The sequence below is a fragment of the Bacillus cereus group sp. BfR-BA-01355 genome (assembly GCF_022663675.1).
Taxonomy (GTDB): Bacteria; Bacillota; Bacilli; order Bacillales; family Bacillaceae_G; genus Bacillus_A; species Bacillus_A thuringiensis_S.
This window is the reverse complement of record NZ_JAKUFY010000007.1, coordinates 1-57,671: the sequence shown is the minus strand read 5'-3', so window position 1 is coordinate 57,671 and position 57,671 is coordinate 1. Positions and strand designations below refer to the sequence as shown.

Genomic DNA, 57,671 nt, shown 5'->3' with positions numbered 1-57,671 from the left:
TTGGTATTCTGGCTGATAAAATTGGTCGTCGTAAAACTTTTGCAATTTATTATATTGGTGGTACAGTATACTGTCTCATTTACTTCTTCTTATTCACAGATTCCACATTATTATTATGGGGAAGTGCATTGCTTGGATTCTTTGCAAATGGAATGATGGGAGGGTTTGGGGCAATTTTAGCTGAAAACTACCCTGCTGAAGCTCGCTCTACCGCAGAAAACTTTATTTTCGGTACAGGACGTGGGTTAGCTGGATTTGGGCCTGTTATTATCGGCTTACTCGCTACAGGCGGCAACCTGCTTGGAGCATTGTCCTTGATTTTTATCATCTACCCAATCGGGTTAATTACAATGCTAATATGTGTACCAGAAACAAAGGGAAAAGTATTAGATTAAACGTAAAAGAGGAAGCATCTTATTTAAGATGCTTCCTCTTTTACGTTTTTATTTATTTTGATTTACTAGCCTTCTGAAATAAGAATGCAGTTTTATCTTCTTCTTTTACAATACCTTGTTTTAATGCTAATTCTCCCGCAACTTTAGGCGCTAACCATAGCATTGGGAATAATAAAATTGATACCGGAACTGCCGTCACTACGATAAACGATTGTAGCGCATTAATACTTCCTTCACCCATATATAAAAGAATTGCTGCAACTGCTCCCATAATAAGCGACCAAAATATTCGCAAACTAATTCTAGGATCTCCGTCTCCAGTCACTGCCATTGAAATGGAATACGCCATTGAATCTCCTGTTGTCACTACAAATAAAATTGTTAATAAAAGAAATGCTGGTCCAATAATATTAGAAAGTGGCAATTGCCCTGTAATTGCAATCATAGCTGCCGGCATACCAGATTCACTTAATGCGTCCGAGATAGAACCAGGATTCATTAACTCATAAAACACACCTGATCCACCTAATATAGTAAACCAAAACGTTGTAATAATAGGTGCGATAATTCCAATTGCAACGATGATTTCTCGAATCGTTCTCCCTCTTGAAATTCGACTCACTAAAATTGCCATCATTGGTCCGTATCCAATAAACCATCCCCAGAAAAAGATTGTCCAAGATCCTAACCAACTTGTATCACCACGGTATGTGCTCATCGGTATAAACTCACTTACATAAAATCCAAACGAAGAAACAAACGAATCAATAATAAATCCACCTGGCCCAAATAGTAATATGAATGCCATTAACAAAATTGCTAATCTAACATTTAAATTACTTATAATTTGAATCCCTTTATCAATACCTGTTACTGCCGATATGGTAGACACGGCCACTACACAAACAATAATTGCCAATTGAGTAGTAAACACATCAGAAATTCCAAATAATTCTTGTAACCCATAACTTGCTTGTAAACCTAAAAATCCAATGGGGCCAATTGTACCTGCAGCTACTGCAATAATTGCAGCTGCATCAATTATCGTTCCAAGCAGGCTCTTTCTTAATTTTTCCCCAAAAATAGGATATAAAAGTGTTCGAGGTTTTAGCGGCATACCTTTATGATAATGTCCATACATCATAACTACCGCACTAATTGTACCTAAAATCGTCCATGCTAAAAATCCCCAATGCATATAACTTTGTGCTAAAGCAGGCATGACTGCTTCTTTCGTTCCAGCAGATATACCATCATGTATTGGTGGCACCGTCATCAAATGGTACATTGGCTCTGCTGCTGCCCAAAAAACGCCACCTCCGGCAAGTAATGTAGACATAATAATAGCAAGCCATTTTGCCGTACTAATCTCAGGTTTTTCTAATCCCCCAAGTTTAACTCTCCCATATTTGGAGAACGCCATACACATCGCAACAATAAATGTACCTAATAATAAAACTTGCCAGAAGGCACCAAAATATTTAATTGAAAAAGCGAAACTGTTATTAATCGCACTCTCTACATAATCCTTGTTCAAAAAAACTGCAATTACAAATAATAAAAGTGAACCACCGCTAATAATAAATACAGGCCAATCAGTTTTTCGACTCTTCATCCTCATTTACACTTCCTCCTTCCTCAGCAATCTAAAAAAACAACTTTATTATGTTTTATTGTTTAAACCCAAAACAAAATAATTATATATGCATAACATTTTATCGACTTCCCACATACTTATGTTGTCCCTAAAAATATGCCAAATCCCTTATTAAAAAGAAAAAATCTCTTTCTCTTACATAAAAAAGCAAAACAAAAGACCTTATATTTCTATAAGGTCTTCGAAACAGAAATTTGATTATAACATAAGGAACTCCTTGGTTCAAAAATCCTCTTCCAAAAATAACCGAGAGTAAAGGCTTCCATTTGCTACATAACAGTAATTAAAAAAATTATATTTTGCAGAAAAAAACTGCACTAAATATTATTTATGAAAGAAATTTGGCTTCAAAATTTCATTCGGATACGGTTTGTGATAAATATGAGTGGTAGCTGGAGATAATGGTGGAATAAGCCACACCCAATTACCTGTTACAACACGACCACAAGCAGCTTCTTGCTTCTCAAATTGCTGAAATTGTTGTGCAGCAGTATGATGATCAACAATACTAACTCCTTGTTTTTTAAAAGAGTGTAGTACGGCAATATTCAACTCAATTAGCGCCTTATCCTTCCATAACGTACCGTTTCTCGATGTATCTAAATCCATCATCTCCGCAACAGCCGGAAGTAAATTATAACGATCATGATCCGCTAAGTTGCGCGCCCCGATTTCTGTTCCCATATACCATCCATTGAACGGAGCAGCTGTATAAGAAATACCGCCAATTTCTAAGCACATATCCGAGATCATTGGAACCCCATACCATTTTGCTCCAAGTGATGAAATAGGGTATTCTGGGTGTTCAATTGGCACTTCTTTTACTTCTTTCCTCGGAATTTCTTTATATGTAGGCGCCTTCCCGTTTATAGAAAACACAAGTGGCAATACATCGAAATTCGTACCTTCTCCTTGCCAGCCAAGCTCCTGACAAAAGTCCGTAAATGTAGCGGAATGAGAGTCACCGATCACTCCCATTTCTGTTTTATATCCTGCATATCGAATCAATTGGTGATTATAAATTCGTATATTATTTTCCTCACCTTGATATTGCTTAAAAATCGTAATGGTTGGTTTAACTTTCCCGTCGTTCGTTGCATATTTAATATGATGAATTAATGCATTATATACACCCTCTTCATCATTTACTTCGCGCGCATCTAATATGTGCATCTTACTCCAAAATAGTCTTCCAATACATCTATTACTGTTACGCCATGCCATTCGTGAACCATGAACAAGTTCTTCAAATGTATGCTCATATGTCCCTGTCTTCTCTACCTCAATTTGAATTTCTTTTATACGTTCTTCTATCAATTGTTCTTTATGAAGCTCTTTATAACAAATCGTAATAAAATTACTTGCTTCCTCTATTAATTGTTTCGTTTCACTCATAAACAATCTCCTTCTATTTCAACAAAACCCTGATACTTTACAGTATAAGCAAAAAGGATAGGAGTCACAAATGAAAGCGAGAGTGTTACTTTTATTGTAATATTTTTCAGAAAATTAACGAACTTACTATTGACTTCCATAGAAAATGAGTGTATTTTTGACTCAGGTAAAGTATTTTTACCTAGACCAACTTTTGAATAGAAAGGAGGGAATGTTATGTCTTCATTTCAATTGCCAAAGCTTTCATATGACTATGATGAACTAGAGCCACATATCGATAGCAATACACTTTCCATTCATCATGGAAAGCACCATGCGACATACGTAAACAATTTAAATGCTACTTTAGAAAATTATACTGAATTACATAATAAATCTTTAGAAGAATTGCTATGTAATTTAGATGCTTTACCGAAGGAAATTGTTACAGCTGTACGAAATAACGGTGGTGGTCACTATTGTCATAGTCTTTTTTGGGAAGTGATGAGCCCACGAGGTGGCGGTGAGCCTAATGGAGACGTTGCAAAAGTAATTGATTATTATTTCAATACCTTTGACAACTTAAAAGATCAACTTTCCAAAGCAGCTATTAGTCGTTTTGGAAGTGGCTATGGATGGCTTGTTCTTGACGGTGAGGAACTCTCTGTTATGAGTACACCAAATCAAGATACGCCTTTGCAAGAAGGAAAAATCCCCTTACTCGTAATTGATGTATGGGAACATGCTTATTATTTAAAGTATCAAAATCGGCGCCCCGAGTTTGTTACCAACTGGTGGCATACAGTAAACTGGGACCAAGTAAACGAGAAGTATTTACAAGCAATTCAATCGCAAAAACATTAGTCGTACGTATAAGGTAAATTTGGTAATGTAAAATCAGTATTGTCGAAATCCTCCAGAATCCCCCGGATTGCCACCGGGGGATTTATGATTACTTCATTGTATTTATATAATGTTTTAAAACATTTTTTATTTCTATTTTCAGCTCTCGGAACAAAAATCCAAATTCACGAGCCTTTCCATTATGTAACGTACAGTTAGTTACCTCATTATAAGGAGCTATATTTTCCCCAGCTTCCTGGATAAGTGCTTTTATTCCCGTCTTCTCTTCTATGAAATGAATAATTTCTTCCGTAGAAACTACCCCGTTACTACAGGCGTTAATTGGTCCTTTCACATTTTCCATTCCGCACCAAGCTAGAAACTCTCCTGCCTCTTTTTCATGTATAAATGACAAATTTCCATCTACATGATCCACAACGATAGGGTTTTGGTTCACAACACATTCAACGTAAAATTGTAACCTTTTCGTATAATCCTTTTCTCCAATAACAACTGGAAAACGCACTGCAACGACTGGGAATGTTGCATATTGAAATAAAACCGCTTCGGCTAATCGCTTTCCTTCACTATAATTAAAATCATTCCTATCTCCATATGTAATTGCATATTCGTATGGATTAAAGTCCTCTTCTAACAAGCTTAATGCAGGTTCATAGACAGCCATTGAAGATGTCATAATATACTTCTTCGTTTTTCCTTTCAAAACTTCACATACCATTTTCGCTGCATTTGAACTATAGCATAAATTATCGTATACAATATCATAACTTTTTCCTTCTAGACGCTCTTCTAGTAGTTTTCCATCTTCTCTATCGACAATTATTCTTTTTACTGCGTTACCAAAAGAATCTTCAGTAACTCCCCTCGTGGCAATTGTTACATCGTGTCCAGCTTGCAAAAGGTACTCTACTAAATGTTTACCAAAAAATCTTGTTCCTCCTAGCACCAACACTTTCTTCAATTTCATCATCCCCATTTTTGCAATTTATAAAATACTACTTCTTTTATTATAAAAGGCTACTATAAAAAAAAGCATGAAATCAGTTTAACGATTCCATGCTTTTATGCAGATAATATATTAACGGACTCTATATTTAAAAATACAATAACAAAAGTACAAAATAGAAATTACTGATACATAAACCCATAGTTCATATACAAATCCCTCTCCCCACACTCCCATAAAATAAAATAGTGAAGGTAAAGTCAATGTTACCCATGATTGTACGAAGGCGATTCTTCCGAGATATTGATTAATATTCTTTTTTTGTGTATTTAGCACAAAGAATAAGTACCAAAGTAATGCCCACATAAACCATGTTAACGCATTAACAACATCATGAAATTGAACAAATGAAACAACCATATAGAATAAGGCTATAATTGCTACCCAAATACAAAACCATCCTAGACCACTACTATCCATTCCCTTTATAAAAGTAACACCTACATATAAATAGGTTAATCCAAATAAGAAAGTAGCCGCATATGAATACACTGTCCAATTGCTTTGGTCAGAAATCATGATCAAATAAAACGGAATAATAATTTGTAGTGCACCCACAAATAAATTAAAAACACCCGCACTTTTCATCTCTGCTTTCCCTAATATAACAAGACTATTTAAAAATAAAGCTGCCCCTGAAAGTAATAATCCTACATAACCCATATATACTCGTGTGAAAATCTTTACCTTTCACACTTTTAACCTCCCCACACTATAAAGTGATACTTATATTATTTTTCTTCCCATTTAAAACTACATACATAATTTTTCATCTGTATAAGTCAGACCTCCTACCTTAAAAAGGAGCGAACTTAAAACGCTTTCAATAATAAATAATCCTATCAAAACATGAACTAGGATTCCTTGATTATAAACGGACTCTAGCGATGATACAAGTGTTGGAATACATTTCAATAATACGCTTTCAATTTCCATAAAAAATGAATAAAATAATACATTCCTCTATCTCATTCTACTACCTTCTAGCATAAGATATTGTAAAATCCTATCATTTTAAGAAAGGTTTGATATTTATGCCTCTTCATTATCCAAATCATTCTGTTTTTCACTCTACAGGTGTATTAACAAGAGAACCTGCAACTATTTCAGCGGTCATAAACATTGTAAATTTAGATGCATATTACGCTCACTATGTAAATATAGAAGTGTGGGATTGGTCTAATTATTCTAATCCTGTAAAGTTACCTGTATTAATTGGTGAAAATGCAGAAGTAGAATTCCCATATGTTTTACAAGGCAATCATCTCGCAGTCTTTTATGCTAATTTAGATGAGACTATTGATTTGTATGAAATACGTATTTCTTATCCCGCTCACTCCAATATTATTGCAAATTGTTTCGGGCGAAGTCTCCCACCATATACAAGTCAAGAGGGAAACACAGTATATCACAAACAACTTGTTCGAATTCATTAATTCCTCCTATTATGTAATAGGTGGTGGTCCGTAATACATTCTTTCTTATGAGAAAATTGTATTACGGACCTAAAACGCGATAGTAACCCTTAACAGTTTTTGATTGTTTCAAATCCTCAATTTTGTATAAGGAATAGGCTTGAATCAAAACCTTTAATTTCTTTTAATAAATTTACATATGCTCGCTGAAATTGCTCTTGTGTTGCTGGCTGATCATAAAATAAAACTTTAATCAGTTGGGGTTTTACAGGCAGTTGATCCCTCATCTATATCCTTTCCGATAATTTTCCTTATTTATAACAATACCTTTGTAGCACTTTTCAATCTTTATTCACTTACTACTAGGCTATATTAAATACACTTTCGTTCTAAGACGAGAAATAGAGCGCATACTTAATAATCAATACCTTTACTAATATTGAAAGTATCGATTCCTACACGTGTTGCCAGTCAAATATTCCTATAAAACAGGGAACGTTCTTTTCTAGGTTAGGTAATAAACTTAATAAAAAATGAATATAAAAAATGACCTCTTGCTTTTAAGCAAAGGTCATTTTTTTATTCATCATTAAACTTCTAAATAGCCATTTTTATTATTTGATTGCCATTTCCAAGAATCTGCACACATCTCTTCTAATCCGCGTGTTGCCTCCCAGCCTAATTCACGCTTTGCTTTCGATGCATCAGCAAAACATACTGCCACATCACCTGGGCGACGCTCTGTGATTTTATAAGGAACTTTCTTGCCCGAAACTTTTTCAAATGCTTCAACCATCTCTAGTACACTATAGCCCATGCCTGTGCCCAGGTTATAAGCATCTACTCCTGTTGTACTCATTACTTTCTCAAGCGCCTTTACGTGACCATTTGCTAAGTCCACAACATGGATGTAATCACGGACTCCTGTTCCATCTTTCGTTGGATAGTCATTTCCGAATACACTTAATTCTTTTAACTTACCTACTGCTACTTGCGTTACATATGGCATTAAGTTATTTGGGATTCCATTTGGATCTTCTCCGATACGCCCACTTTCGTGTGCACCAAATGGATTGAAATAGCGAAGTAATGCGATACCCCATTCTGCATCTGCAAATGCTACATCACGCATAATTTGCTCAATCATTAATTTCGTTTGACCATATGGATTTGTTGCACTTAATGGAAACTCCTCCGTAATCGGTGACGTTTCCGGGATACCATATACAGTTGCAGATGAACTAAAGATCATCTTCTTTACATTATGTTTCTGCATTACTTCACATAGCACTAACGTGCTTGTAATGTTGTTATGATAATATGTTAATGGAATCGCTACTGACTCCCCTACAGCTTTAAATCCTGCAAAGTGAATAACTGCTTCAATTACATTTTCTTCAAAAATTGCGTCAAGCGCTTCGCGATTTAAAACATCTTCTTTATAAAACTTAAATTGTTTTCCTGTTATTTCTTTCACTCGATTTATGGATTCTACCGAGCTATTCGAAAGATTATCCACTACTATAACTTCGTAACCGCTATTTAGTAATTCTACACATGTATGACTACCAATATATCCTGCTCCACCTGTTACAAGTATTGCCATAATTATAGTCCTCCATATTTCATTCATTATAAACTTCTCAAAGTATATCACATATTTCTTATCCTATGTTTAACATGCGAACACAGAAACTTACATTTTATCCCATAATAATTTTATAACATATACGATTCTAATCAGGTAATAAAAAAAACGCCACATAATAAAAATTATGTGGCGTTTTTTTATTAAATTACGTAACAATATACACTTAGAAAATGCGCAAGACTACCTAATAATACAAAAACATGAAAAATTTCATGATGTCCCATATATTTAAACTCTAGCCATTTTGGCTTTGTGCCATAAATAAATCCACCAATTGTATAAAAAATGCCCCCAAGTACTAAGAAAACAATACCTCCTGTACTTAAATTCTCAGCTAACGGTGCAAAGAACAAAACAATTAACCAACCCATCGTAATATAAATTGCTGTCGATAACCATCTTGGACAATTAAACCAAAACATTTTAAACACAATACCACAAATCGCAGTTGCATAGACTAAACAAAATAATAGCAAACCACTTGCTGAATTTAATGTAATTAAGCAAAAGGGTGCATATGTACCTGCAATTAATATAAAAATCATAGAATGATCTAGCTTCCTAAAGAAGTAAATAACACGTTCATTGGCCACAACACTATGATACACAGCTGACGCCGCATAAAGGACCATCATTCCAATACCAAACAAAATAACAGCTGTAATTGCAGCAAATGATGGCATCTTAATAGAAACTTTCACAAGCATAGCTAATAAGGCAATAAATGATAAGATCGCTCCACCTAAGTGAGTAAATGCGTTAACTGGTTCCCTTACATAAGTATTCATAATAACACCCCTCATATAATTACATGTAGTTTTGATAACTACATGTAATTATATACACATTTCTTTTTAAGGTCAACATTTACAATTCATTTGTTTCGTAATACCATATTTAAAGATATATTAAACATTAAGTTCCACTAAGTTATAAAAGTGAGGGATTCTACGTGGAAAATATAAATGAATTACTTGAGACATTACATTTAGAAAAAAATATTAAACTTGAGGATATTCCAAATGTTGACTTATATGTAGACCAAGTTGTCCAACTATTTGAGAATACTTATGCAGATACAACGAGAACTGATGATGAAAAAGTATTAACAAAAACGATGATTAATAATTACGCAAAAGGGAAACTATTCATCCCTATCAAAAATAAAAAGTATTCAAAAGAGCATATGATTTTAATTAGCCTGATTTACCAATTAAAGGGAGCTCTCTCCATTAACGACATAAAAAGTTCATTAGAAAATATAAATGACTCCTTATTAAACGATGATTCATTTGAATTAAATGCGTTATATAAAAATTATCTTGCTCTTACTGCAAGCAATGTCGAAAACTTTAAACAAGACGTAAATAAACGTGTTACAGAAGTAAATAAGATTTCTTCCTTAGAAGGTACAAAGCTAGAAAAATTTCTACTATTAACATCCTTCGTGACTATGAGTAATATGTATAGACGTTTAGCAGAGCAACTAGTTGATGATTTGAAAAAATCATAAATAAAAAACTATCCACCTATTAAAGTGGATAGTTTTTTATTTACTTAATTGCCTCATGAACTTTTAATTGTTTCCCTTTAATCGTTGTAGTCTTCATGACTTTCAAGACAAGTGGTCCTTTTCCATTTAATATTTCAACGTAAGAAACGTTATCTTGTATCGTAATAATGCCTATATCTTCTGCTGTAACACCTTTAATTTTAGCAATTGTACCGACGAAATCTACCGCTCTAATTTTCTTTTTCTTCCCGCCATTAAAGTACAGCTTCATAATGCCTTTGTTTATGTCCGCATTTTTATCTTTCTTAATAATTGGTTTAGCATGTATCTTTTCTTCAAATGCAGCTTTCTCTTTCATAACTTCTTCTTTTGAAGGTCCAATTGCCTTTGGAATTTCAAAACCAATATAATCCTCAATCTCTTCTAAAAATCTATTTTCATATGGTGTTATAAATGTAATAGCTTTTCCACTATTTCCAGCTCGTCCCGTTCTTCCAGTACGATGTACATAGCTTTCTTTTTCAAGTGGAATATCATAATTAATAACATGTGTAATATTATCAATATCAATTCCTCTCGCAGCTACGTCTGTTGCTACTAAATAACGGAATTTTCCTTTTCTAAAATCATCCATGACTTCAAAACGATCTTCTTGTACCATACCACCATGTATTTTGTCACAAGGATAATTAGCTCGTTTTAGCTGTCTATATACATGATCTACATTTTCTTGTGTACGGCAGAAAATAATACAACTATCAGGATTCTCAATCATTGTTACATCTTTAAGTAGTGAAAACTTCTCGTCTTCTATCGCCTCAAAAAGAGTATGTTCAATTTTATCCGTTGTAATCCCAGCTGCTTTAATTTCAATATGAGTTGGTGAATTCATATATGTACGAGACAATTTTTCAACATCTTCTGGAAGTGTTGCTGAAAATAACATTGTCATTCTTTTTGTAGGTAATTCATCAATAATTGCCTCTACTTGATCGATAAAGCCCATATTTAGCATCTCATCTGCTTCATCAATAACTAAATACTTCAAACACTCTAAAGAAAGGGTACCCTTCTCAATATGATCCAATACACGACCAGGAGTCCCAACTACAATGTGTGTCTTTTGCTTTAATTCTAATTTTTGACGTGCAAATGGAGATTTCCCATAAACTGCCGCAGCCTTAATCCTTTTGAATCGACCTATATTTGTAATATCTTCTTTTACCTGCACCGCAAGCTCTCTCGTTGGTGTTAAAACTAATGCTTGTGGTTTATTCTCTTCCCACTCCACCATTTCACAAAGTGGAATACCAAATGAAGCTGTTTTTCCACTTCCAGTCTGAGACTTCACAACAAGATCCTTCTTTTGTAATGCGACTGGAATAACCTCACCTTGTACTTCTGTTGGATGATCATATCCTAACCCAGTAAGTGCCCTTACAATTTCCTTACTTAATTTATAATCAGAAAAACTTTTTTTACTCATATATTAACCTCATTTTATTATGTATTATTTTCTTTTTTATCTTTTGTATACGTTACTATTACCCTACTTATTATACTTGAAACCTTACATAAAAAGGTGGTTCATACCAGATTCCTCTTTTTATATAGAAATAAACCTTATCATTTCATATATTGTTCAACTAATTGATAACATCTTTTGCTCGTATTGTTAGCATTGACTCTTTCATGGTATCCTCCATCCCACTCCAAAAAAATAAAAAGAATACATACAACCTTATATAATTATCTCAATTTTTCAATCTTTACCATAAACGAACAATATAAATAAAAATACATTTTAAATTCGTTTTTAACGTTATTTTTCAGATGTAACATCTAGTTTTTCAAAAAATGTTAAGAAATCCTTTGACTTCTTAATAAAAATAATGTAAATTATCCTATGGACGAACATTTTTGATTAATAAAAATAAAATATTCGTATTTTAGGGGTGTAAATGATGGAAAACGTATTCGACTATGAAGATATTCAATTAATTCCTGCAAAATGTATTGTAAATAGCCGCTCTGAATGTGATACAACTGTCACTTTAGGAAAACATAAATTTAAATTACCTGTCGTGCCTGCAAATATGCAAACGATTATTGATGAAAGAATCGCAACTTATTTAGCTGAAAACAATTACTTCTATATCATGCATCGTTTCCAACCAGAGAAACGAATCTCATTCATTAGAGATATGCAATCACGTGGATTAATCGCTTCTATCAGCGTTGGTGTAAAAGAGGACGAATATGAATTCGTACAACAATTAGCTGCTGAGCAAATTACACCTGAATATATCACGATTGATATCGCACACGGTCATTCTAATGCTGTGATCAACATGATTCAACATATAAAAAAACATTTACCAGAGAGCTTCGTTATCGCTGGAAACGTTGGAACTCCAGAAGCGGTAAGAGAATTAGAAAATGCTGGTGCTGATGCAACAAAAGTTGGTATTGGACCTGGTAAAGTTTGTATTACTAAAATTAAAACAGGCTTCGGAACTGGTGGTTGGCAGCTAGCTGCACTTCGCTGGTGTGCAAAAGCTGCAAGTAAGCCAATTATCGCTGATGGTGGTATTCGTACACACGGCGACGTAGCTAAATCTATTCGATTTGGGGCAACTATGGTCATGATCGGTTCTCTATTCGCTGGTCACGAAGAGTCTCCAGGGGAAACAATCGAAAGAGATGGCAAACTTTATAAAGAATACTTCGGTTCTGCTTCTGAATTCCAAAAGGGTGAGAAGAAAAACGTTGAAGGTAAGAAAATGTTCGTTGAGCATAAAGGTTCTTTAGAAGATACGTTAATCGAAATGGAACAAGATCTTCAATCTTCTATCTCTTACGCTGGCGGAACAAAATTAGATGCTATTCGTACTGTAGATTATGTTGTCGTGAAAAACTCGATTTTCAACGGCGATAAAGTATATTAATTCTTAAATTTAAAAAGAAGGACAAGCATAAAAGTGCTTGTCCTTCTTTTTAATATATAAAAACATAAAATATTTTTATTTTACTGAATTTTCTAGTATCATGTTTTTAAATAGTCTTAATGAGGAGGAGATAGACTTGAAAAATGTAATGGAAAATCGCCTTAATCGCGCAGAGGTGCCCGCTGAACTAACATGGGATTTATCCGATTTGTATAATTCTGATGCCGAATGGCATACCGCATTAAACGTATTAGAAAATGATATACAGAAACTTGATACATTTAAAGGACGTTTACATACCAACTCCACAACTTTATTAAATTGCCTACTTTTAGAAGAAGAGCTTTTAATGAAGTTAACAAAACTGTATTCATATGCAAATTTAAAAGAATCTACTGATCGTACAAATCCAGTTATTCAAGCGAACTCTTCCAAAATTTCTGCTTTATGGACGAAAGTACATACTGCACTATCCTTTATCCATAATGAAATTCTCTCACTTGAAGAAGGAACAATTGAAAAATATTTAACTGACGAAACAAAACTTGAACCTTTCCGTAAGTCGTTACTAGAGATACTCAAAAAAAGGCAGCACACTCTCTCTCCTGAAACAGAAGAAGCACTTGCTGCACTTGGCGAAGTTCATAGTTCTCCATACAAAATTTACGGCATGACTAAATTGGCCGATATGGATTTCACTTCTATACAAGACGAACAAGGAAACGAACTCCCTGTTTCATTCTCATTATTTGAAAGCAAATATGAATTTTCTCCAAGCACATATATACGTCGAAAAGCATATTCATCATTTGTTTCCACACTAAAACAATATAAAAATACAATTGCCACAACATATGCTACTGAAGTTAAAAAACAAGTAACACTTTCTCGTTTACGTAAATATGAATCCGTTACCCATATGCTATTAGAACCACAAAGAGTTCCACTTGAAATGTATAACAACCAACTTGATATTATTTATAAAGAATTAGCACCTCATATGCGCCGTTTTGCAGATTTAAAAAAGAAAGTATTAGGACTCGATCAAATGCTTTTCTGCGACTTACATGCACCTTTAGATCCCGAATTTAATCCAGCTATTACTTATGAAGAAGCAGGCACGCTCATTCAAGATTCTTTAAAAGTATTAGGCGATGAATATAGTTCAATAATCCAAAAAGGATTCAAAGAAAGATGGGTAGATCTTGCAGATAACGTAGGCAAATCAACCGGGGCATTTTGCTCAAGTCCATACGGCTCTCATCCCTATATTTTAATTACATGGCAAAATACGATGCGTGGATGCTTCACATTAGCACATGAATTTGGACATGCTGGTCATTTCTATTTAGCAAATAAAAACCAACGTATCATGAACGTACGCCCATCTATGTACTTTGTTGAAGCACCATCAACTATGAATGAATTACTATTAGCTCAGCATTTACTAGCGACTACTGACGATAAGAGAATGCGCAGATGGGTCATTCTACAACTACTCGGCACATATTATCACAACTTTGTTACTCATTTACTTGAGGGTGAATATCAACGTAGGGTATATGCTCTAGCAGAAGAAGGACAGGCCCTTACAGCTACAACTTTAACTGAAATTAAAACAAATGTCCTTTCGACATTCTGGGGAGATTCTGTAGAAATCGATGAAGGTGCGGGCTTAACTTGGATGCGTCAGCCTCATTATTATATGGGTCTATATTCTTACACATATTCCGCAGGCCTCACTACAGCTACTGCAATAGCTCAAATGATTAAAGAGGAAGGACAACCTGCTATTGATCGCTGGTTAGATGTGCTTCGCGCTGGTGGTACAATGAAACCACTTGAACTAATGAAACATGCCGGAGTAGATATGTCAAAATCAGATGCAATCCGTAAAGCTGTTTCTTACGTTGGTTCATTAATTGATGAATTAGAGCATTCTTATCAAGAATAAAAAATAAGCCCTCGCTTTATGAGGGCTTATTTCATATTTACTTCCCAAACCTTTTACGATATCCACATTTCCTACAAAGCTCTTCAACCGCAACTCTTTTTGAAAATCCATCGACAATGTTTGTTGCTCTTTCACCTTCTATAATGTTAGAAAATGAATCATTATTAATATTTCCAAGGTTAATAATCCCTTCACCATCTAAACAACAAGGAATAACCGTCCCATTCGCTAAAATCCCTGCCTGATTACGAAGTCCATGACAGAATCCTTTCCCGTCATCCTCTTCTTCATGTAATGCTGGCCACTGGAATTCATAGTCTTGATTAATAAAGACACGTTCTGCAATTTTTATACCTTTTCCTGGTGTAAGCTTCTCTTCAATCTGATAAGATAGATCAAATTCATTTTCAATTATGGATAATAACTCTCTATTTTTCTGGATTTCAGCATTTGTTTTATTATCCTGAGTTAAATTCCATAACCTTAACGATACAATTAAATCTGATTGACTTGTCGCTTCCCTAATGAAGGAAAGTATACTCCTTACATAGCCCTCTTTATCTTGCGAACCTGGGTGTCCATCAAAACTATGCAGTGAAAAATTCATTTGTCTTAACGCGGGCTTATTTAACAGCCTATGCCTTCTCTTATTAATTAACGTTCCGTTCGTTGTAATATTAACTTTAAACCCTTTTTCATGACTTAAGTCTAATAGCTGATCTATTTTCGGATGGAGCAACGGCTCACCCTTCACGTGCAAATAAATGTAGTCTGTGTGAGGTTTAATTTGGTCTAATCTTTTAGCAAAATCCTCTACAGAAATGAATTGCTTCTGCCTTTCCGTCGGCGGACAAAAGCTACACGCAAGATTACACACACTCGTAATCTCCAAGTAAAACTTCTTAAACTTCTTCACCTTTAATTCCTCACTTCTCTAACTACTTATACTTTTTCCTCTTCATATTACAGCATATTTTTATAGAAATAGAAACATACTTATTTTAGGAAATGTACATACCATCTAATAATGTTTAAAAGACCATCGGTAATTTTTGTCCAATGGTCTTTCCCACTATTAATTATCTTTAACCTCTTTTACATACTCCCATGTTTCACCTTGATCTTTTGATTGATAAAGTATACTACTATTACCATTGTAGTCTCCATCTGCTCCTTGCCCTACTAGCATGTTAAAAACTCCATCCTTCTCATAAGGCAGATTAGGAAAATCAAACGGATTTATTACCTGTCCACTTTCTAGTTTCACTTCATAATTTGTATAGCTCAACTTTTTAAAAGTTATACCCCCATCATCTGTACGGTATAACCTCCCTTCATTTCCAGAGGGTCTGGCTGCCCTTAAAAATCCGAGCTTTTCATTAAAAAAGATGATTCCTGATGCACTACCTACCGCTTCATTGAACGGGTCTTCATTTATAACTCCCCATGTTTCCCCTCCATCAATTGTCTTGCTTAGTGAATAAAAGGTGCTCCCTAATGCTTTATCTGTGACATCTAGTTTATAACCAACTTCTTTTGAAAAGTAAAATTGCTCATTATTATTAGTTAAATTCTTCTTTTTCTTTTTAGAACTACTTTCCTTACTCCAATTTGGGTCACCTAGTAAATTATATCTAGCAGGTACTACCTCTTTCTCTTTTCCAGGGATAAATATAGATACCGTATATCCAATTATTTCGGACTTTGCTTCTTCAAGCTTCTCTAATTTCCCATCTTTATTAATATTAATAATTCCTTCTCTGTTGTAACCCCAGTTCCTTTTCCCATAATAGACCAGCCCATACTTATCTTCATTCCACTTACTTACAGTTTGTTTAACTGGAATGGCTTGAACTGTTTTAATTAAGGGTTTTACTAATTTATCTTCATTATAATCAGCGTTAACATACCCATTTAATCCTACAAAAATATATTTTGATTTATTTTTATTATAAGATATTAAGTAGCTTTCCTCTTTTCCAGCAGCATTTTTCCCATAAAGAAAAGTATCAAATGATGTAATTGTTCCATCTGATTTAAATTCCAAAGTAAAATCATCCGACATATATAACTTCTTTGGCAAAGTATATTTCTTATTTATATCTTCAAAAATGCCCTCTACACCATACTTATATATATTATCACGCTCAAGTTTAACTGATCTTTCGTTTTTTACGCTTTCTATAAACCATGCTAGTTTACCGCCATAATTCGTTGCACTTTTATAAATTTTTATCCCATAAAAAGACGTTATAAGGATAAGTATTAGAACAGAAATGTATTTCCATCCCTTTACATTTAATAATTTGGATGATTCGCGTTCCCTATTTTTCACAATTTTAATTGTAGTAAATATAATGATAAGTATTAGAAATGCTATAGATAATAACCAAATATAAATATTATTATTCATTCTCCCATACATACATAATAAAGCTAACTCATAACAAAAAATCCAGTATACGATTATTACTAATGGATTTTTTAGTAATGATGCCAATATTTTTTTCATATCTTCCTTAAATATGTTAATCCCCCCTAAGTACATCTAATACTTCTTTTTTCCTATATTGAGTATACTTGATTTCACCAGGCACTTGCATACCCCCATATTTACTGTACATCTTCATTACATATCGGTTAAATCTAAAATAATAAAATGCGTATAAAAAAGCACTCTATCTTGTAAAGATAAGTGCTTTTTTCTTGATTATATTTTTTATTCAATATACAGCCAATAATACTTCATGTTGGTACACAAGGCATGATTAATTTCGGATCAATATTTATGATACAGTTCACCGTAACTAATCTAAATAAGTTTACTTTTTATTATCTTTATAATTAAATTTAACAAAAAAGGTAGTGCCTTCCGATCCTGTTTGAATTTCTATTTTTGCATTATGGCGGGCAGCAATGGCATAACATACACCTAACCCCAATCCAGTTCCATTATCTTTGGTCGTGTAAAATGGCGTACCCAGTTTCTCTAAGACTTCAGGCCTGATACCTTTTCCTTGATCGTGCACTGCAAGCACCACACAATTTTGACCTTCCTTGTAGGTGCTAATGGTTAGAACTTTCCCTGTATTCATCGCTTCTAAGCCATTACGATATAGATTCATTAATAATTGCCTTATCTCATTACGATTTAAAAGTAATTCCGGAATGTCATTTGTATCGACTTGAATATATTTATTTTGATTATACGTATCAATCTTTATTAAAGGGATAATATCGCGGATAATTGAATTTAAATCTAACATCTGCAAATCTAATTTCCTTGTATTACCCATTGAGAGAAATTCAGTAATAATAGAATTGGCACGGTTAAGTTCTTCAATCATTAAATGAAAGTACTTATTATGTTTCTCATAGGTATTCTCTTCTTTTAATAACTGCAAAAATCCTAGTACCGTTGTCATTGGATTTCTAATTTCATGGCTGATACCTGCTGCCATTTGCCCTATTAAATCAATGTTAGATAATCTTTTCAATTCCTGTTCATATTTCTTTTTTTCCGTTATGTTTTTAAAAATACAGCAAATACCATCATCATACGGGTATGCAATAACTTCGTGCCAATATTCATCTGCAGTAGAAAGAAATTCGAAATGAACTGTAGTTCGCTCTGACATCGCACGATGAAATTCCTTATACATAACTGTGTCGATGTCACTCGGGAAAACATCCCATATATTCTTTCCTAATACATCTTTTGCTGTTTTTCTTTGCGGAAAATATTGGTGCTTATTTACGTACGTAAATTCCCATTTATTATTTAAAGTAAAGAATCCATCCGTAATACATTCAATCACACTTGTAACTTTTTCATTAGCAGCAGCTAGCTCTCCCGTTCGCTCTTTCACTATGCTTTCTAGTTGATCCATATATAACAAATTTGAAAACGTAGGGGCTGTGGCATCAACGATAGATTTTGCTAGTTGAATTTGAGAATTATCGTAATTGTGAGCTTTTCCTTCTTTGCCAACGACGATTACCCCTAATACTTCTCCCACTGAAACCAATGGAATCATCAATAGATCCTTACTATCTATATTTTTTGTTTGAATAACCTCTTGGATCTTGGCTTCATAGCTTTTCTCTGTCCGATCCGCTTCTGTCCAATCACAGCCCTTACTTAATTTCGTTGTTTTAATCGTTGTTTTGTCTAGCGAATCTAGAAGATGGGCAGTCATATTTTTACTCTCTAAAATCTGTTCTAAGTAAAAAAAGCATTTATCAAAACTCTCCTGTATCGAAGAACACATTGATAAATCACGGGTAACATTTAGTAACAGCTGCTTCTCAGCAATAAGGTTTTCCTTTTGTGTTAAATTATTTGCGTTTTGAATTGCGACCGCGGCCATATTTACATAAGCTTCAACACTTTGAATTTCTGAATCTGTTAAGTTCATCGGAATCCCATAATCAAATAAAAAAACCAGACCAAATAACTCTTGCCTAAATGAGATAGGCAGAGCTAATAAGGACTTAATTTTAAACGCATCAACTGGTCTCGGATCTGGTCGATGATCCTTTGAGGTATCAGGAATATAGATGGTTTTTTTCGTTTCAATAACTTCTTTTGCCAGTAAGTCTATTTCAGGATCAATTACCTGAGTATCGAGCGTTACGCCATTTATGGTCTCTGGTTTTCCTGCAAACCCTCTAAATGTTCCATCTTCCTGTGGTAAATAAATTCCAACAGCATCGCACCTAACAATCTCCTCTGATATCGCCATTGTCACACGCTGCAATACTTCACGTAGTTCTAATTTCGTATTTATTATTTTTGTTATATTCGCGAGCCTAGAATATCTCGTCTGATCACTTACCATTCACATAGCCTCCAGTTATAGGCATAATAAAATAAATATGATAATATCAGTGTCTTACCTTTATTTTACATAGAATATCTTACTTATGATACGGTTCCCCACGATTAATCCGAAACGCTCTATACACTTGTTCAAGCAATACTAATCGCATTAATTGGTGTGGTAATGTCATCTTTGAAAAAGAAAGTGATTCGTTTGAACGCTTCATCACTTCTGAACTTAGTCCGAGTGATCCACCAATTACAAATGCGACTTTACTCTTTCCGTATGTAGCAAGGCGATCTAGACTTACCGCAAATTCTTCTGATGACTTTTGCTTTCCTTCTATAGCTAATGCAATCACATGCGTGTCATCAGAAATTTTATCCAGTATACGTATACCTTCTTTTTCCTTTACAATTAACATTTCTGCTTCACTTAAATTTTCTGGCGCCTTTTCATCGGGCAATTCAATTACTTCTACTTTTGCGTATGCTGATAATCGTTTTAAGTATTCTGCTATACCTTGTTTCAAATATTTTTCTTTTAATTTCCCAATTGAAATAATCGAGATATTCACACGTATCATCCACCTTACAAACATGTTATCCACAAAACTTATCCACATATCCACAAACACTACCCACATATTGTGTGAGAATCTGTGTTCGATACAACATATGTCGCCTCATTTTGACAAAATTCACATGTTTTTTTCTCTTTTTCTGAGTTATCCACATTGTTGATAACCGGCGCAACTTCACACTCATCCACAATAATATCTAACGCTAATTCAACATGTTCTAAACAACAAGGTAAATTCATTTTCTTCACCTCACTTTTCTACAATAGAAAACAGGAGGTAGGCCCTCCTGTTTTTAATACTTTTGAATGCCTAATTTCACTGTTGTTGTTACTCTTTTTGTACCACGATAAAACGTAAGAGTCATTTTATCATTAATTTCCTTATCATATAAGGCCGTGCGGAATCCAATAATATCGCGAATCGGTTTTCCATCTACTGCCACAATAACATCATGTTCTCTTAAACCAGCATCTGCGCCTGGCGAAGGACTTTTCACATCCAAAATACAAACCCCTTCTGTTACAGTACCTGGTAAATGTAATGTTTTTGACCAATAATAGTTTGGAATTTCATTTAATGACCTAAGTTCAATCCCAACATACGGCCTTCTTACTTTTCCATACTTCTCAAGTTCATTCATAATCGGAACAGCCCTAGTCACCGGAATAGCAAGTCCGATTCCTTCTACTTCTTTTGCAGCAATTTTCATTGAATTAATACCAATTAATTGTCCTGCTGCATTTACAAGCGCACCGCCACTATTCCCCGGATTAATCGCCGCATCCGTTTGTAACACTTCTACTTGCCAATCATAGTGTCCATCTTGATCTAAATCTACAGGGACAATACGTTCATTAGCTGAAATAATACCTTGTGTAACAGTTCCAGAGAATTGCAGTCCGAGTGGATTTCCAATCGCAATGACTGGCTCTCCTCTGCGAACAGTATTAGAATCGCCGATTTCAATTATTTTTTTCACATGCTTTGCATCTATTTCTAATACAGCTAAATCTGTGACTACATCGGTTCCTAATACTTTTCCAGGAACCTTCTTACCGTCACTTAAACTTACTTCAATACGATTCGCTCCAGCTACAACATGATTATTCGTTACAATATAAGCTTGACCATTTGTCTTTTTATAAATTACTCCTGATCCTGTACCAGCCTCTGAATCTGCCTCTGAAAAGTTATCTCGTTGAATGTTAATAACGCCCACAACAGCTTCAGATGCACGGTCAACAGCATCTACAAAGCTAATCTGTTTAATTCCTTGAGCTTCGGCCATATTACTTCCGCTTGCTTCAGCTTGCGGAAGCGTATCAGCAGAATTTGAAAATAAAGGAGCTCCAAACGCAAATAAAGAAGCTCCTACAATTGTTCCCGCTATACTAGAAAGAACTATACCTTTATGCTTCTTTTTCCCTGCACGTTTCATACGATAATTTTCTTCATCAATAAAGGACATATTTGTTCACCCATCTTCCTGAAAACAACTATATTCACCTTTATTGTTTACTAAAATGAAGAATTATACGTATTGAATTTTTGTAGGCATTTTTGGATCTGTATCGTGAATTTCAAAGGATTCACCCACTCCAAATCCTTTTTCCTCTAGTACTTGTGATACTGACATACGAGCTAGTTCTTTCATGTTATTATCTAAGCTTAAATGGGCTAAATAAATATGCTTTGTCTCATCTGTAATTACATCTGCCATTGCTAATGCAGCATCTTCATTACAAACATGCCCAACGTCGCTTAAAATACGTCGTTTAATGCTCCATGGGTAACGTCCCATACGAAGCATTTCCACATCATGATTACTTTCAAATACGAAAGCATTAGCTCCCTTAATAACGCCCTTCATACGGTCGCTTACGTATCCCGTATCTGTAATAAGTGCTAATTTCCTATTATTGTTATGGAAAGCATAAAACATCGGTTCTGCCGCATCATGAGAAACTCCAAATGATTCGACTTCAATATCACCAAATGTTTTCACATCCCCAACTGAGAAAATGAATTTTTGCTCAGTTGGGATATTTCCTATTAAATGTTCCATTGCATTCCATGTTTTCTCATTCGCATAAACGGGTAAATCATATTTACGCGCCAATACACCTAACCCTTTAATATGATCACTATGCTCATGTGTTACAAGAATACCTGATACATCATTTATATTCAGTTCTGCTTGTTTAAATAAAGCCTCTGTCGCTTTACCACTTAAACCTGCATCGACTAGTAATTTTTTTTCATCGGTTCCTACGTATAGCATATTTCCTGTACTTCCACTTGCAAGTACGCTAAAATGCAACCCCATTCTTTCTCACTCCAGTATGTTCATCAACCACTTGATTTTCCTTTTCCCCTAATTCCATAACTTGTCCTTCAATTGCATTCACAAAGAAGTCCTGTTTCTGCTCCGTTTTTAAATTCCACGTTGGAGCAAGTACTTGGTTATTAGAAGTAGATGCGGTAAGAGTGGCATAGCCAATTTGTGCTTCTTTAACATGCGTATTTCCATGAATTTTATTTTTTAAATACAAATTTTCTAAAGCTGTTTGAGCCGTAATAATTTCTTGCTCTTTCGTTTTTTCACCTTCGCCCATTTCTTTTAAATCAGTTAGCATTGTCTGCGTATATGAAACAAGTTCATTTTTTTCATTTAATTCCACAACAATCATCGCCTGATTATTATAGAAAATAGGCTTATCTTTATATTTTTGGAAGAAATAAATTTTAGAGTCTTTCACCGCTCCAAATTCATACTTTTGTCCATCCAATACATAGTTCTTCAAAAATTCATTATACTTATCTTTTGATAATGATTTCGTATTTAAAAAAGGCTCTTTTAGCTTACTTTCTATCTTGTACATATTTTGTATATGCGCCGTTTGATTTTTCAAAGACTGTATATCATCTTCTTTAAAGGCTTTATTTTCCGCTCTAATAAACGACTCTTTTTTCGGTTCCTTAGGGATATTCCCTATAGTAATTTTGTTTGCCTTTAATTCTTGATCTATCTTTGTTTCTGCAATAAGCTCCAATTGATTACTATCTTGCTTTTGAATGAATTGAAAAATGAGAAAGAGGTCCAAAACAAAAAAGGTCACAATAAATATGGTTTTAATCCGATCCCAATCCATTTAGTCCTCCCTCACTCCACTCATAGATTTTCTGTTTACCTGTTTCACCTTCAACAAGCTTTACATACCAAATTGGTTGTAGTCGAACTACTTGTCCATCTAGTGATAACTTGTATCCAATACCAATATCCTTAATTACTTGTTTCTTTATCTCTGGATTATTTTCTAGAGATGCTATTACAACATGCCCTGACGGAAGAGTAACCTTCTGTTCTATGCCTTTAGTATTTAAAGACAGCAACGGTCTTTCATATTCCATTACTTCTTCTGATCCCCATTTTTGTCTCAATTCAGCTAATCCATCTGTATTGAATACGGAATATCCATCTTCATGTAAGCGAAACACTGTCTCTCCTTTATTCATATAGTCCAAACGATATGAATCCAAACTTCCACTGTGACCACTTACGAATTCAAAGCTTTTTTGTAACAGCATTAAATTATCTATCGTTTTCTCAGTTAAGACAGAAGAGTTTTTATACTTTAGCATGTGACGATCGTCTTCAATTTCCATAGATCTAATACCATCTGTAAATGTTTCTTTCGATATCTCAGTAATTGGACTTAAATAACGAGGATCACTAAACAGAGCATTCTTAAACGTATCCACTGCTAAATTAGATGAGATATATGTTATATTGTTTAACTCTGTCGTTCCATCTGGTAAAAATAACTTTTTCATATCATTGATTTGATAATCAAAATAAGGCTTTGCTGATACTATAAATTGATTTTGGGCATTTACAATATCTTTTAAATACACGCCACTTAATTTTGCCTCATATATTTTAAAGTTATCACCATCAGAAACAAAGTTAATTTTAATTTCTTGATCCTTACTTCTAGAAGGATCAAGAAGAATACGATTAAAATGTTTAGGCTTATCTGTACCTTTCTCTTTCATGTTAAACATGGATTTAACTGCATCAAATGGGATATCGGTAGGGAAAACAAGTTCAATTTTCCCTTCACCATGCACATAGGACAGGAAATCACCCTTAGTGATTGATATCTCTCTAAACTCATGTAGTTCCCCTACTTCCAGAGGCTTATAGATTGATTCTATATCTGCCTCTCTTCTGCTCCCATAATGATTTTTATCTTTATGCACGATGATAGAAGTAGGACGGACAACATCGGCAATTTTAGTTTGATTCGTTCCTTCATTGCCCTGTACAAATTTCGCGTTTTGCATGGATGTAGAATCTGGCACATACGTCCATAGGTTAAAAGTAAGAAATAGGCTAATTACGACTAGGTTAATTAAAACTATTGTTTTAAAGTTTTCCATACTCATTCCCAATCGTCCTCTTCATCTGCTGCCATTGGTAACGTGAAATAAATAGTTGTCCCTTTTCCTTCTTCACTCTTCGCCCAAATAGAGCCACCATGTGCCTCAATCATTTCTTTTGCAATTGCTAATCCAAGTCCCGTACCACCCATTTGTCTTGAACGAGCTTTATCTACGCGATAAAAACGTTCAAAGATTTTATCAACGTTTTCTTTTGGAATACCCATTCCTTGGTCACTTACGCTAATTTCTAATAAATCACCGCGATCACGTAAGCGATATGTTACTGTTCCACCTTCTGGTGAATACTTTAATGCGTTAGAAATAATGTTATACAGCACTTGAGTAATTTTGTCAGTATCCATATCAATAAACCTAGATTTTTTAGAGAAAGATCGTTTGAAACTTACATTTTGCTCTTTAGACATTTCAAAGCGATCAATAACATTATTAAAGAAATCAGTAAAGTCGACCCATTCTTTCATTAAACGGTGCTCTGTACTATCAAGTTTAGATAGCTGTAACAACGCATTTACAAGTCTAATCATTCTTTCTGTTTCTTCTTGTGTAACCGTTAAAAATTGTGGTGCAATATTCGGATCCTGCCACGCTCCATCTGTAAGTGCCTCTAAATAACTGCGCATCGTCGTTAATGGCGTCCTTAATTCATGAGAGACATTCGCCACAAACTCACGGCGTTCCCCTTCTATACGCTCCTGCTCTGTTACATCATATAGTACAGCAATTAAGCCATTGGCCTTCCCTGTTTCTTTTTGAATAACAGAGAAACTAGCACGTAAAATATATGGTTCGTTTCTCGTACTAAAATCTAATAACACAGAATCTGGCTCTTCATATAAATGATCGAGCGTAAATTCTTCCTGTATCCCTAATACCTCTAAAACAGATTGATCGAGCGCTGTTTCACGAGAAACATTTAACATCTTTTCCGCAGGGTCATTTAGTAAAATAATATCCCCTTTTCGGTCAGTAGCAATTACTCCATCTGTCATATGTGATAAAACGGATGATAATTTACGCCTTTCACTTTCTGTAGAAGAACGAGCTTGTTGTAATTTTTTTGATAAATTATTGAAGGATAATGCCAGTTGTCCAATTTCATCATGGCTATGCACTTTTACTTTTCTCGAATAATTTCCTTTTGCCATTTCAATTGCTTGTCTCCGCATATCTGAAATTGGTCTTGTAATTGTTTGAGCCAATAAAATCCCAAGTACGGCCGTTACTAATAAGGCAATTACTGTTCCCGTAGCAAAAATTTGATTTATATCCTTCATTTGTTTATATACATCTTCCATAGATGCAACGATGTATATAACACCAAGCGCATCCTTGCCATTATCATCTAGAATCGGAGTAAGCATAACTTGAACACGATGGCCTGTACTACCATCCTTCTCAATTTTCACTTCTGGCTTTTTTTGTACTAACACTCGCTGAACAGCTATATCAGTTGATGTTCTATTCACCTTATTCTGCTTTGATTCATCTGAAATAGCCAATAACTTTCTATGCGAATCAAATACACTTACCTCTTGTATAACTTTCTTTTGATCAGAGGCAAATTTTCGAATAGAAGTTTTAATGGTTTCATCTGTTGACTCTGTTTCTGCTTTTGTATAACTTTTTTTAAACTCTTGTTTCAAGTTATATGATAATAAGTTTGTTTGCTGCGTTAAAGAATCCCTAAAACCTTGTACTAGGCTCTTCTCTAATTCCCTTACGAAATAAACCCCAATAACTTGCATCGCTATTAATATTAATAGCATATATATAAGCACAAATTTTAAATGAATAGATTGAAAAAAACCAACTTTCTTCATATACTATTCCTGCTCTGGGTCACGCAAGTAATACCCTACTCCACGTCTAGTTACAATTAAAGTAGGATGGCTTGGATTATCTTCAATTTTTTCACGCAAACGACGTACTGTTACGTCTACTGTGCGCACATCTCCAAAATAGTCATAACCCCAAACTGTTTGTAATAAATGTTCGCGTGTCATAACTTGTCCTAAATGTTTCGCTAAATAATGTAGCAACTCAAATTCACGATGTGTAAGCTCGATATTTTCCTCGCGCTTCGTTACACTATATGCATTTGGATTAATAACAATTGGTCCAATAACCATTTCTGTATTTTCTTCTTTTTCTGCAGAACCACCTTGTTGATGACGGCGTAAATTCGCCTTCACACGAGCAAGTAATTCCCTCGTACTAAATGGCTTCGTTACATAATCATCTGCCCCAAGCTCAAGCCCTAATACTTTATCAATCTCAGAGTCCTTTGCTGTAAGCATAATAATCGGCATTTCTGAACTTTTACGTATTTCACGGCAAACCTCTAATCCATCTTTACCCGGTAGCATAATATCTAATAAAACCATATCTGGTTGTTCTTCATTAGCTTTTTCAATTGCTTCATCACCATCATGCGCCATTACTATTTCAAAACCTTCTTTTTCTAGATTAAACTTCAAAATATCTGCAATCGGCTTTTCATCATCAACTACTAAAATTTTCTTTCCCATCATCGTCTATTTCCTCCTTATAAAAATATGGTCAATAATCCCTAAACATATCGATGTTTACATAGTATGTCCTATATGACCGCATCCTTTGTTTAAGTATTTTCTCCTCTATTCTCATAGACTCATGTATGATCCACTTTTACACGGCATCCTATACGATCTATAGAAAAACCTCTAGCTTCAACTGCTAGAGGCTCCTCGTTCTATTTTAAAATAACTACTCAGTTTTGTAAAATTACATAAATAAAAAGGATATTAAGTGGGCCCACTTAATATCCTGAGAGTGGCTCGGGACGGAATCGAACCGCCGACACGAGGATTTTCAGTCCTCTGCTCTACCGACTGAGCTACCGAGCCAAAACTATATATAAAACCACTAATGGTGGTATAAACAAAAGTGGCGGTCCCGACCGGGGTCGAACCGGCGATCTCCTGCGTGACAGGCAGGCATGTTAACCACTACACCACGGGACCAAAAATAAGCATAAAAAAAAACATGACCCGTACGGGATTCGAACCCGTGTTACCGCCGTGAAAGGGCGGTGTCTTAACCACTTGACCAACGGGCCACGAAAAATAAAATGGTGAGCCATGAAGGATTCGAACCTTCGACCCTCTGATTAAAAGTCAGATGCTCTACCAACTGAGCTAATGGCTCATACTCACCAACGTCATATTTTCATGACGACAAGATGTATCATAACATGTATTCTGTATTCTTCGCAATACTTTTTTTCATTTTTTTATAAAAGATAAGAAAAAACTCATGCGGACATGAGTTTTTTCTAAAAATATCAATTAAGCTTCGTATACATTACGAACAATATTCGTTTGGTTACGATCTGGTCCAACTGAGAACATAGATAATTGAATTCCTGTTAACTCAGAAACACGTTCTACGTATTTTCTTGCATTTTCAGGAAGCTCGTCTAATGATTTTACACCAGTAATATCTTCTGTCCAACCTGGAAGCTCTTCATATACAGGCTCACATTTCGCTAAAATGTTTAAGTTTGCTGGAACTTCATCGATAACTTCGCCATTGTATTTGTAAGCAACACAAATTTTAAGAGTTGGAATATCTGTTAGAACGTCGATAGAATTTAATGATAGATCCGTTAAACCACTAACACGACGCGCATGTCTTACAACAACGCTATCGAACCAACCTACGCGGCGCGGACGACCAGTTGTTGTTCCGTACTCACGACCAACTTCACGAATTTGATGACCAATTTCATCATTAAGTTCAGTAGGGAATGGACCGTCACCAACACGGCTTGTATATGCTTTACATACACCTACAACGCGAGTAACTTTCGCAGGGCCAACTCCAGTTCCAACTGTTACACCACCCGCAATCGGGTTAGAAGATGTAACGAACGGGTACGTACCGTGGTCAATATCAAGCATAACACCTTGTGCACCTTCAAATAATACACGGTGATTGTTATCTAGTGCATCATTTAATACAACAGATGTGTCGCATACATATTGTGCGATTTGTTGTCCATATTCGAAGTACTCTTCAAAGATTTCCTCTACGCTGAAACCTTCTGTATCGTACATTTTTTCAAACAAACGATTTTTCTCTACTAAATTGCGCTCAAGCTTCTCTTTAAATGCTTCACGGTCTAAAAGATCAGCCATACGGATACCAATACGAGCAGCTTTATCCATATATGCAGGACCGATACCTTTTTTCGTTGTACCGATTTTGTTATCACCTTTACTAGCCTCTTCTAACTCATCTTGTTTTAAGTGATAAGGTAAAATAACGTGTGCACGGTTACTTACACGTAAATTATCAGTACTTACACCACGGTCGTGTAAGTATTTTAACTCTTCAAGTAATGCTTTCGGATCTACTACTAAGCCATTTCCGATTACACAAATTTTCTCTTTATAGAAAATACCAGATGGAATTAAGTGTAACTTATATTTAACTCCGCCGAAAACAATTGTATGTCCCGCGTTATTTCCACCTTGATATCTTGCAACTACTTCCGCATGCTCAGAAAGAAAATCAGTGATTTTACCTTTTCCTTCGTCGCCCCATTGTGTTCCTACAACTACTACTGAAGACATTATTAAAGCACCTCCGCAATTTTCAAACGATCTATTCAAACAATATAATTGTACCAAAACCGAAAAAGAAGTCAACCAAAAAGCGAACATTTTTTTATTAAAAATCATTTTCGTTCGTAAGAATTATATTTTCACCTTATGAAAGCCTTATCTTTATCCCATAAAAAAAGAAACACATCTTATTATAAGAAATGTGTTTCTTTTTTATACTGCCTTTATGCCCCATCCTCAAAGCGTCGTTCTAAATTAACGAATTTATTAAATTCTTTAACAAACGCAAGCTCTACTGAACCTACCGGACCATTACGTTGTTTTGCAATGATAATTTCAATCGTATTTTTATTTTCCGTTTCACGGTCATAGTAATCTTCACGATATAGGAAAGCTACAATATCAGCATCCTGCTCAATACTACCAGATTCACGAATATCAGACATCATCGGGCGTTTATCCTGACGAGATTCTACACCACGAGATAACTGTGATAAGGCAATAACAGGCACTTGCAATTCACGCGCAATCCCTTTTAAAGTACGAGAAATCTCAGATACCTCCTGCTGACGGTTCTCACCTGATTTCCCACTTCCTTGAATAAGCTGTAAGTAGTCAATTAAAACCATACCAAGACCTTGTTCTTGCTTTAGTCTACGACATTTCGCTCGAATCTCATTTACCTTAATTCCTGGTGTATCATCAATATATATACCGGCATTTGAAAGACTACCCATCGCCATTGTTAATTTCGCCCAATCATCAGAAGTTAATGACCCGGTACGAAGTCTTTGCGCATCGATATTTCCTTCTGCACAAAGCATACGCATAACAAGCTGATCGGAGCCCATCTCCAAACTAAAAATCGCTACATTTTCATCCGTTTTCGTCGCTACGTTTTGTGCGATATTTAATGAAAATGCAGTTTTCCCTACTGACGGACGTGCTGCTACGATGATTAAATCATTTCGCTGGAAACCTGCCGTCATCTTATCTAATTCAGTAAATCCAGTTGGTATCCCAGTAACTTCACCTTTTTGATTATGCAAAAGTTCAATTTTATCATAAGCATCTACAAGAACATCTTTAATATTTTGAAATGCTTTTGCATTCGTTTGATGGGATACTTCTAATATTTTTTTCTCGGCCTCATTTAAAAGGCCGTCTACGTCATCTTCTCTCTCGTATCCATCCGACACAATATGAGTCGCTGTTCGAATTAAACGACGTAAAAGTGCCTTTTCAGCGATGATACGTGCATAATATTCAACGTTAGCAGCTGTTGGAACAACTTCTGCTAACTCTGCTAGATAAGACACTCCACCAACTTCTTCTAGTAATCCTTGATCAGCCATCGCTGATGTCATTATTACTAAATCGATCGGTTCTCCTTTGTCAGATAACCCAAGCATTACCTCAAAAATCTTTTGATGTTTCGTTCGATAGAATGAGTCAGGTACCAATAACTCTGATGCTGATGTTAACGCATCTTGATCAATTAATATGGCCCCTAAAACCGCCTGCTCGGCTTCTATATTATGCGGAGGGGTACGATCAGCAAGTACATCACTCATACGCAATCCTCCTTGCTTAATTTATTTTTATTGTTCACTAACATGAACTTTTACTGTCGCTGTTACTTGCGGATGCAATTTCACTGTTACATTTGTGTAGCCTAATGCACGGATTGCATCATCCATTTCAAATTTACGTTTATCAAGTTTAATTTTATGTGATTTTTGCATCGCATCTACGATTTGTTTGCTCGTAATAGAACCGAATAAACGGCCACCTTCTCCAGATTTCGCTTTTACTTCTACAGTTAATTTCTCTAATGTTTCTTTCAGCTCTTTTGCATTCTCAACTTCTGCTGCTGCATCTTTTTCTTCTTTACGCTTTTGAGCTTCTAAAGTTTTCATACTGCTATTTGTTGCTTCAGCAGCCAATCCCTGTTTTAGTAAGAAGTTATTTGCATAGCCATCTGGTACGTTTTTTACTTCTCCTTTTTTACCTTTACCTTTTACGTCTTTTAGAAAAATTACTTTCATGATTGTGTGCCTCCCTGTAAATAGTCATCAATAACAAATCGAAGCTTCTCCTCGGCTTCATCTACTGTAACATTTTTCATTTGTGTGGCTGCATTCGTCAAATGCCCGCCACCACCTAAGTTTTCCATAATTAGCTGCACATTCACTTCACCTAAAGACCTGCTGCTAATTCCAATGAGATTCTCGCCACGTTTCGCAACAACAAATGATGCAATAATTCCTGTCATTGTTAATAACGTGTCAGCTGATTGCGCAATAAGCACTTGATCGTAGTAATCATCACTATCAACTTTAGCAATCGCAATTCCATTTTTATAAATGTACGCATTTTTTATAGCTTTTGCAACCCGTAAATACTGATCCATATCTTCCTTTAAAAGTTCTTGTACAAGTACAGTATCTGCACCATGTGAGCGTAAATAGGAAGCAGCATCAAACGTACGAGCCCCCGTCCGGAATGTGAAACTTTTCGTGTCGACAATAATCCCCGCTAACAATGCCGTTGCTTCTAACATTGTCATCTTTAAATTTTTCGGTTGATACTCAAGCAATTCTGTAACCAGTTCTGCCGTTGAAGAAGCATATGGTTCCATATAAACTAGCAATGGATCTTCAATAAAATCTTCTCCACGGCGATGGTGATCGATAACTACTACATTTTCAATTTTATGTAACAATTTTTGTTCCATCACCATAGAAGGTTTATGTGTATCAACAACAACAAGTAATGACTCATCATTCGCAAATTCCATCGCTTGCTCTGGAGTAATAAAGTGAGACCATAATTCCTCATTTTGTTTCACTTTGTCCATCAAGCGTTTAATTCCCTTATCAGAATCATTTTCATCTAATACAATATATCCTTTACGCTCGTTTAATTGAGCCACTTTTAAAATACCAATCGCAGCACCAATTGCGTCCATATCAGGAGCCCTATGCCCCATGATAATGACATTACTACTTTCTAATACTAAATCCTTTAACGCATGCGAAATGACCCTAGCACGTACACGGGTACGCTTTTCAACCGGATTTGTCTTGCCTCCATAGAACTTAACTTTACCTGTCGCTTGTTTAATAGCTACTTGATCTCCCCCGCGTCCAAGCGCAAGGTCTAAACCAGATTGAGCCATTGCCCCAAGCTCTGACAAAGGTAAATCACCTGATCCGACACCTACACTTAATGTAAGTGGTATATTCCTTTTAGATGTTTCTTCACGCACCTGATCTAAAATACTAAATTTCCCTTTCTCCATTTGCGTCAGAATACTTTCATTTAGCACAACGAAGAATCTTTCTGAAGATGCACGTTTTAAATACGCACCATACTTAAGTGCCCATTCATTTAGTCGCGATGTCACAAGACTTGTTATATTCGTACGTAATTGATCATCTAATCCTTGTGTAACTTCATCATAATTATCCAAATAAATTACAGCTAAAACAGTACGTTGATCCTCATACATCTTTTCGATTTCTGTTTGTTCCGTTACATCAAAGAAATAAATTAACTTTTCTTCTTTCCTTACAAAAACGCGAAACTTTCGATTATTTAAAGAGACTATATCATCAGAAGTTTCTCCTTTAATGAAAAGAAGTAATGTTTCTGATACATCGTAAAGGTGCCATCCAGCTAATGCATGCTGTCCCAGACATGAAGATAAATAAGGATTTGCCCAATCAATCCCATAATCCTTATTGTATAACAAAATACCAATCGGCATTTGGTTAAATGCTTCATTACTTACTTTCTTTACTCTTGTAATCATATCTGTAGTATGCTTTTCGAAATTCCTTTGAAAATTAAGTTCAAATCGTATAACGATAAAAAATACGATACAAAAAATGACAAAAGCAGCTATTCCCATAATTAAATGAAAATAACAGAGAATTGAAATGAGCACAAACACAAAAAATGCCAATACATAAACAGGATATAAAAACCACTGTTTCTTATCAAATTCAGGCATGTATACAACTCCTATAAAGTAAAACTAACTCACCTTCCAGTTAGTTAAACAGATTAAAATAGTATAAGGAATATTGTTTTATCCCCCTATTTTAGAACGCAATGAAATCCCTAAGTCAATTATACCTAAGATTGTCACAAGAGGAAACAGCATCGGAATAAACATGCATGCAATAAAACTAATAATAGGAATCCCTTTAGTAAAACCTTTTCTATACGCTAAAAAGGCGATAAATGTCAGACCTTGCAGTACAAGCAATAGTGTAAATATTACATTTAGGTTAGAAAATACCATATGTAAATATGATGTTGGTTCTACTTTTATAAAAGTTGCTAACAAAATAAATATAACGTAATACCAAACAATACTCTTTGGTAATTGTATATCTTTAAATTTAGGCCAAGGTATAATGTCATGTTTTAACTTTTTCAAAACACTACCTGATATTATCACTGTAATCCAAGAAAAACATACTGAAACTAGAACAAGTATACTTGGAAATAACGATTGTAATATATCATTCATTTGTGTAAGTAACTCTTTTTGTTCCTTACTAATCGGCATACCTGTAGCACTTACTATCTTTTCACTTTGCACCATACTTTCACTAAACATACTTTGCATTTGCTTCATTATATCTATGTTGAAAAACTTTATACTCGCAACATAAATAAGTACAAAACCAATTAAGTGTGCAAGCGTCCCCGCTATTAAGATTTCTACTGACTTTTTTCTTGTTTTATACATATATCCTAAAACAATCCCTATCAATCCAAACATAATTGTCTTCACTAAATTCATGGGTTGACTCACAATAATAGTAACAAAAAGTGATGCTACAAAAATCATGAGCACATTAGATAGTTTATGTCTTATCGTTAATAGTATAAATGGTAACGGCAACGCAAAAGTTACAACAGTACCCAAAATCGGAACATACATAGATATAAGCAATAAAATTGCATATATAGCTAATAACGCTGCACCTTCTGTAATAAACTTTGTTTGTTTCACATTTTAACCTCTCTTTCAAAAAAGAAAAGCATAGCAAAATGCACAGTAGAGTCGGACTCTACTGTGCATTTCATACGCTATTATTCACCAACATATGGTAAAAGTGCCATTTGACGAGCACGTTTAATTGCAACTGTAAGTTTGCGTTGGTATTTTGCGCTTGTCCCTGTTACACGACGAGGTAAAATTTTACCACGCTCAGAAACGAAACGTTTTAATAAATCAACATCTTTATAGTCAATGCGAGTGATGCCGTTAGCTGTGAAGAAACACACCTTACGACGTTTCGCACGTCCACCTTTGCGTCCTGCCATGTCTATTTCCCTCCATTCTTTGTTAAAACTAACAAATTTACTGTATTAGAACGGTAAATCGTCGTCGGAAATGTCGATCGGTTGACCTACATTTGAAAATGGATCGTCATTCTTCGTAAATCCAGAGTTCCCTTGATTACCTTGGTTACCTGAATTACTAGATTGACCAAATGGGTTAGAGCTTTGGTTACCGAAACCAGCTCCTGATGGTTGCTGATTGAATGAACCACGTTGCTCCCCACCGCCATTACGCGGCTCTAAAAATTGTACGCTTTCCGCAAGAACTTCTGTTACATACACACGTTTACCGTCTTGTCCATCGTAATTACGAGTTTGAAGACGTCCATCTACGCCTGCTAAGCTTCCTTTTTTTAAATAATTTGCTACGTTTTCTGCTTGTTTACGCCATATTACACAATTAATAAAGTCAGCTTCACGCTCACCTTGTTGATTCGCAAATGCGCGATTCACAGCTAACGTAAAAGTAGCTACTGCAACACCATTGGGCGTGTAACGTAAGTCAGGGTCCTTAGTTAAACGACCAACGAGGATAACACGATTCATCAATCGAACCACTCTCCCTTATATATCAATTATTTTTCTTCTTCTTTAACAACGATATGACGAAGGATATCTTCGTTGATCTTAGCTAAACGGTCGAATTCGTTAATCGCTTCTGCGTTAGAGTTCACGTTTAAGATCATGTAGAAACCTTCACGTAAGTCGTTGATTTCGTAAGCTAAACGACGCTTACCCCACTCTTTCGTGTTAATGATTTCTGCACCATTGTTTGTTAAAACACCTGCAAAACGTTCAACTAAAGCTTTTTGAGCTTCTTCTTCAACGCCAGGACGAATGATGTACATAATTTCGTACTTTCTCATTACACTTTCACCTCCTTTTGGTCTAAACGGCCCATAATGGGCAAGGAGCAATTAATTTATAGTAATTACTCACGAGTTTAGATTATATCATAGTAAGTTATATGAATCAACTCACCAATACATAAAAAACTTGGCAAACATATAATATATTCGCCAAGCTCATATCTTTATTTTTCCTAGGAAATATTAAATTAAACGTTAAAACGGAAGTGCATAACATCTCCATCTTTTACGATATACTCTTTTCCTTCTAAACGTACTTTTCCAGCTTCTTTTGCAGCTGTCATAGAACCGTTTGTCATTAAGTCATCGTAAGAAACTGTTTCTGCACGAATAAATCCACGCTCAAAGTCTGTATGAATAACACCAGCACATTGTGGTGCCTTCATACCTTGTTTAAATGTCCAAGCACGTACTTCTTGAACGCCAGCTGTAAAGTAAGTAGCAAGTCCTAATAGGTCATATGCTGCACGAATTAATTGATCTAAACCAGACTCTTCAATACCTAGTTCTTCAAGGAATACTTTTTTCTCTTCCTCGTCTAATTCAGCGATTTCTGATTCGATTTTTGCACATACAACGATTACTTGAGAATTTTCATTTTCTGCAAATTCTTTTACCATTTGTACGTATTTATTTTCCGAAGGATCGATAATATCGTCTTCACTTACGTTCGCTACGTATAACATTTCTTTTGTTGTAAGTAAATGAAGGCCTTTAACAATCTTCATCTGCTCTTCTGTAAATTCAACAGTACGAGCCGGTTTCCCCTCTTCAAAAGCCTCTTTTAAACGAACTAAAATTTCATGCTCATATACAGCTTCTTTATCTTTTTGTCTTGCTAATTTCGCAACACGCTCGATACGCTTATCAACAGACTCTAAGTCCGCTAAAATTAGCTCTAAGTTGATTGTTTCGATATCATCAATTGGATCTACTTTCCCTGAAACGTGCGTAATATTTTCGTCTTCAAAACAACGAACAACTTGGCAAATTGCATCTACTTGACGAATGTGAGATAAGAATTTATTTCCTAAACCTTCACCTTTACTAGCACCTTTTACGATACCTGCAATATCAGTAAACTCAAATACAGTCGGAACAGTCTTTTTCGGTTCTACTAATTCCGTTAATTTATTTAAACGCTCATCTGGTACTTCTACAATCCCTACGTTTGGATCAATTGTACAGAATGGATAGTTCGCAGATTCTGCTCCTGCTTGTGTAATTGCATTAAATAAAGTGGACTTCCCTACGTTAGGTAATCCAACAATCCCAGCCGTTAATCCCATATTTTTCACTCCTATGTCTCAATCTTTCATCATTATAGATAGTAACGAAAAAAATGACAAGTTTCCGCCAAACGAAAAAAAGTAACAGTTACCTACTGTAACTGTTACTCTCTCTCTATTCTTCGTGCTTCACAAGTATTTTTTTCACCTTACGATCAAACTCTCTTCGAGTAATCATTACTGAATGGTCACATCCCTCGCACTTAATGCGGATATCCATTCCCATACGAATAATTTTCCAACGATTCTCGCCACATGGATGTGCTTTCTTCATTTCCACAACATCGTACAAGTTATATTCCTTTTGCTCCACTCTTCAAACTCCTCCTCTCCATACTAAATTGCTTTTCCACTAACCAATTCTTCACGATTATATAAAACCATACGTGGATATGGAATTTCAATTCCATGTAAATCAAGACGATTTTTAATCTCTTTACGAAGTGCCCTTGCAATAACTGCATGTTGCATCGGCTCTACTTCAGCAATAACGCGTAATATAACTTCTGATGCAGCTAACGTTTGCACACCTAATAATTGAGGTGTTGTTACCATTTTTTCGTACTTTGAAGGTAACTCTACTAATAAATCTTCAATAACCTGCTCTGCTTTCGCAATATCAGCCTCATATGAAATAGATACATCAACAAATGCTACACTATTACTAACTGAGTAGTTAGTAACTTGAATAATACTTCCGTTTGGTAAAGTATGAATTTCACCTGTCCAACTCTTTACTTTCGTTGTACGAAGTCCAATTTCTAAAACGACTCCTTCAAATTGACCGATTTTAACATAATCGCCAACTGAAAACTGATCTTCTAGCAAAATAAATAAACCTGTAATAACGTCCTTCACTAAACTTTGAGCACCAAATCCGACTGCTAAACCAATTACCCCGGCACCCGCTAATAAACCTGATGCATTAATATCAAACACACCTAAAATCGCAATCAGCATAATAAACATAACAACGTACGCTACAATATTTTCAAGTAATTTCGCTACTGTAACTGTACGACGTTCTGAAATTTGAATTGGAGAACGACTCCCCATACGAAACGCATTTCGTACAACCGCTCTTGCAATTCGCACAACAACTGCACCGATTATTAAAATAATACATATTTTTAATGTCGCAACTCCAATATGAGCCCAACGATCAGCATCTAATAAATACTGTTTCGTAGAATTAAACCACTTCGTTAATAAATCCATGTACCTCTACCTCTCTAGCTAAAATTTCTTTTTAGTTATCCTTATTATTGTATCAGAAGTCCTCTAATTGCTGAAAAAATTTTATGATTTTAATCCTATTTTCCCCCCGCCATTCAGGTATAAAATGGAACGAATATATATATACTAGTACTATTATTTCCGTTTTCATTCACATTTTGCAAAAATTACGCACTTATAGATTTCCATTTTTCTCACCATATAACATATATTGAAAATTTATTAAAAGGATGGGTGCTTCATGAATATTGGAAGTTTTCGCTTACCATTTTTTGAGAAAGAAACTCAAAACGTTATGCACCAGGATCTAGAAGCCTCTGAGATAATCAGTAATTTCTTACTTACCCACATTCCTATTAAAACTAATATACCACTCATTCTCGTTTGTATCGGAACAGATCGTTCTACAGGTGACGCACTCGGCCCGTTAGTTGGTACAAAACTTGAACAAATAGACATCAAAAACCTCCAAGTATTCGGTACACTAGATGAGCCAGTACATGCGCTAAATTTAGAAGAAAAAATTCAAAATATACAGAAAGAATATCCTGCTGCATTTATAATTGCTGTTGATGCATGTTTAGGAAAGTCTCAAAATATCGGGTCAATCACTACTGGAAAGGGCCCTAGTAAGCCTGGAGCTGCTATGAATAAGAAATTACCTGCAGTTGGTGATCTGCATATACACGGTATCGTCAATCTAAATGGGTTTATGGAGTTTTTCGTTCTTCAAAATACAAGATTAAGTTTAGTTATGAAAATGGCCGATGTAATCGCACAAAGTATAAAAGAGACGGATCAAAAATTATCCGCACTAAAAAAAGCAAACCATCTATAAATAATAAGATGGTTTGCTCTTTATTTTTTTTGTGATAATAGTTCTAAAATACGATTCAAATCTTCTTTATTAAAAAATTCAATTTCGATTTTACCTTTTTCTTTTTTCGTCTCTTTAATTTTCACATCTGTGCCAAACTTTTCTCTTAAGAACGTTTCACGTTCTACGAAAAATATATTTCGCTCTTTTTTCACTTTTTTTGTTTCACGTGAAACGTGTTGATTAATCTCTTGGACAATTTTCTCTAATTGACGAACATTTAATCCTTCTTTTTCAATGCGTTTCAATAAGGACTTCAATTGTTCTTCATCTTTTATCGTAAGTAAAGTTCTCCCATGAGCCATTGAAAGTTGACCATTTGCAATCATATCTTGGACGAACGAAGGGAGGCTTAATAACCGAGTATAATTTGCAATGTAAGGTCTGCTTTTGCCAAGACGTTTCGCTAATTGTTCTTGCGTTACATTTAGCTCATTCATTAACATCTGGTATGCCATTGCCTCTTCCATAGGATTTAAATCTTCTCGTTGTAAGTTTTCTAACAAAGCAAATTCCATCATTTGCTGTTCAGTTAATTGTCTTACAACCGCAGGTACCTTTTCTAAACCAGCCTCTTTTGCAGCACGAAATCGTCTTTCACCTGCAACGATTTCATATCCTTTAATACTCTTCCTAGCAATTAATGGTTGTAGAATACCGTGTTCCTTAATCGAAATTGCTAATTCCTGAATAGCCTCTTTATTAAAGTGTTTACGCGGTTGATATGGATTTGGCCTTAATTCAGTTACAAGAATCTCCTGAATTGTTTCCTCTTCTTTCACATCTAAATCAGGAAAAAACACATTAATTCCTCTTCCTAATCCCTTAGCCACCTGCAATCACTTCCTCTGCTAAATCTATATATACTTCTGCTCCTCTTGATTTAGCGTCATACTGCATAATAGGTTTCCCATGACTTGGAGCCTCGCTCAAGCGTACATTACGCGGAATAATCGAGCGATATACTTTATCCCTAAAATACTTTTTCACTTCATCTATAACTTGGATCCCTAAATTTGTACGGGCATCCAACATCGTTAACAATACACCTTGAATTGCTAAATTTTTATTTAAATGTTTTTGTACAAGTCGAACTGTATTTAATAGCTGACTTAACCCTTCTAGTGCGTAATATTCACACTGTACAGGAATAATAACAGAATCTGCTGCTGTTAATGCATTAATTGTTAATAACCCTAAAGATGGGGGACAGTCGATAATAATATAATCATATTCATCACGAACTGGCTGTAATGCTCTTTGTAAACGTACTTCCCGGGAAATAGTCGGTACCAATTCAATTTCAGCACCAGCCAATTGAATTGTAGCGGGTAGAACATCTAAGTTTTCCGTTGCGGTTTTCTGTATAACCCCTTGAACATCTGCATCTTCCACAAGAACGTTGTAAATACATTGATCTAATTCAGATTTTTCAATTCCCACACCAGTCGTTGCATTTCCTTGAGCATCAATATCTACAAGAAGGACTTTTTTACCTACTTGCGCCAATCCAGCCCCTAAATTAACAGATGTTGTGGTTTTTCCAACACCGCCTTTTTGATTAGCAATAGCAATGATTTTTCCCATGATGTCACCTACTTTCAACCTTTCTATCTTATTCTAATAACAATTACGTTTATTGTAACATGAAATAAAACTTTTTCTTTTACGTCCTTTATTAAACTTCAAAATTTATTTCTAAACTCCTTCTTCATTTAACAAGAAAATATAGTAAAAGAGACCTCTCCAATAGGATAAGGTCTCTAACACGTCATTATTATTTTTTCTTTGGAATTTTAATTGTAATTTGATAGTACTCATCAAATTCTTCTTCCTCAGAATTAACATTCAAACCACTTTCAGTAACCATTTGTAAAGATTGTCTAATTGTATTCATAGCAATCCTCGTATCTCGACTTACTGCTTTTTGCTTTGCCTTACGCTTCGGTTTTGCTTCCTCTAGTAACTTCGCAATTCGTTCTTCTGTTTGCTTTACATTCAGTTGTTTCTCCACAATTTCCTGTAAAACCTTCAGTTGTAATTCCTCATTTTTTAAAGGAATGAGAGCGCGGGCGTGACGTTCTGTAATGCTTTTTTCTAATAATGCACTTTTTATTTCTTCAGGCAACTTTAACAATCGCAACTTATTTGCGATTGTAGATTGTCCTTTTCCAAGTCGTTGTGCCAATGCTTCTTGTGTTAAATTATGTAACTCAATCAGCTTTTGATATGCCACAGCTTCCTCGATTGCCGTTAGCTCCTCGCGTTGCAAGTTTTCAATTAAAGCTACAGAAGCTGTCTCTGTATCATTTAAGTTCTTTATAATTGCAGGAACCTTTTCCCAACCTAACTTTGTTGCCGCACGAAAGCGTCTTTCTCCAGCGATAATCTCGTACTTATCATCCTCATATTGCCTTACAACAATCGGTTGAATAAGTCCATGTGTACGAATCGTTAATGCTAGCTCATCAATACGCGCATCATCAAAAACTGTTCTTGGTTGATAACGGTTAGGGGTAATATTTACTATCGGAATTTCTTGTATTTCTTCATATACCTTTTTATCTATTTCTTCATGGCTTTCGTCTTGTAATTCGAATTCGCTCTCTTTATCTCCAAAGCCAAATAAACGAGAAAACGTATTTTTCATACATATTCCACCACCTTTTAGGCCTATTGACTATTCTCCATAAAATGTTTCCTATGAAACATTTACGTTTTCATTTATATAATTTAATCTTACGTCTAATAAGATTTATTTTTCAATAGGTAATTTATTGGGCGTTCCCGGTTTGCGTGGATATTTCTTTGGTGTCTTGCGCTTTTTCTCGATTAATAAAATATTACGTTCACTCTCTTCAAACGGTAATTGGAACGTAGACATCTCTTTTAACTCTCCGCCTAGCACCTCTAAAGCATACTTACCATTTTCGATTTCTTCATTTGCTGCTGCACCTTTCATTGCAATGAATGTTCCTCCAACTTTTACAAGTGGTAAACATAGCTCACTTAATACAGAAAGACGTGCAACTGCACGTGCCATTACAATATCGTATGATTCACGTACACCTTCTTTTTTCCCAAATGTTTCAGCACGATCATGACAAAATGCAACATCACTTAATTCTAACTTTTGTGCTAAGTGATTTAAGAAATTAATACGTTTTTGCAATGAATCTACAATTGTTACTTTTAAGTGCGGGAAACAGATTTTTAAAGGAATACTTGGGAATCCAGCCCCTGCACCAACATCACAAATTGAGAACGGTTTTGAAAAATCATAATAAAAAGCAGCTGTAATAGAATCAAAAAAGTGTTTTAAGTATACTTCTTCTTTTTCTGTAATAGCCGTTAAGTTCATTTTCTCATTCCACTCTACTAATGTTTCAAAGTAGATTTTGAACTGCTCTAACTGTCTAGAAGAGAGGGTGATCCCCTTCTCTTCTAGCATAGATTGAAATTGTTCTATGTTCATCTAGCAATATCTCCTTACTATTTATTGGTTCGATACGCGCGCAATTTTTCCTTGTTCTATATAAACAAGTAAAATGGAAATATCCGCTGGATTTACGCCAGAAATACGTGAAGCCTGCCCCATTGAAAGTGGACGAACATCTTTCAATTTCTGTCTAGCTTCTGAGGCAAGGCTAGAAATCGCATCATAATCAATATCTACAGGTATTTTTTTACTCTCCATTTTCTTCATACGCTCTACTTGCTGTAAAGATTTTTCAATGTATCCTTCGTACTTAATCTGAATTTCAACTTGTTCTGTAACTTCATCACTTAATTCTACTTCACTTGGTACTAAAAGATGAATATGCTCATATGTCATCTCTGGACGACGTAATAAGTCACTCGCACGTATTCCATCTTTCAATTCACTTCCGCCAATATTGCGAATTAATTCTTGAACCTCAGGACGTGGTTTAATAATAATGCTGCTTAAACGTTCCTTTTCCTGTTCAATTTGTAGTTTTTTATTTGTAAATCGCTCATAGCGCTCTTCTTTAATTAATCCAATTTCACGACCAACTTCAGTTAAACGAAGATCAGCATTATCATGGCGTAATAATAGACGGTATTCTGCACGAGATGTTAATAAACGATATGGTTCATTTGTACCTTTCGTAACAAGATCATCAATTAAGACACCAATATAAGCATCCTCACGACCTAAAACAACTTCTTTTTTACCTAAAGAACGGCATGCTGCATTAATCCCAGCCATAAGCCCTTGTCCTGCCGCCTCTTCGTAACCAGAAGTTCCATTAATTTGTCCTGCTGTATATAAATTTTTAATCTTTTTCGTTTCAAGTGTTGGCCATAGTTGTGTTGGCACAATTGCATCATATTCAATTGCATAACCTGTGCGCATCATTTCAACATTTTCTAGGCCTGGAATTGTTCTAAGCATGTCACGTTGTACATCTTCTGGTAGGCTTGTGGATAAACCTTGCACATATACTTCTTGTGTATTACGCCCTTCTGGCTCTAAGAAAATTTGATGACGTGGTTTATCATTAAATCTTACTACTTTGTCTTCAATAGAAGGACAGTATCTAGGGCCTGTTCCTTTAATCATACCAGAATACATAGCTGAACGATGTAAATTTTCATCTATTAAACGGTGTGTTTCTGTACTTGTATATGTCAACCAACATGGAATTTGATCCATAATAAATTTCGTTGTTTCAAAAGAGAACGAACGTGGCTTATCATCACCCGGTTGAATTTCTGTTTTACTGTAGTCAATTGTATTACTGTTTACACGCGGAGGTGTCCCTGTTTTAAATCTAACAAGATCAAACCCAAGTTCCTCTAAATGCTCAGATAATGTAATAGACGGTTGCTGATTATTTGGACCGCTTGAATATTTTAAGTCGCCCATGATAATCTCGCCACGTAAAAATGTTCCAGTCGTAATTACAACGGTTTTTGCTGTATATTCTGCACCAGCTTGTGTAACTACCCCTTTACACATACCATCTTCAACGATTAAACGCTCTACCATTCCTTGGAATAACGTTAAGTTTGGTGTTTCTTCAATTGTTTTCTTCAATTCATGTTGGTAAGAGAATTTATCAGCTTGCGCTCGAAGTGCACGTACAGCTGGCCCCTTACCTGTATTTAGCATACGCATTTGAATATGAGTTTTATCAATATTACGTCCCATTTCTCCGCCTAATGCATCAATTTCACGAACAACAATCCCTTTTGCTGGTCCACCAACAGAAGGGTTACATGGCATGAAAGCTACCATATCTAAGTTAATTGTTAACATTAATGTTTTTGAGCCCATTCGTGCTGCCGCAAGACCAGCTTCACATCCTGCATGACCTGCACCGATTACTATGACATCGTATGAACCGGCATTGTATCCCATTGTTTATTCCTCCTAATAATCTCTATCTTTCTAAAACATCACTATATTATTTTCCTAAACAAAATTGAGAGAACAACTGGTCAATTAGGCTTTCATGGACTGTGTCACCAGTAATTTCACCAAGTATTTCCCACGTTCTTGTTAAATCAATTTGCACCATATCAATTGGTACACCATTTTCTATTGCCTCAATTGCATCACCGATTGTTTGTCCCGCTTGTGTTAATAATCCAATATGTCTCGCATTAGAAACATATGTCATATCTGCAGAATCGATTGTTCCTTCAAAGAATAAATCAGCTATTGCCTTTTCGAGTTCATCTATTCCTTGTTCCTCAATTAAGGATGTTGTAATAACACGATTTCCCGCAGCTAACTCTGTAACACGTTCCATATCAATCGCTTGCGGTAAATCAGTCTTATTCACAATAACAATAAAGTCTTTTCCTTGTACCGCATGGAATAGATCTTCATCCTCATTTGTTAAAGCCTCGCTATAGTTGACAACAACTAATACTAAATCTGCTTGGCTCATCATTTCTTTTGATCGCTCCACACCAATTCGTTCAACAACATCTTCTGTCTCACGAATACCGGCTGTATCTATAAGTTTAAGAGGTACACCACGCACATTAACGTACTCTTCAATAACATCACGAGTTGTTCCTGCAATATCAGTTACAATTGCTTTTTTCTCCTGAACAAGACTATTTAATAACGATGATTTCCCAACATTAGGTCTACCGATAATTGCTGTAGCAATACCTTCACGTAAAATTTTCCCTTGTTTTGATGTTTCTAATATTTTTTCGATTTCCGAACGAACATGCGTCGCTTTCTCAATTAAAATATTATGTGTCATCTCTTCTACATCATCGTATTCTGGATAATCTATATTTACCTCAACATGAGCTAATGTTTCTAATATTTCTTGACGTAGGCGACCAATTAATTTAGATAATCGCCCTTCCATTTGATTAATTGCTACATTCATCGCACGATCTGTTTTTGCTCGAATCAAATCCATAACAGCTTCTGCTTGTGATAAATCGATACGTCCATTTAAAAAAGCACGTTTTGTAAATTCGCCCGGTTCTGCCAATCGTACTCCTTGCGCTAGAATAAGTTGCAATACTTTATTTACTGAAACAAGTCCGCCATGACAGTTAATTTCCACTATATTTTCACGTGTAAAAGTCCTTGGTGCGCGCATAATAGACACCATAACTTCTTCAATAACTTGATTTGTATCTAAATCAACGATATGACCATAATGAATAGTGTGAGAAGGAACCTCTGTTAAATCCTTCCCTTTAAAAATACGGTCAACTTTCTCAACCGCATCATCCCCACTTACTCGAACAATGGCAATTGCACCCTCTCCAAGCGCTGTGGAAATCGCAGCAATTGTATCAAATTCCATGTCCTTTCACCTCACTTGCTTATTTATCTCTATTTCAACATGATTATTTCTTTCACTAAATTATTAGGATACCATAACGAACCTATCTACAAAAGAAGAATAACTCATTTTATTATATCCCCATGTAAAAAACACTAAACTTATTCACAGTGGATAAGTTTAGTGTTTTTTAGTTATCCACATCTATTTTTCGCTCAAAAAAACCGGCACTCATTTGAGCAACCGGTCATTTAGGAGATATTACAACATGCCGATGTGGTTCATTTCCTTCAGAAGTTGTTTTGATACCTTGATGATTTGATAATGCCTGATGAATAATTTTTCGTTCAAAAGATGGCATCGGTTCTAAAATAACTCTTTTTTTCGTATTAGATACTTGTTTCGCTAATCGATAAGAAAGTGATTCTAGCGTACTTTTTCTTTTACTACGATAATTTTCAGCATCTAGTGTAATACCTATATACTGCTTCGTGTTACGATTCGCAACAAGTTTTGTTAAATACTGTAAAGAGTTTAGTGTATTACCTCTTTTTCCAATTAAAACTCCTACATCATCACCAGAAATTGTAAATTCGATCTCGCGTCCTTTTACAACTTTACTAATTTCAACTTCCACACCCATATTGTGAATAACATTTCTTAAATATTCTTCACATTCCTGAATTGGATCTTTCTTCAATACAACTTCTACTACTGCAGGACGATTCCCAAATAAACCTAAGAATCCTCTTTTACCCTCATCGACAATATTTATATCTACTCGATCTTTTGATGTATTTAATTGCCTTAAAGCATCCTCTACTGCCAGCTCGACTGTTTGTCCTTTAGCAGTAATTATACTCACTTGCTTGAGCCTCCAGCTTTGCTAGCCTTAATCTCTGGCCCTTTGATAAAGTACATTTGAGCAATACCAAAGATATTACCAACAACCCAGTAAAGTGATAATGCAGCTGGGAAGTTAATTGCAAAGATTAAAATCATAATCGGCATAAGCCAAAGCATCATTGCCATTTGCGGATTTTGACCAGCTGTTCCTGCCATTGCAAGCTTTTGCTGAATAAATGTCGTAATTGCTGCAACAACCGGTAAGATATAGAACGGATCTGCCTGTCCTAAATCAAACCATAAAAATGTATGTTCACTAATTGCTGTTGTTCTCATAATCGCATGATAAAACGCGAATAAAATAGGCATCTGAACAAATATCGGTAAACATCCTGCCAATGGATTTACACCATTCTTTTGATATAACTGCATCATTTCTTGTTGTAGTTTTTGCTGTGTTGCTTGATCTTTAGAACTATATTTCTCTTTTAACTTCACCATTTCTGGTTGTAACGCTTGCATTGCTTTTGTACTCTTTGTTTGTTTAATCATTAATGGTAATAATGCAAAACGAATGATAAGAGTTGTAATAACAATTGCTAAACCGTAATTACTGTTAAATAAGTCGGCAAAATACGTGATTAACTGAGAAAGCGGATATACGAAATATTCATTCCAAATCCCAGTACTTTTCGATGTAATCGGCTGACCCGTTTCACTACAACCGGTGGCAATCGCCATTAATGCAACGACCATGGCTAGTAAACCTAATTTCTTTTTCAAAGCCTACTCCTCCTTGTATCGGTATGTATATAGTGTAATTCATTTCCTTACGCTACTTTTTTATTCTTTTCATACCAGAGCGTTTAAAGACATGAATTAAGCTTTTCTTTACTTCTTCATATGTCATCTCTGCACAAGGCTTCCTTGCTATTATAACAAAATCTTTTCCAGAATCTATCTCATCTTTTAACTCTGTAATAGCTTGACGGACCATGCGCTTAATTCGATTACGAACTACTGCATTTCCTATTTTCTTGCTAACAGAAAGGCCGATGCGAAAGTTTGGCTGTTCTTCTTTATCTAATTGGTATACAACAAACTGACGATTCGCATTTGATTTTCCTTTTTGAAAAACCGCCTGGAATTCATCATTCTTCTTTATACGATGTTTTTTCTTCATATCAATTGACACTCCTGTATTTCATCAGCGGAAATTCACTATTATTAGAAAAAAAGACCACTGAACGATCAGTGGTCTACGCAGATAATACTTTTCTTCCTTTACGACGACGAGCTGCTAGCACTTTACGTCCGTTCGCTGTGCTCATACGGCTGCGGAAACCATGTACTTTGCTGCGCTTACGTTTATTTGGTTGGTAAGTTCTTTTCATTATATGACACCTCCCTGAGGAATATCTGTTAAAGACAGTCCTATAAATTATAGTTAATCAACTAGGAAAATGTCAATGGTTCTAGAAATTTTCATCAAATATTCATTTTGAACCTATTCACATACTTTTTCACAGCATCTATATTTCCTTGTGGATAAATGTTTTTTCACGTTTTTTATATCCACAAACTTTTTTCCCACTTTTACACAGTATATCGTGTTGTGGACAAGTTTATTCCACAAGGTATTGATTTTGTGGATAACTTTCTTAAATTCATTGCTATAGCCACTTTTTTTTGATATTATAGTTGTGTTTTCACTTTGAATAAGTTTTCCACATCTTTATCTTATCCACAATTTGTGTATAACATGTGGACAGTTTTAATCACATGTGGGTAAACAGTTGTCCACATTTGGTTTTTTTGTCGAAAACCCTATCTCATATACAAACGACGTTTTTAGGTTTTAAAATACGTTTCGTATAAATATACATTTTATATTTATTAGGTTGTACATTTGTTGCGCAGCCTTATTCTTTTACCATCTTAGTAAAGGAGGGACACCTTTGGAAAATATCTCTGATTTATGGAATAGTGCCTTAAAAGAATTAGAAAAAAAGGTAAGCAAGCCTAGTTATGAGACATGGTTAAAATCAACAACGGCTCATAACTTGAAGAAAGACGTATTAACGATTACAGCTCCAAATGAATTTGCTCGTGACTGGCTAGAATCTCATTACTCAGAACTAATTTCAGAAACACTATACGATTTAACAGGGGCAAAATTAGCAATTCGCTTTATTATTCCCCAAAGTCAAGCGGAAGAGGACATTGATCTTCCTCCAGTTAAGCGGAATCCAGCACAAGATGATTCAGCTCATTTACCACAGAGCATGTTAAATCCAAAATATACATTTGATACATTTGTTATCGGCTCTGGTAACCGTTTTGCCCATGCAGCTTCATTAGCTGTAGCCGAGGCGCCAGCTAAAGCGTATAATCCACTCTTTATTTACGGGGGAGTTGGGCTTGGAAAGACGCATTTAATGCACGCGATTGGCCATTATGTAATTGAACATAATCCAAATGCAAAAGTTGTATATTTATCATCAGAAAAATTCACGAATGAATTTATTAACTCTATTCGTGATAATAAAGCTGTTGATTTTCGTAATAAATATCGCAATGTAGATGTTTTATTGATAGATGATATTCAATTTCTTGCTGGAAAAGAACAAACTCAAGAAGAGTTTTTCCATACATTTAATGCATTACACGAAGAAAGTAAACAAATTGTAATTTCTAGTGATCGACCACCAAAAGAAATTCCAACTTTAGAAGATCGTCTTCGTTCTCGCTTTGAATGGGGACTTATTACAGATATTACGCCGCCAGATTTAGAGACACGAATTGCAATTTTACGCAAAAAAGCAAAAGCTGAAGGGCTTGATATACCAAATGAAGTTATGCTTTATATCGCAAATCAAATTGATTCAAATATTCGCGAATTAGAAGGTGCACTTATCCGAGTTGTAGCTTATTCATCTTTAATTAATAAAGATATTAATGCTGATTTAGCAGCTGAAGCACTTAAAGATATTATTCCAAATTCTAAGCCGAAAATTATCTCTATTTATGATATTCAAAAAGCTGTCGGAGACGTTTATCAAGTAAAATTAGAAGATTTTAAAGCGAAAAAACGTACAAAATCAGTTGCGTTTCCTCGCCAAATTGCAATGTATTTATCACGCGAACTTACGGATTCCTCTTTACCAAAAATAGGTGAAGAATTTGGTGGACGTGATCATACAACAGTTATCCATGCCCATGAAAAAATTTCTAAACTACTAAAAACCGATACGCAATTACAAAAGCAAGTTGAAGAAATTAATGGTATTTTAAAGTAGTGGCTGAATAGTGTGAATAACTTACCTTGTTTTACGCACAGTCTATCCACATGTAGATAGACTGTTTTTACATCCTTCAAAGGGGTTATCCACATATCCACAAGCCCTATTACTATTACTACTATTTTTTATCTTTATTAATTAAATAAAATCTTATACTTACCGGAGGTTTTTCTTTATGCGTTTTACAATACAAAAAGACTATCTTGTAAGAGGTGTACAAGATGTAATGAAGGCAGTTTCTTCTCGTACAACAATCCCCATCCTTACGGGAATTAAAGTTGTAGCTACTGAAGAAGGGGTTACATTAACAGGAAGCGATGCTGATATTTCTATTGAATCGTTTATTCCAGTCGAAGAAGATGGAAAAGAAATCGTAGAAATAGCTCAATCAGGAAGCATTGTTTTACAAGCAAAATATTTTAGTGAGATTGTAAAAAAACTACCTAAGGATACTGTCGAAATTTCTGTGGAAAATCATTTTATGACAAAAATAAAATCTGGAAAATCAGAGTTTAACTTAAATGGTTTAGATTCTGCAGAATATCCGTTATTACCACAGATTGAAGAACATCATGTATTTAAGATACCAACAGATTTACTTAAGCATATGATTAGACAAACTGTATTTGCAGTTTCTACTTCTGAAACAAGACCAATCTTGACAGGTGTAAACTGGAAGGTATATAACAGCGAGTTAACTTGTATTGCAACAGATAGTCATAGACTGGCACTTCGAAAAGCGAAAATCGAAGGACATAATATTGCAGATGAATTTCAAGCTAATGTTGTTATTCCAGGTAAGAGCTTAAACGAATTAAGTAAAATTCTGGATGAGTCTGAAGAGATGGTAGATATTGTAATAACTGAGTATCAAGTATTATTCCGTACAAAGCATTTATTATTCTTCTCAAGATTGTTAGAAGGAAATTATCCAGATACGACACGTTTAATTCCAGCAGAGAGTAAAACGGATATTTTTGTAAATACAAAAGAATTCCTACAAGCAATTGATCGTGCTTCACTATTAGCGAGAGATGGCCGCAATAACGTTGTCAAATTATCAACTTTAGAGCAAGAAATGCTAGAGATTTCCTCGAATTCACCAGAAATTGGAAAAGTTGTCGAAGAAGTACAATGTGAAAAAGTAGATGGAGAAGAGTTAAAAATATCTTTTAGTGCAAAATATATGATGGATGCATTGAAAGCTCTAGATAGTACAGAGATTAAAGTTAGCTTTACTGGGGCGATGAGACCGTTCTTAATTCGTACAGTAAATGATGATTCAATTATTCAATTAATTTTACCGGTTCGTACTTACTAGGTAAGGAATAAGGGTTGCTAGTTTAAAGATGCTAGTGGCCCTTATTTGATTTTTGGGTATTACTTTCCTAATGTTAGTTTATTTAGTACAATGAAAGAATGAACACTTTCAGAAAGTGAGCGATTTTATGAAACATATTAAAATTTCAACAGAGTATATTACACTAGGACAATTTTTAAAGTTAGCTGATGTAATTGATACAGGTGGCGCTGTAAAATGGTTTTTACAAGAATATGAAGTGTACGTGAACAACGAACTTGAAAATAGAAGAGGTCGCAAACTATATGCGAATGATGTTATTGAAATTCCAGGAAGCGGAACTTTCCAAGTTCAGGCATAAAGGGGGAGCCCTTTGTTTATTTCAGAAATACAATTAAAAAACTATCGCAATTATGAAAAATTAGAGCTTTCCTTTGAAGATAAGGTAAATGTAATTATCGGCGAAAATGCACAAGGGAAAACAAACTTGATGGAAGCTATTTATGTTTTAGCGATGGCGAAATCTCATAGAACCTCTAATGATCGCGAACTTATCCGCTGGGATGAAGAGTTTGGTCAAATAAAAGGGAAATTACAAAAAAGAAACAGTTCTTTGTCTTTGGAATTAAATATTTCGAAAAAAGGTAAAAAGGCAAAATTAAATCAACTTGAACAACAAAAGTTAAGTCAATATATTGGCGTGATGAACGTTGTCATGTTTGCCCCAGAAGATTTAAATCTTGTAAAAGGAAGCCCTCAAGTAAGAAGACGCTTTTTAGATATGGAATTAGGACAAATAGCTCCTATATATTTGTATGAATTAAGTCAATATCAAAAGGTGCTCACGCAACGAAATCACTTGTTGAAAAAAATGCAAGGGAATAGTAAGAATGAGGAAACGATGTTGGATGTATTTACACTTCAACTAATTGAGCATGGTGCGAAAATACTGCAAAAACGTTTTGGATTTTTGCATTTGCTACAGGAATGGGCAGCTCCAATTCATCGCGGTATAAGCCGTGGATTAGAAGAGTTAGAAATTGTCTATAAACCAAGTGTAGATGTATCAGAATCAATGGATTTGTCGAAAATAAAAGAAGTATACTATGAAAGTTTTCAATCTGTGAAACAACGTGAAATTTTCCGTGGTACGACTTTAATTGGTCCTCATCGTGATGATTTACAATTCTTCGTTAATAGTAAAAATGTTCAAGTCTTTGGTTCGCAAGGGCAACAACGAACGACCGCACTATCCCTAAAATTAGCTGAAATTGAATTAATTTATTCAGAGGTTAAAGAATATCCAATCCTTTTGCTGGATGATGTTTTATCAGAATTAGACGATTATCGTCAATCACATCTGTTAAATACAATTCAAGGAAAGGTGCAAACATTTGTTACAACGACGAGTGTCGACGGAATTGAACACGAAACATTAAAAGATGCGAAAACAATTCATGTAACGAACGGCACGGTAGATTGTGAAATAGATAGGGCATAAACCCCTGTTTAAATGGAAAAGTAGGTGATCTTTGTGTCAATGGAACAAAAACAAATGCAAGAAAATGCATATGATGAAAGTCAGATACAGGTACTTGAAGGACTAGAGGCAGTTCGGAAACGTCCGGGTATGTATATTGGATCTACGAGTGGAAAGGGACTTCACCACCTTGTATGGGAGATTGTCGATAATAGTATCGATGAAGCGTTAGCAGGATATTGTGATGAAATTAACGTTAGTATCGAAGAAGATAATAGTATTCTTGTAACGGATAATGGACGTGGTATTCCAGTTGGTATACAAGAAAAAATGGGACGTCCTGCAGTAGAGGTTATTATGACTGTCCTCCACGCTGGTGGTAAATTTGGCGGTGGCGGTTACAAAGTTTCTGGTGGTTTGCACGGTGTTGGTGCATCTGTTGTAAATGCCTTATCAACAGAATTAGAAGTATTTGTACATCGTGATGGTAAAATCCATTACCAAAAATACGAAAGAGGTATTCCGGTTGCAGATTTAAAAGTCATCGGTGATACAGATAAGACTGGAACAATAACTCGCTTTAAACCGGATCCAGAAATTTTTAAAGAGACGACAGAATATGAATTCGATACGCTAGCGACTCGTATGCGTGAGTTGGCGTTTTTAAATCGTAATATTAAATTAACAATTGAAGATAAACGTGAACATAAGCAAAAGAAAGAGTTCCACTATGAAGGTGGAATTAAATCATATGTTGAACATTTAAATCGTTCAAAACAACCAATTCATGAAGAGCCTGTATATGTAGAAGGTTCAAAAGATGGTATTCAAGTTGAAGTTGCGCTTCAATATAACGAAGGATATACAAATCATATTTACTCATTTACAAATAATATTCATACGTATGAAGGTGGTACACATGAGGTAGGATTTAAAACTGCCTTAACACGTGTGATTAACGATTATGGTCGTAAAAATAACATTTTAAAAGATGCGGATAGTAATTTGACTGGTGAAGATGTTCGTGAAGGTTTAACAGCAATTGTGTCAATTAAACATCCAAATCCACAATTTGAAGGGCAAACGAAGACGAAACTTGGAAATAGTGAAGCGAGGACGATTACGGAGTCAGTATTCTCTGAGGCTTTTGAAAAATTCTTACTGGAAAATCCCAATGTTGCACGTAAGATTGTAGATAAAGGAACGATGGCAGCACGTGCGCGTGTAGCAGCTAAAAAAGCTCGTGAGCTAACTCGCCGAAAGAGTGCTTTAGAAGTTTCAAGTTTACCAGGGAAATTGGCAGATTGTTCTTCTAAAGATCCAGCAATTAGTGAAATTTATATCGTAGAGGGTGACTCTGCGGGTGGATCTGCAAAACAAGGACGCGATCGTCATTTTCAAGCAATTTTACCGCTGAAGGGTAAAATTATTAATGTTGAAAAGGCACGCTTAGATAAGATTTTATCAAATGATGAAGTTCGTACAATTATTACGGCGATTGGTACAAATATTGGTGGGGACTTCGATATCGAAAAAGCACGCTATCATAAAGTTATTATTATGACCGATGCCGATGTTGATGGTGCGCATATTCGTACCCTATTATTAACGTTCTTCTATCGTTATATGCGTCAAATAATTGAGTGTGGATATATATATATCGCACAGCCACCGTTGTTTAAGGTGCAACAAGGTAAAAAAATTCAATATGCTTATAATGATAAAGAACTTGAAAAAATATTAGCTGAGTTACCAGCCCAGCCGAAACCAGGAATTCAACGTTATAAAGGTCTTGGAGAGATGAATCCAACTCAGCTATGGGAGACGACAATGGATCCAGAAGTACGTTCGTTACTTCAAGTTTCTCTTCAAGATGCAATAGAAGCAGATGAAACATTTGAAATTTTAATGGGTGATAAAGTGGAACCACGTCGTAACTTTATCCAAGAGAATGCAAAATACGTGAAAAACCTTGATATTTAAATGAGTAATGACAGGAATCTAAGTATTCCTGTCTTCTACATATAAATCAATGTATGTATAACGGAAACGTAAGAGGAGGTGCTCGTTGATGTCAGACAATCAACAACAAGCACGAATTCGAGAAATTAATATTAGTCATGAAATGCGTACCTCATTTTTAGATTACGCAATGAGTGTTATCGTATCTCGTGCATTACCAGATGTTCGTGATGGATTAAAACCTGTGCATCGTAGGGTTTTATATGCGATGAATGATTTAGGAATTACAGCTGATAAAGCGTATAAGAAATCAGCACGTATTGTCGGTGAAGTAATCGGGAAGTATCACCCTCATGGTGATTCAGCCGTTTATGAAACAATGGTACGTATGGCGCAAGATTTCAGTCAACGTTATATGCTTGTAGATGGGCATGGTAACTTCGGTTCTGTAGATGGAGATTCAGCAGCGGCAATGCGTTATACAGAGGCAAGAATGTCTAAGATTTCTATGGAATTAATACGTGATATTTCAAAAAATACAATTGATTATCAAGATAACTACGATGGTTCGGAAAGAGAGCCGATTGTATTACCAGCGCGTTTTCCTAATTTATTAGTAAACGGTACGACAGGTATTGCAGTTGGTATGGCAACAAATATTCCGCCGCATCAACTTGGCGAAGTAATTGATGGTGTGTTGGCATTAAGTCATAACCCGGATATTACTATAGCGGAGTTAATGGAATATATTCCTGGACCAGACTTCCCGACATCAGGTTTAATCTTAGGTCGAAGTGGCATCCGTAGAGCTTATGAAACAGGGCGCGGTTCTATTATGCTTCGTGCCAAAGTTGAAATTGAAGAGAAATCAAATGGTAAACAATCTATTATCGTAACGGAACTACCTTATCAAGTTAATAAGGCACGATTAATTGAAAAAATCGCAGAATTAGTTCGCGATAAGAAAATTGAAGGTATTACAGATTTACGTGATGAATCAGACCGAAATGGTATGCGTATTGTCATGGAAGTACGTCGTGACGCCAATGCAAACGTACTATTAAACAATCTATATAAACATACAGCACTTCAGACAAGTTTCGGTATTAATATGTTGTCTCTTGTAAATGGAGAGCCTCAAGTACTAAATTTAAAACAAAACTTATATCATTATTTGGAGCACCAGAAGGTAGTAATCCGTAGACGTACTGCGTATGAATTAGAAAAAGCAGAGGCACGTGCTCATATTTTAGAAGGATTACGAATTGCTTTAGATCATCTTGATGAAGTTATTACGTTAATTCGTAGTTCAAAAACGGCTGATATTGCAAAGCAAGGCTTAATGGAACGTTTCGGTTTAAGTGAGAAACAAGCGCAAGCGATTTTAGATATGCGTCTGCAACGTTTAACTGGATTAGAACGTGAAAAAATCGAGCAAGAATATCAAGATTTAATGAATTTAATTGCTGAATTAAAAGCGATTTTAGCAGATGAAGAGAAAGTTCTTGAGATTATTCGCGAAGAATTAACAGAAGTAAAAGAGCGTTTCAATGATAAGAGACGAACAGAAATTACAATTGGCGGTATGGAATTTATTGAAGATGAAGATTTAATTCCTGAGCAAAATATTGCAATTACGTTAACTCATAACGGTTATATTAAGAGGTTACCAGCTTCTACGTACAAAACACAGAACCGTGGGGGACGTGGTGTACAAGGAATGGGTACGAATGATGATGACTTTGTTGAACACTTATTAACAACGTCTACTCATGATCATATTTTATTCTTTACAAACAAGGGTAAAGTATACCGTACGAAAGGATATGAAATCCCAGAGTATAGTCGTACTGCAAAAGGGCTACCAATTATTAACCTATTAGGGGTAGATAAGGGTGAGTGGATCAATGCCATTATTCCAATTCGTGAATTTGGTGACGACCAGTTCTTATTCTTTACAACGAAACAAGGTATTTCTAAGAGAACGCCACTTTCATCATTTGCAAATATACGTACGAACGGTTTAATTGCAATTTCGCTTCGTGAAGAAGATGAAGTGATTTCTGTACGTTTAACATCTGGCGATAAAGATATTATCGTAGGGACAAGCAACGGTATGTTAATTCGCTTCAATGAACAAGATGTACGTTCTATGGGCCGTAATGCAGCTGGTGTAAAAGCTATTACATTAGGCGAAGAGGACCAAGTAGTAGGTATGGAAATTGTTGAAGAAGATACGAATGTCTTAATTGTAACGAAAAACGGGTATGGTAAGCGTACTCCAGTTGAAGAGTATCGACTACAAAGCCGTGGTGGTAAAGGTCTTAAAACTTGTAACATTACAGATAAAAACGGTAAGTTAGTAGCGGTTAAGTCTGTAACAGGTGAAGAAGACATCATGCTAATTACAGCCGCAGGCGTTATTATTCGTATGCCGGTTGATCAAATCTCTCAAATGGGACGTAATACACAAGGTGTTCGTCTAATTCGTTTAGAGGATGAGCAAGAGGTAGCGACAGTAGCAAAAGCACAGAAAGATGAAGAAGAAGAATTTAATGAAGAGGTTTCTTCTGAAGAATAAGAGGGTGGATTTTCCCCCCTCTTATTTTTTTATAATAATACTTGCATAGTGATAGCAAAGTCTATATAATAGGCAGAGTCAGCAAATGAGAGATACAAATTATCTTGAAAAACTTGTTGACGAAAATAATATACTATGATATATTATAAAAGTCGCTGAAACGCGATATTGAACTTTGAAAACTAAACGAAACAAACAACGTGAAACGTCAATTTTTATTTTTAGATGCTAGACAAACTAACTTTATTGGAGAGTTTGATCCTGGCTCAGGATGAACGCTGGCGGCGTGCCTAATACATGCAAGTCGAGCGAATGGATTAAGAGCTTGCTCTTATGAAGTTAGCGGCGGACGGGTGAGTAACACGTGGGTAACCTGCCCATAAGACTGGGATAACTCCGGGAAACCGGGGCTAATACCGGATAACATTTTGAACTGCATGGTTCGAAATTGAAAGGCGGCTTCGGCTGTCACTTATGGATGGACCCGCGTCGCATTAGCTAGTTGGTGAGGTAACGGCTC

At 35.3% G+C, this 57,671-nt stretch carries 52 protein-coding genes, 4 tRNA genes and 1 rRNA gene (1 of these 57 running past the window's edge); 14 read left to right on the top strand and 43 right to left on the bottom strand.

Annotation, left to right across the window (positions count from 1 at the left end):
* On the top strand, window positions 1–395 hold the final stretch of the coding sequence (locus tag MR167_RS04080) for an MFS transporter (protein WP_001103414.1). It extends 904 nt beyond the left edge of the window; only the last 395 of its 1,299 coding nucleotides appear in the window; the start codon falls outside the window, past its left edge; its stop codon occupies window positions 393–395.
* A gap of 52 nt (window positions 396–447) precedes the next feature.
* Here MR167_RS04080 and MR167_RS04075 read toward each other — a convergent pair whose 3' ends face one another.
* Both MR167_RS04075 and MR167_RS04070 read right to left on the bottom strand, forming a co-directional pair.
* Complete coding sequence (locus MR167_RS04075; protein ID WP_001242450.1) at window positions 448–2,016, bottom strand: BCCT family transporter; 1,569 nt, start codon at window positions 2,014–2,016, stop codon at window positions 448–450.
* A 360-nt stretch (window positions 2,017–2,376) separates the two neighbouring features.
* Window positions 2,377–3,447, bottom strand: coding sequence for a nitric oxide synthase oxygenase (locus tag MR167_RS04070; RefSeq protein WP_000005086.1), 1,071 nt, complete (start codon window positions 3,445–3,447; stop codon window positions 2,377–2,379).
* 216 nt (window positions 3,448–3,663) lie between these two features.
* On the opposite strand from MR167_RS04070, the gene sodA reads away from it, so the two are divergent.
* Window positions 3,664–4,290 (top strand): superoxide dismutase [Mn], encoded by a 627-nt coding sequence (gene sodA, locus MR167_RS04065; RefSeq protein WP_000094037.1) that lies wholly within the window; start codon window positions 3,664–3,666, stop codon window positions 4,288–4,290.
* Window positions 4,291–4,378: 88 nt separating this feature from the next.
* Here sodA and MR167_RS04060 read toward each other — a convergent pair whose 3' ends face one another.
* Window positions 4,379–5,266, bottom strand: coding sequence for an NAD-dependent epimerase/dehydratase family protein (locus tag MR167_RS04060; protein ID WP_242313989.1), 888 nt, complete (start codon window positions 5,264–5,266; stop codon window positions 4,379–4,381).
* A gap of 102 nt (window positions 5,267–5,368) precedes the next feature.
* Complete coding sequence (locus tag MR167_RS04055) at window positions 5,369–5,959, bottom strand: AmiS/UreI family transporter (RefSeq protein WP_000542567.1); 591 nt, start codon at window positions 5,957–5,959, stop codon at window positions 5,369–5,371.
* Window positions 5,960–6,330: 371 nt separating this feature from the next.
* Here MR167_RS04055 and MR167_RS04050 point away from each other — a divergent pair, with 371 nt between their 5' ends.
* Window positions 6,331–6,732, top strand: coding sequence for a hypothetical protein (locus MR167_RS04050; protein WP_001128270.1), 402 nt, complete (start codon window positions 6,331–6,333; stop codon window positions 6,730–6,732).
* A gap of 568 nt (window positions 6,733–7,300) precedes the next feature.
* Here the strand turns inward: MR167_RS04050 and galE are convergent.
* The gene (gene galE, locus MR167_RS04045) at window positions 7,301–8,317 is read right to left on the bottom strand and encodes a UDP-glucose 4-epimerase GalE (RefSeq protein WP_000996551.1); all 1,017 of its coding nucleotides are present in this window, start codon (window positions 8,315–8,317) and stop codon (window positions 7,301–7,303) included.
* A 185-nt stretch (window positions 8,318–8,502) separates the two neighbouring features.
* Window positions 8,503–9,150: a PAQR family membrane homeostasis protein TrhA gene (trhA, locus tag MR167_RS04040; RefSeq protein WP_001099726.1), complete on the bottom strand. Its 648-nt coding sequence runs from the start codon at window positions 9,148–9,150 to the stop codon at window positions 8,503–8,505.
* A gap of 164 nt (window positions 9,151–9,314) precedes the next feature.
* Here trhA and MR167_RS04035 point away from each other — a divergent pair, with 164 nt between their 5' ends.
* Entirely contained in the window at window positions 9,315–9,875 is a 561-nt protein-coding gene (locus MR167_RS04035; RefSeq protein ID WP_000427875.1) for a DUF1836 domain-containing protein, read from the top strand.
* A gap of 40 nt (window positions 9,876–9,915) precedes the next feature.
* Here MR167_RS04035 and MR167_RS04030 read toward each other — a convergent pair whose 3' ends face one another.
* Window positions 9,916–11,361: a DEAD/DEAH box helicase gene (locus MR167_RS04030; protein ID WP_000039346.1), complete on the bottom strand. Its 1,446-nt coding sequence runs from the start codon at window positions 11,359–11,361 to the stop codon at window positions 9,916–9,918.
* Between the two features lie 478 nt (window positions 11,362–11,839).
* On the opposite strand from MR167_RS04030, the gene guaC reads away from it, so the two are divergent.
* Entirely contained in the window at window positions 11,840–12,823 is a 984-nt protein-coding gene (gene guaC, locus MR167_RS04025; protein ID WP_000432438.1) for a GMP reductase, read from the top strand.
* Between the two features lie 136 nt (window positions 12,824–12,959).
* Entirely contained in the window at window positions 12,960–14,777 is a 1,818-nt protein-coding gene (gene pepF / locus MR167_RS04020) for an oligoendopeptidase F (protein WP_000800233.1), read from the top strand.
* 37 nt (window positions 14,778–14,814) lie between these two features.
* Here pepF and MR167_RS04015 read toward each other — a convergent pair whose 3' ends face one another.
* The 26 genes from MR167_RS04015 to MR167_RS03890 form a co-directional block, all read right to left on the bottom strand.
* Window positions 14,815–15,693, bottom strand: coding sequence for a radical SAM/SPASM domain-containing protein (locus MR167_RS04015; RefSeq protein WP_000713633.1), 879 nt, complete (start codon window positions 15,691–15,693; stop codon window positions 14,815–14,817).
* A gap of 159 nt (window positions 15,694–15,852) precedes the next feature.
* The gene (locus MR167_RS04010) at window positions 15,853–17,325 is read right to left on the bottom strand and encodes a WD40/YVTN/BNR-like repeat-containing protein (RefSeq protein ID WP_242313987.1); all 1,473 of its coding nucleotides are present in this window, start codon (window positions 17,323–17,325) and stop codon (window positions 15,853–15,855) included.
* 274 nt (window positions 17,326–17,599) lie between these two features.
* Window positions 17,600–19,618, bottom strand: coding sequence for a GAF domain-containing sensor histidine kinase (locus MR167_RS04005; RefSeq protein WP_242313985.1), 2,019 nt, complete (start codon window positions 19,616–19,618; stop codon window positions 17,600–17,602).
* Window positions 19,619–19,697: 79 nt separating this feature from the next.
* Window positions 19,698–20,177, bottom strand: a complete 480-nt coding sequence (gene rlmH, locus MR167_RS04000; protein ID WP_001027003.1) for a 23S rRNA (pseudouridine(1915)-N(3))-methyltransferase RlmH — start codon at window positions 20,175–20,177, stop codon at window positions 19,698–19,700.
* 59 nt (window positions 20,178–20,236) lie between these two features.
* A complete protein-coding gene (locus tag MR167_RS03995) occupies window positions 20,237–20,422 on the bottom strand; it encodes a CxxH/CxxC protein (protein ID WP_001052827.1) in 186 nt (61 codons plus the stop codon).
* Between the two features lie 53 nt (window positions 20,423–20,475).
* Entirely contained in the window at window positions 20,476–21,651 is a 1,176-nt protein-coding gene (locus MR167_RS03990; protein WP_000008032.1) for a S1C family serine protease, read from the bottom strand.
* Window positions 21,652–21,714: 63 nt separating this feature from the next.
* Window positions 21,715–22,509 (bottom strand): MBL fold metallo-hydrolase, encoded by a 795-nt coding sequence (locus MR167_RS03985; RefSeq protein ID WP_000522837.1) that lies wholly within the window; start codon window positions 22,507–22,509, stop codon window positions 21,715–21,717.
* A complete protein-coding gene (locus MR167_RS03980) occupies window positions 22,493–23,335 on the bottom strand; it encodes a two-component system regulatory protein YycI (protein ID WP_000383719.1) in 843 nt (280 codons plus the stop codon). Before MR167_RS03980 ends, MR167_RS03985 begins: the two co-directional genes overlap by 17 nt.
* Window positions 23,316–24,632: a YycH family regulatory protein gene (locus MR167_RS03975; protein ID WP_000061567.1), complete on the bottom strand. Its 1,317-nt coding sequence runs from the start codon at window positions 24,630–24,632 to the stop codon at window positions 23,316–23,318. Before MR167_RS03975 ends, MR167_RS03980 begins: the two co-directional genes overlap by 20 nt.
* The gene (walK, locus tag MR167_RS03970; protein WP_000755366.1) at window positions 24,629–26,470 is read right to left on the bottom strand and encodes a cell wall metabolism sensor histidine kinase WalK; all 1,842 of its coding nucleotides are present in this window, start codon (window positions 26,468–26,470) and stop codon (window positions 24,629–24,631) included. The genes MR167_RS03975 and walK overlap by 4 nt, the downstream gene beginning before the upstream one ends.
* A gap of 3 nt (window positions 26,471–26,473) precedes the next feature.
* Complete coding sequence (walR, locus tag MR167_RS03965; protein ID WP_000971869.1) at window positions 26,474–27,181, bottom strand: cell wall metabolism DNA-binding response regulator WalR; 708 nt, start codon at window positions 27,179–27,181, stop codon at window positions 26,474–26,476.
* Window positions 27,182–27,462: 281 nt separating this feature from the next.
* A tRNA-Phe gene (locus tag MR167_RS03960) sits at window positions 27,463–27,535 on the bottom strand.
* A gap of 41 nt (window positions 27,536–27,576) precedes the next feature.
* Window positions 27,577–27,652: transfer RNA gene (locus MR167_RS03955), tRNA-Asp, on the bottom strand.
* Between the two features lie 23 nt (window positions 27,653–27,675).
* Window positions 27,676–27,747, bottom strand: a tRNA-Glu gene (locus MR167_RS03950).
* A 13-nt stretch (window positions 27,748–27,760) separates the two neighbouring features.
* A tRNA-Lys gene (locus MR167_RS03945) sits at window positions 27,761–27,836 on the bottom strand.
* Between the two features lie 140 nt (window positions 27,837–27,976).
* Window positions 27,977–29,266 (bottom strand): adenylosuccinate synthase, encoded by a 1,290-nt coding sequence (locus MR167_RS03940; protein ID WP_000100230.1) that lies wholly within the window; start codon window positions 29,264–29,266, stop codon window positions 27,977–27,979.
* 215 nt (window positions 29,267–29,481) lie between these two features.
* Complete coding sequence (dnaB, locus tag MR167_RS03935) at window positions 29,482–30,831, bottom strand: replicative DNA helicase (RefSeq protein WP_001286147.1); 1,350 nt, start codon at window positions 30,829–30,831, stop codon at window positions 29,482–29,484.
* 27 nt (window positions 30,832–30,858) lie between these two features.
* Window positions 30,859–31,305 (bottom strand): 50S ribosomal protein L9, encoded by a 447-nt coding sequence (gene rplI / locus MR167_RS03930; RefSeq protein WP_000864237.1) that lies wholly within the window; start codon window positions 31,303–31,305, stop codon window positions 30,859–30,861.
* Window positions 31,302–33,275 (bottom strand): DHH family phosphoesterase, encoded by a 1,974-nt coding sequence (locus MR167_RS03925; RefSeq protein WP_001113785.1) that lies wholly within the window; start codon window positions 33,273–33,275, stop codon window positions 31,302–31,304. Before MR167_RS03925 ends, rplI begins: the two co-directional genes overlap by 4 nt.
* A 78-nt stretch (window positions 33,276–33,353) precedes the next feature.
* Window positions 33,354–34,289 (bottom strand): YybS family protein, encoded by a 936-nt coding sequence (locus tag MR167_RS03920; protein WP_242313983.1) that lies wholly within the window; start codon window positions 34,287–34,289, stop codon window positions 33,354–33,356.
* A gap of 80 nt (window positions 34,290–34,369) precedes the next feature.
* The gene (rpsR, locus tag MR167_RS03915) at window positions 34,370–34,603 is read right to left on the bottom strand and encodes a 30S ribosomal protein S18 (RefSeq protein WP_000918873.1); all 234 of its coding nucleotides are present in this window, start codon (window positions 34,601–34,603) and stop codon (window positions 34,370–34,372) included.
* Between the two features lie 45 nt (window positions 34,604–34,648).
* Window positions 34,649–35,170 (bottom strand): single-stranded DNA-binding protein, encoded by a 522-nt coding sequence (ssb, locus tag MR167_RS03910; RefSeq protein WP_000981963.1) that lies wholly within the window; start codon window positions 35,168–35,170, stop codon window positions 34,649–34,651.
* 26 nt (window positions 35,171–35,196) lie between these two features.
* On the bottom strand, window positions 35,197–35,487 hold the full coding sequence (rpsF, locus tag MR167_RS03905; protein ID WP_001233781.1) for a 30S ribosomal protein S6: 291 nt from the start codon (window positions 35,485–35,487) through the stop codon (window positions 35,197–35,199).
* Window positions 35,488–35,678: 191 nt separating this feature from the next.
* A complete protein-coding gene (ychF, locus tag MR167_RS03900; protein ID WP_000524658.1) occupies window positions 35,679–36,779 on the bottom strand; it encodes a redox-regulated ATPase YchF in 1,101 nt (366 codons plus the stop codon).
* A 115-nt stretch (window positions 36,780–36,894) separates the two neighbouring features.
* The gene (locus MR167_RS03895) at window positions 36,895–37,092 is read right to left on the bottom strand and encodes a DUF951 domain-containing protein (protein ID WP_000435486.1); all 198 of its coding nucleotides are present in this window, start codon (window positions 37,090–37,092) and stop codon (window positions 36,895–36,897) included.
* A gap of 23 nt (window positions 37,093–37,115) precedes the next feature.
* Window positions 37,116–37,997, bottom strand: coding sequence for a mechanosensitive ion channel family protein (locus tag MR167_RS03890; protein WP_000365111.1), 882 nt, complete (start codon window positions 37,995–37,997; stop codon window positions 37,116–37,118).
* 259 nt (window positions 37,998–38,256) lie between these two features.
* On the opposite strand from MR167_RS03890, the gene yyaC reads away from it, so the two are divergent.
* Complete coding sequence (gene yyaC, locus MR167_RS03885) at window positions 38,257–38,853, top strand: spore protease YyaC (protein WP_001020711.1); 597 nt, start codon at window positions 38,257–38,259, stop codon at window positions 38,851–38,853.
* A gap of 20 nt (window positions 38,854–38,873) precedes the next feature.
* Here yyaC and spo0J read toward each other — a convergent pair whose 3' ends face one another.
* The 10 genes from spo0J to rpmH all read right to left on the bottom strand — a co-directional run bounded on the left by spo0J (window position 38,874) and on the right by rpmH (window position 47,920).
* On the bottom strand, window positions 38,874–39,725 hold the full coding sequence (gene spo0J, locus MR167_RS03880) for a stage 0 sporulation protein Spo0J (RefSeq protein ID WP_001051833.1): 852 nt from the start codon (window positions 39,723–39,725) through the stop codon (window positions 38,874–38,876).
* A complete protein-coding gene (gene soj / locus MR167_RS03875) occupies window positions 39,718–40,479 on the bottom strand; it encodes a sporulation initiation inhibitor protein Soj (protein ID WP_000516114.1) in 762 nt (253 codons plus the stop codon). The genes spo0J and soj overlap by 8 nt, the downstream gene beginning before the upstream one ends.
* A 190-nt stretch (window positions 40,480–40,669) precedes the next feature.
* Entirely contained in the window at window positions 40,670–41,542 is an 873-nt protein-coding gene (noc, locus tag MR167_RS03870) for a nucleoid occlusion protein (protein ID WP_000799016.1), read from the bottom strand.
* Window positions 41,543–41,647: 105 nt separating this feature from the next.
* Window positions 41,648–42,367, bottom strand: coding sequence for a 16S rRNA (guanine(527)-N(7))-methyltransferase RsmG (rsmG, locus tag MR167_RS03865; RefSeq protein ID WP_001019628.1), 720 nt, complete (start codon window positions 42,365–42,367; stop codon window positions 41,648–41,650).
* Window positions 42,368–42,388: 21 nt separating this feature from the next.
* Window positions 42,389–44,278 (bottom strand): tRNA uridine-5-carboxymethylaminomethyl(34) synthesis enzyme MnmG, encoded by a 1,890-nt coding sequence (gene mnmG / locus MR167_RS03860; protein WP_000541045.1) that lies wholly within the window; start codon window positions 44,276–44,278, stop codon window positions 42,389–42,391.
* Between the two features lie 46 nt (window positions 44,279–44,324).
* The gene (mnmE, locus tag MR167_RS03855) at window positions 44,325–45,701 is read right to left on the bottom strand and encodes a tRNA uridine-5-carboxymethylaminomethyl(34) synthesis GTPase MnmE (protein ID WP_000393760.1); all 1,377 of its coding nucleotides are present in this window, start codon (window positions 45,699–45,701) and stop codon (window positions 44,325–44,327) included.
* 226 nt (window positions 45,702–45,927) lie between these two features.
* Entirely contained in the window at window positions 45,928–46,545 is a 618-nt protein-coding gene (gene jag / locus MR167_RS03850; protein ID WP_000022797.1) for an RNA-binding cell elongation regulator Jag/EloR, read from the bottom strand.
* Window positions 46,542–47,309 carry a YidC family membrane integrase SpoIIIJ gene (gene spoIIIJ, locus MR167_RS03845; RefSeq protein ID WP_000727741.1) on the bottom strand — a complete coding sequence of 256 codons (768 nt, stop codon included), beginning with the start codon at window positions 47,307–47,309 and terminating at the stop codon, window positions 46,542–46,544. Before spoIIIJ ends, jag begins: the two co-directional genes overlap by 4 nt.
* Before the next feature lie 52 nt (window positions 47,310–47,361).
* Window positions 47,362–47,709: a ribonuclease P protein component gene (gene rnpA, locus MR167_RS03840; RefSeq protein ID WP_000726621.1), complete on the bottom strand. Its 348-nt coding sequence runs from the start codon at window positions 47,707–47,709 to the stop codon at window positions 47,362–47,364.
* Between the two features lie 76 nt (window positions 47,710–47,785).
* Window positions 47,786–47,920, bottom strand: coding sequence for a 50S ribosomal protein L34 (gene rpmH / locus MR167_RS03835; RefSeq protein WP_000831901.1), 135 nt, complete (start codon window positions 47,918–47,920; stop codon window positions 47,786–47,788).
* Window positions 47,921–48,484: 564 nt separating this feature from the next.
* On the opposite strand from rpmH, the gene dnaA reads away from it, so the two are divergent.
* The 7 genes from dnaA to MR167_RS03800 all read left to right on the top strand — a co-directional run.
* Window positions 48,485–49,825 (top strand): chromosomal replication initiator protein DnaA, encoded by a 1,341-nt coding sequence (dnaA, locus tag MR167_RS03830; RefSeq protein WP_000428018.1) that lies wholly within the window; start codon window positions 48,485–48,487, stop codon window positions 49,823–49,825.
* A gap of 178 nt (window positions 49,826–50,003) precedes the next feature.
* Window positions 50,004–51,149 carry a DNA polymerase III subunit beta gene (gene dnaN, locus MR167_RS03825; RefSeq protein ID WP_001212884.1) on the top strand — a complete coding sequence of 382 codons (1,146 nt, stop codon included), beginning with the start codon at window positions 50,004–50,006 and terminating at the stop codon, window positions 51,147–51,149.
* A gap of 127 nt (window positions 51,150–51,276) precedes the next feature.
* Complete coding sequence (gene yaaA, locus MR167_RS03820) at window positions 51,277–51,489, top strand: S4 domain-containing protein YaaA (RefSeq protein WP_000680510.1); 213 nt, start codon at window positions 51,277–51,279, stop codon at window positions 51,487–51,489.
* Window positions 51,490–51,501: 12 nt separating this feature from the next.
* Window positions 51,502–52,629 carry a DNA replication/repair protein RecF gene (recF, locus tag MR167_RS03815; protein ID WP_242313981.1) on the top strand — a complete coding sequence of 376 codons (1,128 nt, stop codon included), beginning with the start codon at window positions 51,502–51,504 and terminating at the stop codon, window positions 52,627–52,629.
* 39 nt (window positions 52,630–52,668) lie between these two features.
* Window positions 52,669–54,591, top strand: coding sequence for a DNA topoisomerase (ATP-hydrolyzing) subunit B (gyrB, locus tag MR167_RS03810; RefSeq protein ID WP_000435979.1), 1,923 nt, complete (start codon window positions 52,669–52,671; stop codon window positions 54,589–54,591).
* A gap of 88 nt (window positions 54,592–54,679) precedes the next feature.
* Window positions 54,680–57,151 carry a DNA gyrase subunit A gene (gene gyrA, locus MR167_RS03805; protein ID WP_242313979.1) on the top strand — a complete coding sequence of 824 codons (2,472 nt, stop codon included), beginning with the start codon at window positions 54,680–54,682 and terminating at the stop codon, window positions 57,149–57,151.
* Between the two features lie 243 nt (window positions 57,152–57,394).
* Window positions 57,395–57,671 (top strand): 16S ribosomal RNA (locus MR167_RS03800); the annotation flags it as partial.

Excerpts from the sequence above, each read along its gene's own strand:
- rpsF (WP_001233781.1), bottom strand. The coding sequence starts at position 35,487 with ATGAGAAAGTACGAAATTATGTACATCATTCGTCCTGGCGTTGAAGAA.
- MR167_RS04010 (WP_242313987.1), bottom strand. The coding sequence starts at position 17,325 with ATGTACTTAGGGGGGATTAACATATTTAAGGAAGATATGAAAAAAATA.
- MR167_RS04030 (WP_000039346.1), bottom strand. The coding sequence starts at position 11,361 with ATGAGTAAAAAAAGTTTTTCTGATTATAAATTAAGTAAGGAAATTGTA.
- walK (WP_000755366.1), bottom strand. The coding sequence starts at position 26,470 with ATGAAGAAAGTTGGTTTTTTTCAATCTATTCATTTAAAATTTGTGCTT.
- MR167_RS03925 (WP_001113785.1), bottom strand. The coding sequence starts at position 33,275 with ATGCCTGAATTTGATAAGAAACAGTGGTTTTTATATCCTGTTTATGTA.
- MR167_RS04070 (WP_000005086.1), bottom strand. The coding sequence starts at position 3,447 with ATGAGTGAAACGAAACAATTAATAGAGGAAGCAAGTAATTTTATTACG.
- rpmH (WP_000831901.1), bottom strand. The coding sequence starts at position 47,920 with ATGAAAAGAACTTACCAACCAAATAAACGTAAGCGCAGCAAAGTACAT.
- sodA (WP_000094037.1), top strand. The coding sequence starts at position 3,664 with ATGTCTTCATTTCAATTGCCAAAGCTTTCATATGACTATGATGAACTA.
- noc (WP_000799016.1), bottom strand. The coding sequence starts at position 41,542 with ATGAAAAATACGTTTTCTCGTTTATTTGGCTTTGGAGATAAAGAGAGC.
- MR167_RS04060 (WP_242313989.1), bottom strand. The coding sequence starts at position 5,266 with ATGGGGATGATGAAATTGAAGAAAGTGTTGGTGCTAGGAGGAACAAGA.
- MR167_RS03985 (WP_000522837.1), bottom strand. The coding sequence starts at position 22,509 with ATGGGGTTGCATTTTAGCGTACTTGCAAGTGGAAGTACAGGAAATATG.
- yaaA (WP_000680510.1), top strand. The coding sequence starts at position 51,277 with ATGAAACATATTAAAATTTCAACAGAGTATATTACACTAGGACAATTT.
- trhA (WP_001099726.1), bottom strand. The coding sequence starts at position 9,150 with ATGAATACTTATGTAAGGGAACCAGTTAACGCATTTACTCACTTAGGT.
- gyrA (WP_242313979.1), top strand. The coding sequence starts at position 54,680 with ATGTCAGACAATCAACAACAAGCACGAATTCGAGAAATTAATATTAGT.
- MR167_RS03940 (WP_000100230.1), bottom strand. The coding sequence starts at position 29,266 with ATGTCTTCAGTAGTAGTTGTAGGAACACAATGGGGCGACGAAGGAAAA.
- MR167_RS04075 (WP_001242450.1), bottom strand. The coding sequence starts at position 2,016 with ATGAGGATGAAGAGTCGAAAAACTGATTGGCCTGTATTTATTATTAGC.
- dnaN (WP_001212884.1), top strand. The coding sequence starts at position 50,004 with ATGCGTTTTACAATACAAAAAGACTATCTTGTAAGAGGTGTACAAGAT.
- soj (WP_000516114.1), bottom strand. The coding sequence starts at position 40,479 with ATGGGAAAAATCATTGCTATTGCTAATCAAAAAGGCGGTGTTGGAAAA.
- walR (WP_000971869.1), bottom strand. The coding sequence starts at position 27,181 with ATGATGGGAAAGAAAATTTTAGTAGTTGATGATGAAAAGCCGATTGCA.
- rpsR (WP_000918873.1), bottom strand. The coding sequence starts at position 34,603 with ATGGCAGGACGCAAAGGTGGACGTGCGAAACGTCGTAAGGTGTGTTTC.
- rsmG (WP_001019628.1), bottom strand. The coding sequence starts at position 42,367 with ATGAACATAGAACAATTTCAATCTATGCTAGAAGAGAAGGGGATCACC.
- yyaC (WP_001020711.1), top strand. The coding sequence starts at position 38,257 with ATGAATATTGGAAGTTTTCGCTTACCATTTTTTGAGAAAGAAACTCAA.
- MR167_RS03990 (WP_000008032.1), bottom strand. The coding sequence starts at position 21,651 with ATGTCCTTTATTGATGAAGAAAATTATCGTATGAAACGTGCAGGGAAA.
- MR167_RS03975 (WP_000061567.1), bottom strand. The coding sequence starts at position 24,632 with ATGAGTATGGAAAACTTTAAAACAATAGTTTTAATTAACCTAGTCGTA.
- MR167_RS04005 (WP_242313985.1), bottom strand. The coding sequence starts at position 19,618 with ATGGTAAGTGATCAGACGAGATATTCTAGGCTCGCGAATATAACAAAA.
- MR167_RS04055 (WP_000542567.1), bottom strand. The coding sequence starts at position 5,959 with ATGGGTTATGTAGGATTATTACTTTCAGGGGCAGCTTTATTTTTAAAT.
- MR167_RS03980 (WP_000383719.1), bottom strand. The coding sequence starts at position 23,335 with ATGGATTGGGATCGGATTAAAACCATATTTATTGTGACCTTTTTTGTT.
- MR167_RS03890 (WP_000365111.1), bottom strand. The coding sequence starts at position 37,997 with ATGGATTTATTAACGAAGTGGTTTAATTCTACGAAACAGTATTTATTA.
- guaC (WP_000432438.1), top strand. The coding sequence starts at position 11,840 with ATGGAAAACGTATTCGACTATGAAGATATTCAATTAATTCCTGCAAAA.
- ychF (WP_000524658.1), bottom strand. The coding sequence starts at position 36,779 with ATGGGATTAACGGCTGGGATTGTTGGATTACCTAACGTAGGGAAGTCC.
- gyrB (WP_000435979.1), top strand. The coding sequence starts at position 52,669 with ATGGAACAAAAACAAATGCAAGAAAATGCATATGATGAAAGTCAGATA.
- rplI (WP_000864237.1), bottom strand. The coding sequence starts at position 31,305 with ATGAAAGTAATTTTTCTAAAAGACGTAAAAGGTAAAGGTAAAAAAGGA.
- MR167_RS03995 (WP_001052827.1), bottom strand. The coding sequence starts at position 20,422 with ATGAATTTACCTTGTTGTTTAGAACATGTTGAATTAGCGTTAGATATT.
- mnmE (WP_000393760.1), bottom strand. The coding sequence starts at position 45,701 with ATGGAATTTGATACAATTGCTGCGATTTCCACAGCGCTTGGAGAGGGT.
- dnaB (WP_001286147.1), bottom strand. The coding sequence starts at position 30,831 with ATGAGTGATGTACTTGCTGATCGTACCCCTCCGCATAATATAGAAGCC.
- mnmG (WP_000541045.1), bottom strand. The coding sequence starts at position 44,278 with ATGGGATACAATGCCGGTTCATACGATGTCATAGTAATCGGTGCAGGT.
- galE (WP_000996551.1), bottom strand. The coding sequence starts at position 8,317 with ATGGCAATACTTGTAACAGGTGGAGCAGGATATATTGGTAGTCATACA.
- MR167_RS04050 (WP_001128270.1), top strand. The coding sequence starts at position 6,331 with ATGCCTCTTCATTATCCAAATCATTCTGTTTTTCACTCTACAGGTGTA.
- rnpA (WP_000726621.1), bottom strand. The coding sequence starts at position 47,709 with ATGAAGAAAAAACATCGTATAAAGAAGAATGATGAATTCCAGGCGGTT.